At 42.1% G+C, this 56,904-nt stretch carries 60 protein-coding genes (2 of these 60 running past the window's edge); 43 read left to right on the top strand and 17 right to left on the bottom strand.

Features of this window, described 5'->3' with window-relative positions:
- The 5 genes from ppc to ACMUMQ_RS02045 all read left to right on the top strand — a co-directional run.
- Positions 1–922: the end of a phosphoenolpyruvate carboxylase gene (gene ppc / locus ACMUMQ_RS02065; RefSeq protein ID WP_414680382.1), read on the top strand. 1,706 nt of this gene lie to the left of the window's left edge; the window shows 922 of its 2,628 coding nt (coding positions 1,707–2,628); its start codon lies beyond the left edge, outside the window; the stop codon is at positions 920–922.
- Positions 923–1,142: 220 nt separating this feature from the next.
- On the top strand, positions 1,143–1,799 hold the full coding sequence (gene adk, locus ACMUMQ_RS02060) for an adenylate kinase (protein ID WP_414680381.1): 657 nt from the start codon (positions 1,143–1,145) through the stop codon (positions 1,797–1,799).
- A 7-nt stretch (positions 1,800–1,806) separates the two neighbouring features.
- Positions 1,807–2,514, top strand: a complete 708-nt coding sequence (gene tsaB / locus ACMUMQ_RS02055) for a tRNA (adenosine(37)-N6)-threonylcarbamoyltransferase complex dimerization subunit type 1 TsaB (RefSeq protein ID WP_414680380.1) — start codon at positions 1,807–1,809, stop codon at positions 2,512–2,514.
- 4 nt (positions 2,515–2,518) lie between these two features.
- Complete coding sequence (locus tag ACMUMQ_RS02050; RefSeq protein WP_414680379.1) at positions 2,519–3,319, top strand: undecaprenyl-diphosphate phosphatase; 801 nt, start codon at positions 2,519–2,521, stop codon at positions 3,317–3,319.
- Between the two features lie 169 nt (positions 3,320–3,488).
- Positions 3,489–4,277, top strand: coding sequence for a class I SAM-dependent methyltransferase (locus ACMUMQ_RS02045; protein WP_414680780.1), 789 nt, complete (start codon positions 3,489–3,491; stop codon positions 4,275–4,277).
- 56 nt (positions 4,278–4,333) lie between these two features.
- Here the strand turns inward: ACMUMQ_RS02045 and ACMUMQ_RS02040 are convergent, their stop codons facing one another.
- A complete protein-coding gene (locus ACMUMQ_RS02040; RefSeq protein WP_317003289.1) occupies positions 4,334–4,546 on the bottom strand; it encodes a SlyX family protein in 213 nt (70 codons plus the stop codon).
- A 279-nt stretch (positions 4,547–4,825) separates the two neighbouring features.
- Here ACMUMQ_RS02040 and ACMUMQ_RS02035 point away from each other — a divergent pair, with 279 nt between their 5' ends.
- Entirely contained in the window at positions 4,826–5,296 is a 471-nt protein-coding gene (locus ACMUMQ_RS02035) for a cold-shock protein (RefSeq protein ID WP_317003290.1), read from the top strand.
- Positions 5,297–5,338: 42 nt separating this feature from the next.
- Positions 5,339–5,836, top strand: coding sequence for a thiol peroxidase (gene tpx, locus ACMUMQ_RS02030; protein ID WP_414680378.1), 498 nt, complete (start codon positions 5,339–5,341; stop codon positions 5,834–5,836).
- An 83-nt stretch (positions 5,837–5,919) separates the two neighbouring features.
- On the opposite strand, the gene panD is transcribed toward tpx, so the two are convergent.
- The 4 genes from panD to dapE form a co-directional block, all read right to left on the bottom strand.
- Positions 5,920–6,300 (bottom strand): aspartate 1-decarboxylase, encoded by a 381-nt coding sequence (panD, locus tag ACMUMQ_RS02025; RefSeq protein ID WP_414680377.1) that lies wholly within the window; start codon positions 6,298–6,300, stop codon positions 5,920–5,922.
- A gap of 107 nt (positions 6,301–6,407) precedes the next feature.
- Complete coding sequence (locus tag ACMUMQ_RS02020) at positions 6,408–6,782, bottom strand: hypothetical protein (protein WP_414680376.1); 375 nt, start codon at positions 6,780–6,782, stop codon at positions 6,408–6,410.
- 4 nt (positions 6,783–6,786) lie between these two features.
- Entirely contained in the window at positions 6,787–7,053 is a 267-nt protein-coding gene (locus ACMUMQ_RS02015; RefSeq protein ID WP_414680375.1) for a hypothetical protein, read from the bottom strand.
- Between the two features lie 12 nt (positions 7,054–7,065).
- Entirely contained in the window at positions 7,066–8,211 is a 1,146-nt protein-coding gene (gene dapE / locus ACMUMQ_RS02010) for a succinyl-diaminopimelate desuccinylase (protein WP_414680374.1), read from the bottom strand.
- A gap of 79 nt (positions 8,212–8,290) precedes the next feature.
- Here dapE and ACMUMQ_RS02005 point away from each other — a divergent pair, with 79 nt between their 5' ends.
- Positions 8,291–8,488, top strand: coding sequence for a hypothetical protein (locus ACMUMQ_RS02005; RefSeq protein WP_414680373.1), 198 nt, complete (start codon positions 8,291–8,293; stop codon positions 8,486–8,488).
- On the opposite strand, the gene ACMUMQ_RS02000 is transcribed toward ACMUMQ_RS02005, so the two are convergent.
- The 5 genes from ACMUMQ_RS02000 to map all read right to left on the bottom strand — a co-directional run bounded on the left by ACMUMQ_RS02000 (position 8,485) and on the right by map (position 14,840).
- Entirely contained in the window at positions 8,485–8,829 is a 345-nt protein-coding gene (locus tag ACMUMQ_RS02000) for an ArsC family reductase (protein ID WP_414680372.1), read from the bottom strand. The two genes, ACMUMQ_RS02005 and ACMUMQ_RS02000, sit on opposite strands and share 4 nt — an antisense overlap.
- A gap of 103 nt (positions 8,830–8,932) precedes the next feature.
- Complete coding sequence (gene dapD, locus ACMUMQ_RS01995) at positions 8,933–9,970, bottom strand: 2,3,4,5-tetrahydropyridine-2,6-dicarboxylate N-succinyltransferase (protein ID WP_414680371.1); 1,038 nt, start codon at positions 9,968–9,970, stop codon at positions 8,933–8,935.
- Positions 9,971–10,002: 32 nt separating this feature from the next.
- Complete coding sequence (gene dapC / locus ACMUMQ_RS01990; RefSeq protein ID WP_414680370.1) at positions 10,003–11,199, bottom strand: succinyldiaminopimelate transaminase; 1,197 nt, start codon at positions 11,197–11,199, stop codon at positions 10,003–10,005.
- A 6-nt stretch (positions 11,200–11,205) separates the two neighbouring features.
- The gene (gene glnD, locus ACMUMQ_RS01985) at positions 11,206–13,899 is read right to left on the bottom strand and encodes a [protein-PII] uridylyltransferase (protein ID WP_414680369.1); all 2,694 of its coding nucleotides are present in this window, start codon (positions 13,897–13,899) and stop codon (positions 11,206–11,208) included.
- An 83-nt stretch (positions 13,900–13,982) separates the two neighbouring features.
- Positions 13,983–14,840, bottom strand: a complete 858-nt coding sequence (gene map, locus ACMUMQ_RS01980; RefSeq protein ID WP_414680368.1) for a type I methionyl aminopeptidase — start codon at positions 14,838–14,840, stop codon at positions 13,983–13,985.
- A 319-nt stretch (positions 14,841–15,159) separates the two neighbouring features.
- On the opposite strand from map, the gene rpsB reads away from it, so the two are divergent.
- The 21 genes from rpsB (at position 15,160) to ACMUMQ_RS01875 (ending at position 37,957) form a co-directional block, all read left to right on the top strand.
- On the top strand, positions 15,160–15,894 hold the full coding sequence (rpsB, locus tag ACMUMQ_RS01975) for a 30S ribosomal protein S2 (protein ID WP_347982954.1): 735 nt from the start codon (positions 15,160–15,162) through the stop codon (positions 15,892–15,894).
- A gap of 84 nt (positions 15,895–15,978) precedes the next feature.
- Positions 15,979–16,839, top strand: coding sequence for a translation elongation factor Ts (gene tsf / locus ACMUMQ_RS01970; RefSeq protein ID WP_414680367.1), 861 nt, complete (start codon positions 15,979–15,981; stop codon positions 16,837–16,839).
- A 129-nt stretch (positions 16,840–16,968) separates the two neighbouring features.
- On the top strand, positions 16,969–17,691 hold the full coding sequence (gene pyrH, locus ACMUMQ_RS01965; RefSeq protein ID WP_317003301.1) for a UMP kinase: 723 nt from the start codon (positions 16,969–16,971) through the stop codon (positions 17,689–17,691).
- A gap of 7 nt (positions 17,692–17,698) precedes the next feature.
- Positions 17,699–18,256, top strand: coding sequence for a ribosome recycling factor (frr, locus tag ACMUMQ_RS01960; RefSeq protein ID WP_414680366.1), 558 nt, complete (start codon positions 17,699–17,701; stop codon positions 18,254–18,256).
- Positions 18,257–18,305: 49 nt separating this feature from the next.
- The gene (uppS, locus tag ACMUMQ_RS01955; protein ID WP_414680365.1) at positions 18,306–19,037 is read left to right on the top strand and encodes an undecaprenyl pyrophosphate synthase; all 732 of its coding nucleotides are present in this window, start codon (positions 18,306–18,308) and stop codon (positions 19,035–19,037) included.
- Positions 19,038–19,039: 2 nt separating this feature from the next.
- Positions 19,040–19,843, top strand: coding sequence for a phosphatidate cytidylyltransferase (locus tag ACMUMQ_RS01950; protein ID WP_414680364.1), 804 nt, complete (start codon positions 19,040–19,042; stop codon positions 19,841–19,843).
- A complete protein-coding gene (gene ispC / locus ACMUMQ_RS01945; RefSeq protein WP_414680779.1) occupies positions 19,843–21,018 on the top strand; it encodes a 1-deoxy-D-xylulose-5-phosphate reductoisomerase in 1,176 nt (391 codons plus the stop codon). The genes ACMUMQ_RS01950 and ispC overlap by 1 nt, the downstream gene beginning before the upstream one ends.
- On the top strand, positions 21,015–22,361 hold the full coding sequence (rseP, locus tag ACMUMQ_RS01940) for an RIP metalloprotease RseP (protein WP_414680363.1): 1,347 nt from the start codon (positions 21,015–21,017) through the stop codon (positions 22,359–22,361). Before ispC ends, rseP begins: the two co-directional genes overlap by 4 nt.
- A 10-nt stretch (positions 22,362–22,371) precedes the next feature.
- Positions 22,372–24,687, top strand: a complete 2,316-nt coding sequence (gene bamA, locus ACMUMQ_RS01935) for an outer membrane protein assembly factor BamA (RefSeq protein ID WP_414680362.1) — start codon at positions 22,372–22,374, stop codon at positions 24,685–24,687.
- 22 nt (positions 24,688–24,709) lie between these two features.
- Positions 24,710–25,204, top strand: a complete 495-nt coding sequence (locus ACMUMQ_RS01930; RefSeq protein WP_414680361.1) for an OmpH/Skp family outer membrane protein — start codon at positions 24,710–24,712, stop codon at positions 25,202–25,204.
- A 3-nt stretch (positions 25,205–25,207) separates the two neighbouring features.
- On the top strand, positions 25,208–26,245 hold the full coding sequence (lpxD, locus tag ACMUMQ_RS01925) for a UDP-3-O-(3-hydroxymyristoyl)glucosamine N-acyltransferase (RefSeq protein WP_414680360.1): 1,038 nt from the start codon (positions 25,208–25,210) through the stop codon (positions 26,243–26,245).
- Positions 26,246–26,677 (top strand): 3-hydroxyacyl-ACP dehydratase FabZ, encoded by a 432-nt coding sequence (gene fabZ, locus ACMUMQ_RS01920; protein ID WP_347982945.1) that lies wholly within the window; start codon positions 26,246–26,248, stop codon positions 26,675–26,677.
- 6 nt (positions 26,678–26,683) lie between these two features.
- Positions 26,684–27,460 (top strand): acyl-ACP--UDP-N-acetylglucosamine O-acyltransferase, encoded by a 777-nt coding sequence (lpxA, locus tag ACMUMQ_RS01915; RefSeq protein ID WP_414680359.1) that lies wholly within the window; start codon positions 26,684–26,686, stop codon positions 27,458–27,460.
- A 65-nt stretch (positions 27,461–27,525) separates the two neighbouring features.
- On the top strand, positions 27,526–28,680 hold the full coding sequence (gene lpxB / locus ACMUMQ_RS01910; RefSeq protein WP_414680358.1) for a lipid-A-disaccharide synthase: 1,155 nt from the start codon (positions 27,526–27,528) through the stop codon (positions 28,678–28,680).
- Positions 28,681–28,700: 20 nt separating this feature from the next.
- A complete protein-coding gene (gene rnhB, locus ACMUMQ_RS01905; protein WP_414680778.1) occupies positions 28,701–29,279 on the top strand; it encodes a ribonuclease HII in 579 nt (192 codons plus the stop codon).
- Positions 29,280–29,283: 4 nt separating this feature from the next.
- Positions 29,284–32,760, top strand: coding sequence for a DNA polymerase III subunit alpha (gene dnaE / locus ACMUMQ_RS01900; RefSeq protein WP_414680357.1), 3,477 nt, complete (start codon positions 29,284–29,286; stop codon positions 32,758–32,760).
- An 87-nt stretch (positions 32,761–32,847) separates the two neighbouring features.
- Positions 32,848–33,795, top strand: coding sequence for an acetyl-CoA carboxylase carboxyl transferase subunit alpha (accA, locus tag ACMUMQ_RS01895; protein WP_317003313.1), 948 nt, complete (start codon positions 32,848–32,850; stop codon positions 33,793–33,795).
- A gap of 80 nt (positions 33,796–33,875) precedes the next feature.
- Complete coding sequence (gene tilS / locus ACMUMQ_RS01890) at positions 33,876–35,186, top strand: tRNA lysidine(34) synthetase TilS (protein ID WP_414680356.1); 1,311 nt, start codon at positions 33,876–33,878, stop codon at positions 35,184–35,186.
- 947 nt (positions 35,187–36,133) lie between these two features.
- Positions 36,134–36,268 (top strand): hypothetical protein, encoded by a 135-nt coding sequence (locus ACMUMQ_RS01885; protein WP_414680355.1) that lies wholly within the window; start codon positions 36,134–36,136, stop codon positions 36,266–36,268.
- The gene (locus ACMUMQ_RS01880; protein WP_414680354.1) at positions 36,269–37,084 is read left to right on the top strand and encodes a DUF2971 domain-containing protein; all 816 of its coding nucleotides are present in this window, start codon (positions 36,269–36,271) and stop codon (positions 37,082–37,084) included.
- Positions 37,085–37,642: 558 nt separating this feature from the next.
- The gene (locus ACMUMQ_RS01875) at positions 37,643–37,957 is read left to right on the top strand and encodes a helix-turn-helix domain-containing protein (RefSeq protein ID WP_414680353.1); all 315 of its coding nucleotides are present in this window, start codon (positions 37,643–37,645) and stop codon (positions 37,955–37,957) included.
- Here the strand turns inward: ACMUMQ_RS01875 and ACMUMQ_RS01870 are convergent.
- Entirely contained in the window at positions 37,954–38,283 is a 330-nt protein-coding gene (locus tag ACMUMQ_RS01870) for a type II toxin-antitoxin system RelE/ParE family toxin (protein WP_414680352.1), read from the bottom strand. The two genes, ACMUMQ_RS01875 and ACMUMQ_RS01870, sit on opposite strands and share 4 nt — an antisense overlap.
- Before the next feature lie 370 nt (positions 38,284–38,653).
- Here ACMUMQ_RS01870 and ACMUMQ_RS01865 point away from each other — a divergent pair, with 370 nt between their 5' ends.
- Positions 38,654–38,944, top strand: a complete 291-nt coding sequence (locus ACMUMQ_RS01865; RefSeq protein ID WP_414680351.1) for a DUF6482 family protein — start codon at positions 38,654–38,656, stop codon at positions 38,942–38,944.
- A gap of 40 nt (positions 38,945–38,984) precedes the next feature.
- On the opposite strand, the gene ACMUMQ_RS01860 is transcribed toward ACMUMQ_RS01865, so the two are convergent.
- Positions 38,985–39,662: a P-loop NTPase fold protein gene (locus ACMUMQ_RS01860; protein WP_414680350.1), complete on the bottom strand. Its 678-nt coding sequence runs from the start codon at positions 39,660–39,662 to the stop codon at positions 38,985–38,987.
- Between the two features lie 353 nt (positions 39,663–40,015).
- Between ACMUMQ_RS01860 and pyrG the strand changes: the two genes are divergently transcribed.
- From pyrG to rpoS, 11 genes are all read left to right on the top strand, one after another.
- Entirely contained in the window at positions 40,016–41,650 is a 1,635-nt protein-coding gene (gene pyrG / locus ACMUMQ_RS01855) for a CTP synthase (protein WP_347982931.1), read from the top strand.
- A gap of 51 nt (positions 41,651–41,701) precedes the next feature.
- Positions 41,702–42,997, top strand: a complete 1,296-nt coding sequence (eno, locus tag ACMUMQ_RS01850; protein WP_414680349.1) for a phosphopyruvate hydratase — start codon at positions 41,702–41,704, stop codon at positions 42,995–42,997.
- A 107-nt stretch (positions 42,998–43,104) separates the two neighbouring features.
- Entirely contained in the window at positions 43,105–43,383 is a 279-nt protein-coding gene (locus tag ACMUMQ_RS01845) for an FtsB family cell division protein (protein WP_414680348.1), read from the top strand.
- Positions 43,380–44,093 carry a 2-C-methyl-D-erythritol 4-phosphate cytidylyltransferase gene (gene ispD / locus ACMUMQ_RS01840; protein WP_414680347.1) on the top strand — a complete coding sequence of 238 codons (714 nt, stop codon included), beginning with the start codon at positions 43,380–43,382 and terminating at the stop codon, positions 44,091–44,093. The genes ACMUMQ_RS01845 and ispD overlap by 4 nt, the downstream gene beginning before the upstream one ends.
- 18 nt (positions 44,094–44,111) lie before the next feature.
- Positions 44,112–44,633 carry a 2-C-methyl-D-erythritol 2,4-cyclodiphosphate synthase gene (gene ispF, locus ACMUMQ_RS01835; protein WP_414680346.1) on the top strand — a complete coding sequence of 174 codons (522 nt, stop codon included), beginning with the start codon at positions 44,112–44,114 and terminating at the stop codon, positions 44,631–44,633.
- Entirely contained in the window at positions 44,630–45,724 is a 1,095-nt protein-coding gene (truD, locus tag ACMUMQ_RS01830; protein ID WP_414680345.1) for a tRNA pseudouridine(13) synthase TruD, read from the top strand. The genes ispF and truD overlap by 4 nt, the downstream gene beginning before the upstream one ends.
- Positions 45,702–46,448, top strand: a complete 747-nt coding sequence (surE, locus tag ACMUMQ_RS01825; RefSeq protein WP_414680344.1) for a 5'/3'-nucleotidase SurE — start codon at positions 45,702–45,704, stop codon at positions 46,446–46,448. Before truD ends, surE begins: the two co-directional genes overlap by 23 nt.
- Entirely contained in the window at positions 46,424–47,110 is a 687-nt protein-coding gene (locus tag ACMUMQ_RS01820; protein WP_414680343.1) for a protein-L-isoaspartate(D-aspartate) O-methyltransferase, read from the top strand. The genes surE and ACMUMQ_RS01820 overlap by 25 nt, the downstream gene beginning before the upstream one ends.
- On the top strand, positions 47,103–48,023 hold the full coding sequence (locus ACMUMQ_RS01815) for a DUF368 domain-containing protein (RefSeq protein WP_414680342.1): 921 nt from the start codon (positions 47,103–47,105) through the stop codon (positions 48,021–48,023). Before ACMUMQ_RS01820 ends, ACMUMQ_RS01815 begins: the two co-directional genes overlap by 8 nt.
- A gap of 17 nt (positions 48,024–48,040) precedes the next feature.
- Positions 48,041–48,907, top strand: a complete 867-nt coding sequence (locus ACMUMQ_RS01810; protein ID WP_414680341.1) for a peptidoglycan DD-metalloendopeptidase family protein — start codon at positions 48,041–48,043, stop codon at positions 48,905–48,907.
- A 31-nt stretch (positions 48,908–48,938) separates the two neighbouring features.
- The gene (gene rpoS, locus ACMUMQ_RS01805) at positions 48,939–49,937 is read left to right on the top strand and encodes an RNA polymerase sigma factor RpoS (RefSeq protein WP_414680340.1); all 999 of its coding nucleotides are present in this window, start codon (positions 48,939–48,941) and stop codon (positions 49,935–49,937) included.
- Positions 49,938–50,017: 80 nt separating this feature from the next.
- Here rpoS and ACMUMQ_RS01800 read toward each other — a convergent pair whose 3' ends face one another.
- Positions 50,018–51,469 (bottom strand): AhpA/YtjB family protein, encoded by a 1,452-nt coding sequence (locus tag ACMUMQ_RS01800; protein WP_414680339.1) that lies wholly within the window; start codon positions 51,467–51,469, stop codon positions 50,018–50,020.
- Positions 51,470–51,614: 145 nt separating this feature from the next.
- Between ACMUMQ_RS01800 and serB the strand changes: the two genes are divergently transcribed.
- Complete coding sequence (gene serB, locus ACMUMQ_RS01795) at positions 51,615–52,526, top strand: phosphoserine phosphatase SerB (RefSeq protein WP_414680338.1); 912 nt, start codon at positions 51,615–51,617, stop codon at positions 52,524–52,526.
- 83 nt (positions 52,527–52,609) lie between these two features.
- On the top strand, positions 52,610–53,542 hold the full coding sequence (locus tag ACMUMQ_RS01790; protein WP_414680337.1) for a LysR family transcriptional regulator: 933 nt from the start codon (positions 52,610–52,612) through the stop codon (positions 53,540–53,542).
- A 43-nt stretch (positions 53,543–53,585) separates the two neighbouring features.
- Here ACMUMQ_RS01790 and ACMUMQ_RS01785 read toward each other — a convergent pair whose 3' ends face one another.
- The 4 genes from ACMUMQ_RS01785 to queG all read right to left on the bottom strand — a co-directional run.
- The gene (locus ACMUMQ_RS01785; RefSeq protein WP_414680336.1) at positions 53,586–54,779 is read right to left on the bottom strand and encodes a molybdopterin molybdotransferase MoeA; all 1,194 of its coding nucleotides are present in this window, start codon (positions 54,777–54,779) and stop codon (positions 53,586–53,588) included.
- A gap of 1 nt (position 54,780) precedes the next feature.
- Positions 54,781–55,320 (bottom strand): molybdenum cofactor biosynthesis protein B, encoded by a 540-nt coding sequence (gene moaB, locus ACMUMQ_RS01780; protein ID WP_414680335.1) that lies wholly within the window; start codon positions 55,318–55,320, stop codon positions 54,781–54,783.
- 12 nt (positions 55,321–55,332) lie between these two features.
- Positions 55,333–56,343, bottom strand: a complete 1,011-nt coding sequence (gene moaA, locus ACMUMQ_RS01775; RefSeq protein WP_414680334.1) for a GTP 3',8-cyclase MoaA — start codon at positions 56,341–56,343, stop codon at positions 55,333–55,335.
- Between the two features lie 102 nt (positions 56,344–56,445).
- A protein-coding gene (gene queG / locus ACMUMQ_RS01770; protein ID WP_414680333.1) for a tRNA epoxyqueuosine(34) reductase QueG crosses the window boundary here: on the bottom strand, positions 56,446–56,904 show its 3' end. The gene runs 621 nt beyond the window's last position; only the last 459 of its 1,080 coding nucleotides appear in the window; its start codon lies off the right edge, out of view; the stop codon is at positions 56,446–56,448.

Here is a 56,904-nt window from a genome sequence, read left to right as displayed (position 1 = left end):
TGTTCATTTGACTTTGTTCCATGGTCGCGGTGGTACCGTTGGTCGCGGCGGCGGTCCAGCACATGTGGCGATTTTGTCTCAGCCTCCGGGTTCTGTGAACGGTGCGATTCGAGTGACTGAGCAAGGTGAAATGATTCGCTTTAAGTTTGGTATTCCTGATATCGCTGTGCGTTCTTTAGAGCTGTATTGCTCCGCAGTAATGGAAGCGTCTTTGATTCCAGCTGAGCCACCAAAAGATGAGTGGCGTGCAATTATGGATGAAATGGCGGAAGTGGGGATGAATCAATATCGTTCCATCATTCGCGGCCATGAAGACTTTGTCCCATATTTCAGAGCAACAACACCAGAGCAAGAATTGGCTAAGTTGCCTTTAGGTTCACGTCCTGCTCGTCGTCGTTCCGATGGTGGTGTAGAGAGTCTGCGTGCGATTCCTTGGATCTTTGCATGGATGCAGATTCGATTGATGCTACCTGCTTGGTTGGGAGCAGAAAGTGCTATTCAACAAGCGGTTGAATCTGGCAACTTAGAGAAACTGCGTGAAATGCATCAGAAGTGGCCTTTCTTTGGTGCGTATTTAGACATGCTTGATATGGTTCTAGCGAAAGCAGAGCCAGAAATAGCAGAGTACTATGAGAAGCGTTTGGTGAATGAAGAGTTGCAAGGTTTAGGTCGTTTATTGCGCGGCAAACTAAAGCAGGTTAGTGAACTTGTGAAAATGCTGAAGAAGCAAGAAAGACTGATCGAAGACAACAAAACCATTCGTCAATCTATTGATGTACGAAACCCTTACATTGATCCGTTGCATTATTTGCAAGCAGAGCTTTTATATCGCAGCCGTAAAGATGATAACAACGCTGAGGTAAACAAGGCTCTAATGATTACCATGGCAGGTATTGCCAGTGGAATGCAAAACACGGGTTAAAGGTTATATTTGTTCGATAAACACTCAATATGAGTAATAAAACAATAAAAAACGACGCGTAAATTTGCATATTGAAGGGCTGCTTGGGTATGCTTGTCGGCCATTCAATTTTTAGTATGCAATTATTTGCTTGAACACATCACTTTGACGCTTTTTTAGCGTTAAAGTGATGTATCAATCATCTTTGCAAATCAGTTTACGCTGTCTTTGGAGACTTTTTATGCGAGTAATATTATTAGGTGCGCCAGGCGCTGGTAAAGGTACTCAAGCTCAATTCATTACAGAAGAGTTTGGTATTCCGCAAATCTCTACAGGAGATATGTTGCGTGCAGCGGTAAAAGCAGGAAGCGAAATGGGCTTGAAAGCCAAAGCAGTTATGGATGCTGGTCAACTTGTTTCCGATGACATCATTATCGGTTTAGTAAAAGAGCGCTTAACTCAAGATGACTGTGTAAAAGGCGCCTTATTTGATGGTTTTCCTCGCACGATTCCTCAAGCCGACGCTTTGAAAGAAGCTGGCGTTAATATCGATTACGTTGTTGAAATTGATGTTGCCGATGAAGAAATTGTAAAACGTATGAGTGGCCGTCGAGTTCACGAAGCATCTGGCCGTACTTATCATGTCATCTATAACCCACCTAAAGTGGAAGGCAAAGATGATGTAACAGGCGACGAGCTTGTGCAACGTGTTGATGACACTGAAGAAACGGTTCGTAAGCGTCTAGGTGTTTATCATGACCAAACAGCACCATTGATTGGTTACTATCAAGATTGGCTGAAAGCAGACAGTGCAACAGCGCCTAAGTTTGTAAAAGTAAACGGTGTTGGTGATTTAAATGAGATCAAACAAAGCTTGCTAACCTCTTTAAAGGCTTAACCATTCAATGACGGCGATTTTAGCATTAGATACGTCAACGCCAGCTTGTTCTGTGGCGTTGAATATTGATGGTGTTGTGTTAGAAGACTTTCGCATGGCACCTCGCCTTCATAATGATTTGATTCTACCTATGGTGGATCAGATTCTTTCCCAAGCTGGAATGTCTTTATCTGATCTGGATGCCATTGCTTTTGGTCGTGGCCCAGGCTCATTTACTGGACTTCGAATAAGTGCCGGAGTGGTGCAAGGGCTCGCTTTTGGTGCGGATTTACCTGTCGTACCAGTCTCTACTCTTGCTGCTTTATCTCTAGAAGCTTTCCAAAAAACAGGTCAAAACCATTGGCTTGCTGCGCTTGATGCTCGAATGGGCGAAATTTATTTAGGCGGTTATTTCGTTAATAAAACGGATGGTCAATATCAATTAGAAACTCGGATTAACGAACAGGTGGTAAAGCCTGAGTTGTTGTCAGAGTTTGAAATGGAATTTAATGGTGTGGGTTCTGGTTGGTGTTATGAAGAGGCTTTAAGTAAGCGATTGCCAAAAACTCCAGAGCATATACTGACAGACTTTGCACCTCGTGCAGCTTGTATTGCTGAACTTGGGATGATGGCCTTCCAAAAAGGTGAAACAGTGTCTTCTTATAACGCTATTCCAACCTATTTAAGGGATGAAATCACTTGGGAAAAGCAGGCGCCTCGTATCGGGAAACGATAGCCTTATGTTGTGGTATCAAATTGTTTTTTTGTCATTAATTCAGGGTCTTACTGAATTTTTACCTATCTCAAGTTCTGCTCATTTGATTCTTCCTGCTCAGCTACTGAATTGGCAAGACCAAGGTCTTGCCTTTGATGTGGCTGTGCATGTTGGGACGCTTATTGCGATTGTTGCGTACTTTCGAAAAGACCTAGTACAAATTACGATTGCATGGTGTTTATCTATTAAGAGCGGGCAATCTACATCGGATAGTCGTTTGGCTTGGTGGGTTGTTCTTGCAACAATTCCAGCTTGTTTGGCGGGATTGATATTTGGTGACTTTATTAGTCAGCATTTACGCTCAGTCGAAGTCATTGGTTATACTACGACTGGATTTGGTGTCCTTTTATGGCTTTCTGATCGTTATGGCTCAAGTGATAAAGTAGAGCATGACTTTTGCCTCAAGAGCGTAATATACATAGGTTTGGCTCAAGCGTTGGCTTTGATTCCAGGTACGTCTCGCTCTGGTATCACTATGACAGCGGCTCGCTTTCTTGGTTTTAGTCGAGAATGCGCGGCACGGTTCTCTTTTCTATTATCGATACCTTTGATTCTCGCGGCCGGAAGTATGAAGCTGCTTGAGTTATTGTCGTTGGAGACGGAAGTTGAATGGGTGAGTATTAGCTCTGGTGTGGTTTTATCTGCGATCAGTGCTTACTTGTGTATTTATCTTTTCTTAAAGTGGCTTAACAAAGTTGGCTTCTTCCCATTCTTTATATATCGACTAATATTAGGTTCGATACTTCTAGCCTTGGTGTATTTTTGAAATAACGTAAAAGTAGATCTCAGATACTTGAGCAGATTAGATGTTCAGATTTAAAAGAAAAGCTTCTAGGTACTAGAGGCTTTTCTTTTATCAATATATTTTATATTGCATCGTGTAAATTAGTTTCTTATTCATTTTGTATTTTTGATTGCCTTGGAGATAAGTGCTTTTGTTGGATTCCATTGCGGTAGCGACAACCGATGCTTTTTTAGAAGCAGACGTTAAATTATTGGCTACAAGCTTAGAGCTGCCTTTTTACTCTCTTAAAGGGCAGATCAAGTTTGTTTCTGACTATGAATATTTATTGTTGAAAACCGAAGCAGGTATCTCTATTGCGAAAACGGGCAAAGGGGCGCCTAAGCCAGTATTTGTCGACTTTACATCCGGTGCTGTCGATCATAGAAGACGATTTGGTGGCGGAAAAGGGCAAGATATAGCGAAGGCTGTAGGTTTGAATAAAGCATCCAATCTGTCTGTATTAGACGCTACAGCAGGCTTGGGGAGAGATGCTTTTGTGTTGGCTTGTCTGGGCTGTACTGTTTCATTATGTGAGCGAGTGAGCTTTGTCAGAGCTATGTTGCAAGATGGCTTATACCGCGGCTCTTTTCACCATGAAGTGGCTGAGATAGTAGACAGAATGTCACTACTGGATACGGATATTCGAGGCATTGAAAATCAGTCGTTTGATGTAGTTTACCTTGACCCTATGTATCCGCACATGGAAAAGTCTTCGGCGGCGGCCAAAAAAGAAATGGCTTTCTTTCGTGATTTGGTTGGTCAAGATGCGGATGCGGATGAGCTTTTGCCCTTCGCAATGCAGTTAGCAGAATACAGAGTAGTGGTTAAACGTCCTAAAGGCGCTCCATTTTTAAATAGCACTGAGCCAACATATCAGCTTGAAGGGAAGTCTGGGCGCTTTGACGTATATGTATTGAAGTCTTTGGATTTATTGCCTTAGGCTATAAAAATTCATATAGCCTAAAAGCACTCTAGGGTCAGTAAAAAAATATACTGTTAATAATGAGGTGGTCTTTCGCCTTCATGGATACTTTGTTGTTGGCGATAAGATTCTAATTGTTTTCCCATCATAATGAGTTTTTCTTTCATTAAAATTATATCTTTTTGTTGCGTAATTAATGCCTGATTTAAACTGTCAATTGTGTCTTCTTGGAATTGAATTTTAAATTCTAATTCGTCTATTCTTTGGTTGATTTGTGAGGTGTTCATGGATACCTTCTGTGTGTTAACCTTAGTTTGCTAAATTCGTATTTTATCAGCTGTTCTGTGCTCGTTGTTTAGTCTTATTAAGACCATTTGAGTAGAGAGATGGCGTGAAAATTGCTCGTATTAAAGTGAATAAAGATTTTACTACTATCTTCTTTAGCTTCACATGCAATTTCAGAAAGAGTTTAGTAAATATGTTTATTTTTACATTTTTGTACTAATACGGAACTCCTAAAGGGTTCCTTTCACAATAATATTTAATTTGATAAGAGATATACTGTTATGAATGATCATTATGATAATGTTTCGCATGGTAAAGGTTCTTCTGCTAATTCCGGTTTTTTTTCGTTGCGCGCATTTGTCGTTAGTCTCGTTATTGCTTTGATTGTCCCATTGCTTATTGCTGGGGTTTTGAAAGAAGAAATGGGAACCAACTTTCTAGTCTACTTTGGTTTTATTTTAGTGTCTGTTTATGTCGGTGCTATGGTAAGCCAAGTTCGTATTGCTGGTGGTGATTCTGAGTCTGAAGAAGACGAAGATGATGATCGTGAACAAGGAACGGTTAAGTGGTTTAACTCTTCTAAAGGTTTTGGCTTTTTAACAATGGAGAATGGTGATGATGTTTTTGTTCATTACCGTGCTATTCGTGGCCGTGGTCGCCGCTTTCTTGTTGAAGGTCAGCTGGTTCGCTTTTATGTCACAGAAGGTGAAAAAGGCAAGCAAGCGGAAAACGTTTCTATTATCCGCGGTTAATGAATTACCGCTTTATTGCTCAATATATTTAAGAGGCTATTTATGGCTACTGTTACACTTCAAGGTAATCCATTCGAAACAGCAGGTTCACTTCCTGCTGTAGGTTCAGCAGCACCAGAATTCGAATTAGTAAAACCTGATTTATCTGTTGCAACACTAGCAGATTACAAAGGTGCGAAATTAGTATTGAATATTTTTCCTTCTATCGATACTCCTACATGCGCAACATCTGTTCGTAAATTTAATGAATCAGCGGCAGCACTAAAAGGCGTTAATGTTCTTTGTGTTTCAGCGGATTTACCTTTTGCAGCAGCGCGTTTTTGTGGTGCGGAAGGCATAGATAATGTTGATACAGGTTCTAGCTTCCGTTCAACATTCGGTGAAGATTACGGGTTGAGCTTTTCTACTGGGCCGCTACTTGGTCTTTTGTCTCGTGCGGTTGTTGTTCTTGATGAAACAGGTACTGTTATTCATACTGAACAGGTTGCAGAAACAGCAGATGAGCCAAATTACGATGCTGCTTTAGCTGTATTGGCATAAGATTACAGTATAAATAAAAAATAAAGGCCGGCTTCTACATTCTAGAAGCTGGCCTTTTTGTTTCTACGTATTGGTGATTGAGTTTAGTCTTTCTGTACTGGAATAGTGTTAGTGGTTCTTTCAACACTGTTGTCTTTGTTTAAATACACCAACTTAGGTTTAAAATTATCTGCTTCGGCTTCTTCCATTTGTCCATATGCTGCAATAATGACTCGATCGCCTACTTGGACCTTTCTTGCTGCTGCGCCATTCATTGAAATAGTGCCAGAGCCAGCTTCCGCCAAAATAACATAAGTGTGAAAACGCTCACCGTTATCAACATTGTAGATGTCGATTTTTTCAAACTCTCTAAAGCCAGCGAGTTCTACAAGATCTTTGTCAATGGCGCATGAGCCGTCGTACCAAAGCTCTGCTTGGGAAACGCTGGCCATGTGAAGCTTGCCTTTAAGGAGTGTAATTTGCATGTGTTAAGTCTCTATTAATGTTTCTATATTACGTTTGCTTGCTAAGTCATGAAAATATCAATCAGTGTCTGATGCTCTGACTACGAACTTTCTATGACGTCGTATTCTTATTCCCAGATAAAAGGGCCTTCTCCATGAGAGTTGATTCGCCACCACTGATCTGGGTCTTGATCTCCATCTTCTTCCCATCCTTGAAAATTACAGCGGATTTCACAACCGAGCGCTTGAAATGCGTCTCTAGCGCAGCAGATATCATTTTCCCACGGCGTTTTATCTGAATCAAACCAGATAGAAGTAAAACGCTTACCTGCTGCTTGCTCCAAAATGGTAATGTCGATGATGTGATCATTCGATGAAACAGACACCTTTGTGCATAATGCTGATGTCGTACTTGTTTTTATAAGTGTGAAAGTGCCTTCAAGCCAGGTTATGATTTTTTCTGTTGGGCAGGATAAAGTATAGATTTCAATATCTGTTTGCATCCTGTTAATCCTTCTTTTTAATCATGTAATAAATCCTAAGCACACTCATAGATAAATAGCCTATGAGTGTCCATATTAAGCCAACGCCCGCAATAATTAGCCCTAATAACGCGATGATTTCTTGGCTAATAGACGGCTGTAAAACACGATCTGCAACCATCAAAATGAGTACGCCGAATACAAACATAAGTCCGCCTTGAATCATTTTGATTAAGGCGAGCTTAGGGTTTTCTCCGAGTTTCATTATCCGTTTATGCAGCGTATTTTTCATTCGAATATTGGCTTAAGTATTTTGCACAAACAGGTTTTTCAGAATGCGAGTATAAATGAGCGATAAGTTATTCAGACTTTCAGCGTCTACGCACTCGTTTATTTGGTGGATCGTTGCATTGATAGGACCAAGCTCGACTACTTGAGTACCCATTTTTGCAATGAATCTGCCATCAGATGTACCACCAGATGTAGAAAGTTCAGGAGTAATATCAACTGTGGATTGAACGGCTTCTACGATAGCATCAACTAGATTTCCTGGGCGAGTTAAGAATGGTAGGCCGTTGTAGGTCCATTCAATATCGTAACGCAAATTATGCTTATCCAGAATTTCTAGCACGCGTACTTTTAATGCATCAAAGTCGAGCTCAGAAGAAAATCGGAAGTTAAACTGAGCGTTTAATGTCCCTGGAACCACGTTTGTTGCACCAGTTCCTGCTTGTATGTTGGAGACTTGGAAGCTGGTTGGCGGGAAAAATTCGTTACCGTCATCCCAATGTGTACTCGACATTTCAGCTAATGCTGGAGCAGCTAAGTGAATTGGGTTTTCAGCTAGGTGAGGGTAAGCAACATGACCTTGTTTACCGTAAACGGTTAAATCGCCGCTAAACGAACCACGGCGACCATTTTTAATGATGTCACCTAGCGTCTTTGTGCTAGAAGGTTCACCAACAATACACCAATCTATTTTCTCATCGCGTTCCATTAAGGTATCGACTACACGAGTGGTACCATCAACAAAAGGGCCTTCTTCATCGCTGGTAATAAGGAATGAGATTTGACCTTGGTGATCTGGATGTTCATGGATGAAGGCTTCTACGGCAGTCACCATGGCGGCCAAACTGCCTTTCATGTCGGCTGCGCCACGTCCAAATAACATGCCATCCACAATCTCTGGTGAGAAAGGAGGTACTTTCCATTCGCTTTCAGGGCCTGTTGGAACAACATCTGTATGTCCAGCAAAACATAAATTTGGACCAGAGGTACCGCGTTTTGCGTAGAAGTTTTTCACATCACCAAATGGCATGTATTCAACCTCAAACCCAATGTTTTTTAATCGGCTAATCATTAGGTCTTGGCAACCAGCATCTTCTGGCGTTACAGAAGGGCGAGAAATAAGATCTATGGCGAGTTTTAGTGTGGGTGACAAGTTAGACATTCTTTACCTTTGCGTTGGTTTTCGCTACCTTATGGAAGAACCTGCTACTATAACAGGAGATTCATATAAAGGTGGAATTATGAAGTTAGGTGTTGTTGTTTTTTTGGGTTTGCTTAATGTTGGATGCGCTCTTACCGCTCAGCCTGTTGTCGTTCAAGAATCCTTTTTTGTACCAGTGATTCGTTCAGATGTATCTTCTGCAGGTTATACACCGACAGTGACACCGACTGTACCAACTAAAACAACTCCTCGAATTTATACGCCAGTATTACGTTAAAGCAATTTCTGAGAATACTCGTCTGAATTAAAGCCTAAATGGATTTCACCATTCGCCATAATAAGAGGGCGTTTTATCATTGAAGGCTGGTTGATTACTGTTTCTACAGCCAGCTCGTTATTCATTGAGCTTTTCGTTTCTTCATCTAATTTGCGCCAAGTGGTTCCACGCTTATTAATAACACTTTCCCAACCTAACTTATCTATCCAAGCTTTTGCTGTTTCGGCTTCTAAGGCTTCTTTTTTATAGTCATGAAAGCGGTATTCAACCTTATGTTCTTCTAACCAGCGAAACGCTTTTTTCATGGTGTCGCAGTTTTTAATACCGTAAATATCAATCATATTTCTCTCCCTCACATAGGTTTAGTTATAACTGATGAATGAATAAGTTAGAAAAATGCCCGACTTGAAAAGCCAGGCACTTTTTATTCACAGTTTGTATTGCTTAGTTATTCGCGTGAAGCGCTTCATTTAAGGCAATGGCTGTTTTATTTGTTTTGCACTCGATCGCGCCTGTTTCTGAGTTGCGACGGAAAAGAAGGTCAGATTGACCAGAAAGGTCGCGTGCTTTGACAGTAGAAACAACTTGGTTGTTTTCATCTAATACTGCGACTTTGGAGCCGGCTGTGATGTACAAGCCAGATTCAACAGTACAGCGATCACCAAGACCAATACCGATACCTGCGTTAGCGCCAATTAGGCATTTTTCACCCACCCCAATGACAATGTTGCCGCCACCAGACAGTGTTCCCATTGTTGAGCAGCCGCCACCTAGATCTGAACCGTCTCCGACAACAACGCCAGCAGAAATACGGCCTTCAACCATGCTTGTGCCTAATGTTCCTGCGTTGAAGTTTACGAAACCTTCGTGCATAACCGTTGTGCCTTCGCCCAAATGAGCACCTAAACGGATGCGTGCTGCATCACCAACACGAATGCCAGTTGGTACAACAAAGTTCAGCATTTTAGGGAACTTATCTACGCTGTAGACTTCAATAGTACGACCTTCCATGCGAGCGCTTAGTTGACGGTCTGCCAATTCGCGAACATCAATTGGGCCTTCACTTGTCCATGCCGTGTTAATTAGTAGGCCGAACATGCCATCTAAAACTGTATTGTGAGGTTGTACCTGACGATGTGAAATCAATTGCAGCTTCAAATATACTTCGGCTGGATTTTGTGGTGCTTCGTCAGTGGCTAGGACACACAAAACAACAGGCTGAGTAGAAGCTTTTAAACGAGAAGCCAGTTCAGCTTGTTCAATGTTGCCAGCTTTAAGAAGGTTCATGTGCAGGCGATTTAGGTCGCTCTCATCTAGAACAAGTGTACTGTTGCCACCTTCATAGTTTGTGCTTTCTAGAATAGCATCTAGTGTGCTTTTTTCCGCGCCAAGTGTTGGTGCTGAATAGAAAACCTCTAACCAGTTGCCTTCTTTGTTTTGTGCGCCGATGCCTAGACCGAATGCGAAAATTGAATTACTCATGTAGTTCTCCAGCTGAGTGTTGTAACTAAAAATTATTTAAGGTTGTTGCGAGTAAGGAAAGCTTTGATTCTCTCAGCTGCCTCAACGCACTCAGATTCTTCTGCAACAAGTGCCATTCGAATATGTTGGTTACCAGGGTTTTCGCCGTTTACCTCTCGGCCTAAATAGCTTCCAGGTAACACTAATACCGCTTCTTCTTTGTATAAAGCAGTGCAAAATTCTTCATCTGTTATGTCTACTTTTGGCCATAAGTAAAAGCCAGCTTCCGGCTTATTGACGGCCATAAAAGGAGATAGTATTTCAAGCACAGAATCAAACTTGCGAGTGTAGATCTCGCGGTTCTTAGCGACATGGGCTTCATCATTCCAAGCGGCAACAGAGGCTTCTTGGTGGTGAACCGGCATAGCGCAGCCTTGATATGTGCGGTATAGCAGAAACGGCTTCAGTAAGCTGGCATCGCCTGCGACAAAGCCAGAGCGTAAACCAGGTAGATTAGAGCGTTTAGAAAGAGATTGAAAAATCAGGCAGTGTTTATAATCTGTATTGCCAAGCATTGTGCATGCTTCGAGCAAGCCTAATGGAGCCTGATCGCCAAAATAAATTTCGGAATAGCATTCATCTGCGACAATCGTAAAGTTAAAGGTTTTTGCCTTTTCGATTAGGAAGGCGTATTCCTCAAGTGTTGTAACTGTGCCGCTTGGGTTGTTTGGTGAACAAACAAAAAGTACTTCACAACGCTTCCAGATGTCATCGCTGACTTGCTGGTAATCGACTTTGTAGTTGGTTTCTGAGCCACAAGGAAGAAAGTGAAGTTTTGCGCCTGAAAGAATGCCGGCCCCTTCGTAGATTTGATAGAAAGGGTTTGGGCTAATAACCAAAGGTTGGTCTTTTTCACCAACAAGAGTTTGCGTGATTGCAAAAAGTGCTTCGCGAGTACCGGATACGGGAAGTATTTCTGTTTCAGGGTCTAGGTTCTCAAGAGAGAAACGACGTTTGGCCCATTCGCTAATTGCACTGCGTAATGACAATTCACCTTTTGTTCCAGGATATTTGCTGACGCCATTTAGGCTTTTAGCTAGCGTATCTAAGACAACTTGAGGGGCTTCATGTTGTGGTTCGCCAATGGTTAATTTAATCAACTTTTTGTCTGGATTTGGCGTAATTCCTTCCAATAGCTCGGCAAGCTTTTGGAATGGGTATGGGTGCAAAGAATGTATAAGAGGGTTCATATGTCTTTAATCCATCGCTTTTGAGAAACGGTCTATTTTCTCTTTTAATAGTGTGCAAATGTCGTTCATACGATCGTTATCTGTGATGAGGTCGCCATTTTCTTCTGTGATATAAAAGGTGTCTTCTACTCGCTCGCCTAATGTTGCGATTTTGGCCTTGTGTAACATGATGTTGTTGTTCATAAAAAACTGACCAATTAACGCAAGTAAGCCTGGACGGTCTGGCGCAGTGATTTCCAGTGCGGACCAAACTTCTTCTGGTTGGCTCACAAAATGTGCCGTTGCAGGAGAGTTGAATATTTTTAGGATTCTTGGTGTATGTCGTTGTACCACGCTTTCGTACAAAGACGGTGTTTCCAGTTGTTCCATTAAAGTGCTGCGAATGAGGTCGATCTTGTCTCTATCGAGATGTAGGTCTGTACCGTTTTCGGTGCTGTCCATAACAACAAAGCTATCTAGCGTGTAGTTATTGCTGGTTTGGCTGATTTTTGCGTCAAGGATGGTTAATCCAAGTTGTTCAAAAGTCGCGGCCGTCACAGCAAATAAATGTTTGCTAATGAGTGTGTAGATGAAAATTTTGCTTGCGCCAGAGAAGTTGCGTCCGCCCAGAGGTGTAATGGCAATGAGTGGTTTATCGCTTGGTTGGTGTTTCAAAATAGCTTCTGTATTCCAAGCAATTTCATCCCCATTGGAGCGAATAAAGTATTCGTCTTCTATTGTGTTCCAGATATTCTCAGCTTCGATGATGTCTAGATTGCGCTCAATCATGATTTCTAATGCGCGTTGTTTGTGTTCATCACTGATCATTTCTGCATCAATAGGAGAGTCAAGTCCGCGGCGTAAAGCGCGTTTTGTTTCCAAATAAAGCTGACGCATAAGTGAGGCACGCCAACTGTTCCACATGGTTGGGTTGGTGGCATTGATGTCGGCTACGGTTAAAATAAACAAATAATCTAGATGTTCTTGGTCTTTAACGTAGTTGGCAAACTCCCAAATAACTTCAGGATCAGATATGTCTTTACGTTGTGCGGTAACAGACATAAACAAGTGATTTCGAACCAACCAAACCACCAGTTCCGTATCTCGCTTAGATAGACCGTGTTGCTCACAAAAAGCTTGGGCATCGACGCAGCCTAGCTCTGAGTGATCTCCGCCTCGACCTTTGGCGATGTCATGATACAGGCCTGCGATATAGAGCAATTCGACTTTGGAAATATGGCGAATGGCTTGCGACGAAATAGGGAATTTCTGTTTGTACTCAGGTAGCCATAAACGACGTAGGTTTTCGACCAGCTGTAATGTGTGAGCATCGACTGTGTAAATGTGGAATAGATCGTGCTGCATCTGGCCGATAATGGCGCCGAATTCTGGAAGGTAGCGCCCTAAAAGCCCTAGGTGTTTCATGGATCTTAAAATGCTGCTTAAGCGGTAACGGCTTGCGATAATGTCCAAGAATAAACTGTTATTCTTTTTGTTGCTTCGGAAGCTTTCATCAACAAGTTCTAGATTATCCCGAAGTTGTCGCATGGTGTTTGAACGAATGCCTTTGATATTTTCGTGGGCACCAAATAAAACGTAGATTTCCAGCATGCAAGATGGATTGTCTTGAAATAATGTCTCTGAGCGAGCTTCAAGCTGTCCGTTTGCTATTTGAAAATGGTCGTTGAGTATTTCTACTGTGTTGACTTCATCGTTGGCCAGAAAAGACTCTTCGAAGTGTTGCAGTAATAAGTCGTTTAACTGTTGAATGGCGGCAACGCTTTGATAATAGCCTTGCATGAAACGTTCTACGTTGCGTTTTAAGTCGTCGTCATCAAAGCCAAACAGCTGAGCCAGCGTGCGCTGATGGTCAAAAAGAAGGCGGTCTTCTTTGCGTCCTGCTACCATGTGTAAAGCCCAACGCACACGCCATAGGTGACTAACAGCACCTTTTAATTGTATGTATTCATCTTCAGATAAGAACTCTTTTTCGATAAGGGCGCTAAGTCTGTGAGTGTGTAAATGGCGTTTGGCCACCCAGTCAATGACTTGCATATCGCGAAGTCCACCTGGGCATTCTTTTAGGTTGGGTTCTAAATTGTAGGCTGTGTTTTGATACTTCGCATGACGCTGTTTTTGTTCAGCAAGCTTGGCTTGGTAAAAGGAATGTCCATCCCACATTCTGTCTGTTTCAATATTTTGTTGTAACAGAGTGAGTAGGTTAGATGGTCCAGCCAAAGTACGAGATTCTATCAAGTTGGTAATGATAGTAATGTCTTGCTCTGCGAGGGTAGTACATTCATCAATGGTTCGAACACTGTGTCCGATGTCTAAATTGATGTCCCATAAGAAAGTAATAAAGTTTTCGAGTTTATCTTTAGGGGCAGATGTTTCATTCTCGATTAGGATGAGAAGGTCAATGTCTGACTTTGGGTGTAGTTCGCTTCGACCGTAGCCACCAACGGCAACTAGGCTAACGTGGTTTTCGTTGTTTAATCCCTTTGCTGTCCAAGCGGCTTGTAATATTTCATCGAAAAAAGATGACAAGCCTTTGACTAGTTTTTCGATCGGATAAAGAGAGTGAAAAAGGTCATTATAAACACTGGTTTTTTCTTCAATAATGGCTTTGTAACGAACGATGGAGCAATTAGGTTGAGCCAGTTCTTTTTTTTCTTCCTGGGTGAGGAGTGGTGGAGCGTCTGGAAAAGCAGGAAAATCCATACAGGAGCCTCGAAGAATCAATTAAATGTATTTAAATAATATAACCAGTCAATTTTTTGCTTGGGTGTTGAAACACGCTTTCCTTATGAAAAGCGTGTTTCTTCTGGGCGACGAGTGAGTACTTCAACGCCGTCAGCGGTTACCAATAAAGTGTGTTCGTATTGAGCGGATAAACGGCCATCTTTGGTTTTTGCAATCCAGTTATCAGGACCTGTGTGCTTCACTTGTTTTTTACCGGCATTGATCATGGGCTCAATGGTTAATGTCATGCCTTCTTCTAGAATGACGCCAGTGCCCGCTTTGCCGTAATGGGCAACTTGAGGTTCGCCATGGAACGTGGTTCCGACGCCGTGTCCGCAATACTCTTCAACTACTGAATAATGGTGCTTATGGGCATGTGCAGAGATGGCTGCACCTATGTCGCCTAAACGAGTTCCAGGTTTCACAAGATCGATTGCAAGGTAAAGGCATTCTTGCGTTACTTTAGCAAGTCGTTCTGCATGAGGAAGCGCAGCGCCAGCAAAGAACATTTTGCTTGTGTCGCCGTAGTAACCATCTTTGATGATGGTGATGTCAATGTTTACCGCGTCGCCTTTTTTCAATGCTTTGTCATTTGGGATGCCATGACAAATAACGTCGTTTACGGACGTACAGCAGGATTTCGGGAAGCCGTGATAGTTGAGCGGAGCAGGAATAGCGCCTTGCTCTTGCACAATGTAGTTGTGTGCAATGATGTCAATTTGCTCTGTGGTAGCGCCAGGTACAACAAATTCTTCTAGCATGACCAATACGTCAGCGGCTAGTTTGCCTGCTGTGCGCATGCCTTCAATGTCGCTAATGTCAGTAAAGCGTGTAGACGCTGGGCGAGGAGTCCAAGAAGGAACTTCTACACGACCGTTTGCGGTGAGTTCTTTGATCTTTAGTAGTGTTTCGTTGCTCATAATGTACGTATCTTGAAATAGGTTCTAATAAGTTGTCGCATATTCTACATGAGTTGTACGGCAGAATCGCCTCCCTCGTTGAAAAAACTCATCGTAATTATGAGTAAAAAAAAGCGACCAAGTCTTTTGGTTTTGGCTCGGATATGGTATAAAACGCCCGCTTGCTCAGGGTCTTTCCTGAGATAAGTGAATTTATTAAATCAACGATCTTGCCGCAATTAAATAAGAGTGTCTGGGGTGTCATAGGTTGCCTTAAACCTTGTTTGACTGACGCTTTTAGCTGGTAAGCATAAATAACCCAAATATAAAGGATAGTAAAATGCCTACAGTTTCTATGCGCGACCTTCTACAGGTTGGTTCACACTTTGGTCACCAAACTCGTTACTGGAACCCAAAAATGAAGCCTTTCATTTTCGGTGCTCGTAACAAGATTCATATCATTAACCTTGAGCACACTGTTCCTGCACTTAACGAAGCTCTTGAGCTTGTTAAGAAAATGGCTGAGAACAAAAACAAGGTTTTGTTTGTTGGTACTAAGCGTGCTGCATCTAAAACTATTAAAGAGCAAGCTGCTCGCTCTGGTATGCCATACGTAAACCACCGTTGGTTGGGTGGTATGTTGACTAACTACAAAACTATTCGTGCATCTATCAAGCGTCTTCGTGAGCTTGAAACTCAAATGTCCGATGGTACATTCGAAAAGCTAACTAAAAAAGAAGCTTTGATGCGTACTCGTGAGCTTGAAAAACTTGAGCTTTCTATGGGTGGTATCAAGGATATGGGTGGCCTTCCAGATGTATTGTTCGTAGTTGACGTTGACCACGAGCGTATTGCTATTAAAGAAGCAAACAAATTAGGTATTCCTGTTATCGGTATCGTTGATACTAACAGTAATCCAGATGGTGTTGATTACATCATTCCAGCTAACGATGATGCGATTCGTGCTGTTCAGTTATACGTTGGCGCTTTCGCTGACGCAGTTCTAGAAGGTCGTGCTACGACTGCTGGAAATGCTGACGAATTCGTTGAAGTAAGCGAAGCTACTGAAGCGTAAGCAAACTTTCTAGTTTGTTCTGGTTTCTAAAGGGAGGTTTCTTACCTCCTTTTTTAAATTTGAATTAGTAAAAGAGGATTTAACATGGCCGCAGTATCTGCAGCATTGGTAAAAGAGCTACGTGATCGTACTGGCCTAGGCATGATGGAGTGTAAAAAAGCACTTGTCGCTGCTAACGCTGACATCGAAGTGGCAATTGAAGAACTACGTAAGTCAAGTGGCATGAAGGCAGCTAAAAAAGCGGGCCGTACTGCAGCTGAAGGTACTATCATCATGCGTGTTGCTGATGATGCTTCTTACGGTGTTCTTGTAGAAGTAAACTCTGAAACTGACTTCGCTTCTCGTGACGAAGGTTTTATTTCTTTTGCGAATAAAGTAGCTGACGCTGTTTTTGCAACGAAAGAAACGGACATGGCTAAAGTGATCTCAGGCGAAATGCTTGACGCTCGTGAAGCTCTAGTTCAAAAAATTGGTGAAAACATCACACCTCGCCGTGCAGTTATCATTGAAGGTGGTTTAGTTGGTGGTTACCTACACGGTAACGGTCAAATCGCTGTATTGACTCAGTTGGAAGGTGGTTCTGTTGAACTAGCTAAAGATGTGTCTATGCATGTTGCTGCTGTTGCACCTCGTGTTGTACGTGGCGAAGACATGCCTGCTGATGTTTTGGCGAAAGAAGAAGAAATCGTACGCGCTCAGCCAGACATGGCTGGTAAGCCTGCAGAAATCGTTGATAAAATGATTGTAGGTCGTATGAAGAAGTTCTTGGCTGAAAACAGCTTGGTTGAGCAGCCTTTCGTTAAGAACCCAGAAGTTAAAGTGGGTCAGCTTGTAAAAGACGCTGGCGCAACAGTTTCTTCTTTCATTCGCCTTGAAGTAGGTGAAGGTATTGAAGTTGCTGAAGTAGATTTCGCTGCAGAAGTGGCGGCTCAACTTAAAGGTTAATCTTTAGTTGTGATGTCTTGCAAAGAAAAGGGGCAGCTTGACTGCCCCTTTTTATGAAAGGTAAGAATGATTTGGGTTGATTGTGTCGGTCTAAGTTATTAAGGAAATGAACCATTGCCGGAGGTTGGTATGTCAAAAGAAAAGAGTCCAAAATATAAGCGAATTTTGCTTAAACTGAGTGGCGAAGCCTTAATGGGTGACGAGTCCTTTGGTATCGACCCGAAAGTGTTGAATCGTATCGCTTTAGAGATCGGTCAATTACGTGGTATTGGTGTTGAAGTCGGTATTGTTATTGGTGGTGGTAATCTATTTCGTGGCCAAGCGTTGAGCGAAGCAGGAATGGACCGTGTAACTGGTGACCATATGGGAATGCTAGCAACGGTAATGAATGCCTTGGCAATGCGTGATGCATTGGAGCGAGCAAATATTGCTACTCGTGTTATGTCTGCTATTACCATGACAGGTATTGTTGAGCCTTATGATCGACGTCGTGCTATGCGATTAATGAAAGAAGGTGATGTGCTTATCTTCTCTGCTGGTACGGGTAATCCGTTCTTTACAACTGACTCTGCTGCTTGTTTGCGCGGCATTGAGATTGATGCAGATGTTGTATTGAAAGCAACGAAAGTGGATGGCGTTTATTCAGCTGACCCAATGAAAGATCCTGATGCTGTTAAGTATGATACATTGGGCTATGACGAAGTGATTGAGAAGCAGCTAGGAGTCATGGATCTAACAGCATTCTGTTTAACTCGTGACCACGGTATGCCGATACGCGTATTTAATATGAACAAGCCAGGTGCCTTGGTGAATATCATGGTTGGTGGTAGTGAAGGTACACTGATTAAGTGAGGAAGTTATGATTAACGAAATTCTTAAAGATGCAGAAGAGCGTATGGGTAAAGCGGTTTCTTCTGTTGAGTCTGCATTTAAAAAAATTCGTACGGGTCGTGCGCACCCAAGTATTCTTGATTCCGTTAAAGTGAATTATTACGGCTCTGAAACACCACTTAGCCAAGTGGCAAACATTACTGTTGAAGATGCTCGTACTTTGGGTGTTTCTCCTTGGGAAAATAACCTGGTTCCTGAGATTGAAAAAGCCATTATGAAGTCGGACCTTGGTTTGAATCCTGCAACTAACGGCAACCTTATTCGTATTCCTATGCCTGCTTTGACGGAAGAAACTCGTAAGAACTACTTCAAGCAAGCAAAGAATGAAGCTGAAAATGGCCGAATTTCTATTCGTAATGTTCGTCGTGATGCTAACGGTAGCCTGAAAGATCTTGTGAAAGAAAAAGAGATTTCTGAAGACGATGAGCGTCGTGGACAAGATCAAGTGCAAAAAATTACAGACAAGTACGTAGCTCTAGTTGAAGAGCGTCTGGCCGCAAAAGAAAAAGATTTGATGGAAATTTAATAAAGAAATGCGGGCTTCGGCTCGCTTTTTTTATAGGCTAGGAATAAATATGTCTGAATTGGTTGGCGATGATTTTGAATCTGTAGTCGTGCCTGCGCATATTGCCATAATCATGGATGGTAATAATCGTTGGGCGAAGAAAAAACATCTCCCAAGCATAGCGGGTCATACTGCGGGTGCTGCCGCTGTTCGCCGTACTGTAGAAATGGTGGCTCGATCTGGAGTGAAGGTGCTTACGTTGTTTGCCTTCTCTAGCGAAAACTGGAAACGCCCCAAAATAGAAGTCGATGGCTTGATGACTTTGTTTATGCGCTCTCTTAAGAAGGAGCTAAAGCGCCTGAATGAGCATAAAATTCGACTTAAAATAATGGGTGACACTTCTGCTTTTAGTGACAGTTTGCAACAGCAAATTGCGGAAACAGTTGAAGCAACAAAAGATAATGATCAAATGACGCTTGTTATTGCTGCAAATTATGGTGGGCGCTGGGATATTGCTCAAGCCGCCAAAAAAATAGCAGAGCAAGTTTTGTCAGGTGAATTATCTTTAGATGAAGTGAATGAATCATCATTAGGTGAATGTATACAACTGGCTGATTTACCTGAGCCAGATTTGCTAATAAGAACCTCTGGTGAAGAACGAATCAGCAACTTTTTATTATGGCAAACTGCGTATTCTGAGTTTGTCTTTTTACCGGTGTTATGGCCGGATTTTGATCAACAACATTTTGATGAAGCATTGCATATTTATCAAAATCGTCAACGTCGTTATGGTGGTCGTTAAGCATGTTACTCCCACGGGTTTTAAGTGCCATTGTTATGGCTGTTTTGTTTGTTTGTGCTGTTTTTATATTGCAAGAATCTAGCTTTATTGTCTCCATGGTTGGTGTGGTTTTATTGGCCGGTTGGGAATGGGCTCGTTTGTCTGGTGTGACAAATCAAGTTGGGCGCGTACTTTTTGCTGTATTAATTGGGGTTTTGTGCTTCGTTGTTTTTACATTTGATGTGCAGGCGTTGCTGTTAAATGTAGCGCCTATTTTGTGGTTGCTTGCCTTGTATTGGGTTGTACGTTATCCCGATTTACTGCAATGGCGTCATACCAATAGCCGCCTTTTGTTTGGTGTATTGGTTTTACTGACTACTTGGTGTGCTTTGGTTGTCTTAAGGCAAGCTGATGATTTTGTAATGTGGGTTTTGCTTCTCATGGGGCTAATTTGGGGAGCAGATTCTGGCGCTTACTTTGCTGGTCGTGCATTTGGAAAACGCAAGTTGGCTAAGTTTGTTAGTCCTGGTAAATCATGGGAAGGCGTTATTGGCGGATTAGTTTTAACTCAGCTGGGTGTGATGGTTTTTGCTATTTATAGTGACTTTATCGCTTCCCAGTGGCTTGTGTTGGCTTTGATTGCTTTGTTGACTTCGTCGGTTTCAGTTTTAGGTGATTTGACAGAAAGTTTGTTTAAGCGCCACGAGTCTTTGAAAGATTCAAGTCGTTTGATTCCTGGGCATGGCGGTGTCATGGATCGAGTTGATAGTTTGACAGCCGCAGCGCCTATTTATGTGTTGTTATTAAGTTTGGCTGGATGGCTTTGATGCAGGGTATTTGTTTACTAGGTGCAACTGGCTCAATAGGTCAGAGTACACTAGATATTATTGCTCAGCATCCTGATAAGTTTTCCTTGATCAGTGCATCAGCAAATGAAAGTGTGGCCAAAATGGCGGAAATTTGTCATCGCTTTAAGCCACAAAGAGTCGTTATGGGGACAGAAAAAGCCCGTGATGAGTTAGCTCTTTTGTGTGTGGATTTGCCAACTTCATTTGAATGGGGAAGTGATGCTTTGGATAGTATTGCTTCTGATTCAGCCGTCGATCAAGTTATGGCTGCGATCATGGGATTTGCTGGCCTCAAGCCGACTTTGGCAGGGATTCGTGCAGGTAAGCGAACTTTACTGGCAAATAAAGAGTCTTTGGTGACAGCTGGTAAGTTGTTCATGGATGAGGTGACGCGCCATAACGTCGTGCTTCTGCCTATTGATAGTGAGCATAATGCGATCTACCAAAGTTTGCCTCAAACTCCCCAAGGTGCCCACAAAAAAGACATATCTAAAATTCTTCTTACGGCGTCTGGTGGACCTTTTAGAACTTGGTCTTTGGATGAGATGTCTTCTGTCACTCCTGAGCAGGCATGTAAACATCCAAATTGGTCTATGGGACAGAAGATCTCAATCGACTCGGCAACTCTTATGAACAAAGGGCTTGAGCTTATCGAAGCCTGTTGGTTATTTGACGTCAATCCGAATGATGTTGAGGTAGTGGTTCACCCAGAAAGTATTATCCATTCTATGGTGTCTTACCGAGATGGTTCCGTTATTGCGCAAATGGGTAATCCTGATATGAAGATCCCAATTGCTTATGGTATGACTTGGCCTGACCGAATTGAGACGCAAGTTGATCCCTTGAATTTGGTTGATGTGGCCCGATTAAACTTTGAAGCTCCTGATTTAACTCGCTTCCCTAATTTGCAATTAGCTGCAGATGCTTGGTTTGCTGGTGGCTCTGCAATGGCGGCTTTAAATGCAGCGAACGAAGTCGCAGTCGATGCTTTTCTGAAACGAAAAATTTCTTTTCTTGATATTGCTCGTTTTAATGAAAAAGTGCTTTCTTCTACGAATGTTGTTGCTATTGATGCAATTGAAGATGTTTTTGAAGCGGATGCTCAAGCACGTTCTTTAGCTCAAAAGTATATTTCTGACGGTAGTGTTTCATGATTCAAAATATCCTTTCTATTGTTATTTCATTAGGTGTTCTGATTACCTTTCATGAATTTGGCCACTATTTTATTGCTCGTCGATGTGGTGTGAAGGTGCTGCGTTTCTCGGTCGGGTTTGGTAAGCCTATTTATCGCCATGTCGGTAAAACGGGAACAGAATATACCCTTGCTATGATACCGCTTGGGGGATTTGTCCGAATGCTTGATGAGCGTGAAGGAAATGTCCCTGAAAGTTTAAGAGACCAAGCTTTTAATAACAAAACTGTGTGGCAGCGCATTGCTATCGTTGCTGCTGGGCCGATTGCTAACTTTATTTTAGCAGCGTTTATTTACGCGATTGTCGCCATGTTAGGGATTCAATCTGTTGCACCCAAGATAGGCAGTGTTGAGCCAAATACACCTTTAGCTCAGACGAGTATTCAAGCGGAAGACGAATTAATTTCCATTGCTGGTGAGGCGGTGGATTCTTGGGAAGATGTAAATTTAGCGTTAGCGGGCTTGATTGGGCAAACAAGAACCATTATCGTTCGTTACCAAGCAGAGGGTTTGCTTTCTCAGCAAGAAGAGGAGGTTCGTCTAAACCAGTGGTTAGTCGGAGATGAACCTAATAATCTGATACGAGCTTTTGGGATTGTGCCATGGCAACCAAAAGTCCTTCCTGTAATTGATCAAGTTGTTGAAAATGGCGCGGCTTATTCCGCTGGCTTCGAAGCAGGCGATACGATTGTTGGAATAGGTGGCGATTCGATTTCAAGTTGGGATCAAGTTGTTGCTTTGGTTCAAGCAAATCCAAATAAGGAACTGCTAGTAACGGTACAACGAGAAGGTAATTCTAAAGAGTTGCTGCTCTTGCCTAAGTCAACAGAACGAAATGGTGAGCTTGTTGGGTATGCAGGATTGGCTGTTGTACCACCTGAATGGGATGAAAGTCTTATCAGGGAGCGTCATTATGGAATTGTGGATTCGGTTTTTTATGGTGTTGCACAAACCTCTAAGATGGTATCTTTGACGGTTTCCTCTGTTGGGAAAATGTTACAAGGACTGATATCGGTTGATAACTTGTCCGGACCGATAACGATTGCAAAAGTAGCGAGTGCGTCTGCAGATTCTGGTTTGCAATCTTTTTTAAAATTTATGGCTTACCTCAGTGTTAGTTTAGGGGTGCTTAATTTATTGCCCATTCCAATGTTAGATGGTGGGCATTTGTTGTTTTTTGGTATTGAAGCGATCCGTCGTAAACCTGTTTCTGAAAAGATCCAGAATGTGGCATATCGTGTCGGCGCTTCTCTTTTATTTTCTATGATGGCAATTGCCATTTTTAATGATATTGCCCGCTTGTAGAGAGGTATATGTGAAAGTCGTTTCAGCAGTATTTTTGGCTTTAATAAGCGTGCAGAGTGTTGCAAAAACCGTCGAGGATGTTCGTATCGATGGTTTAGTACAAATGCCATCCGCTAGAGCATTTGATGTAATTGGGTTTGACGAAGAGAAGTCTTACGACTCTGATAAAGTGTATCAGGCGATCAGTTCTCTTTTTAATACAGGCTATTTTAGTGACATTAATGTTTATGAAGAAAATGACATATTAGTTTTTGATGTCGTTGAACGTCCTTCTATTGGTAATCTAACCATAGAGGGAAATGATCTGATTAATACTGAAGACCTAGAGCGAGGGCTTAAGTTATCAGGTCTTGAAATTGGTGAAATCTATAAGCCCGAAACACTAAATCAAATCGCGCAAGAATTGCAGCGTCAATATTATGCCCTTGGCCGTTACAGTGCCAAAGTGGATATATCCGTTGAAGAAATGCCTCGTAATCGTACCGGAATCTTGATCAATATTGATGAAGGTGAGACCGCTAAGATTGTTCACATCAATATTGTTGGCAACAAAGCCTTTGATGATGAAGAGTTGACGAAAGATTTTGAAGCAAGAGAAACCGGTTATTGGAACCCCTTCAGCTCTGCCGATGAATACGCGAAAGCTAAAATCGAAGGCGACATAAATACCTTAAAAAGTTTTTACTTAGATAAAGGTTATTTAGATTTTGATGTGGTTTCTAGTCAGGTAAGTTTGTCCGCGGATAAACGCGACGTATACATTGTGATTAACGTCGATGAAGGCGAACCTTATTTCGTCAACGAGCTGTCTTTAAGCGGTAGTCTACCTATTTCAGAAGACAATGTATGGAAGCACATTTCCCATAAAAAAGGGGATGCGTTTTCCCGTAGTGAAGTGACCAAGATCATTGAAGATATTTCTACAGAACTTGGCAATAATGGTTACCTCTTTACGAATGTAAACGTTATTCCTGATAAACGTGATGATCATACCGTTAACCTCAGTTATCAAATTACGCCTGGCCCGAAAGTCTACGTGCGTCGCATTACCTTTAGCGGTAACAGCGAAACACAAGATGAAGTATTGCGTAGGGAAATGACGCAGTTTGAGGGGGCGTTGGCTGTTCACTCAAAAATACAGTCTTCCAAGCGCCGTATTGAGCGTTTAGGTTTCTTTGGTAGTGTTAATTTAAGAACGCGTCCAGTTCCAGGTACCACTGATTTAGTTGATATTGAAGTGGTTGTGCAAGAGCAACCATCGGGAAGTATTAATGCCAGTATTGGTTTCTCGGATGATGATGGTTTCATCTTTGGTTTTGGTATTTCTAAATCAAATTTCTTGGGAACCGGTAACCGCTTAGCATTTAATGCTTCACGTTCAAGTGATTACTCCTTGTATTCGATTACTTACAATAATCCTTACTTTACTGTCGATGGCGTGAGCCGAGGCGCAAAGCTTTATTATCAATCCAGTGATTATGATTCTGATGATATTGAAGACTATCAATTAGATAAGGCTGGGTTAGAGCTTAGCTATGGTTACCCTATATCTGATACTGAAAGTGTGACATTTAGTGCAGCAGTCCAAAATACCAGTATTGATCTAAGTGATGATCCGTCACTGGAATCTGAATATTTTGTTGATACTTATGGCAACGAGTTTAATGACTTTATTGCATCTGCTGTGTACTCAGACAGTGACCTTATCGGTGGTATTTTGCCAACAAACGGTTACGCAACCAGTGTTAGCTTGCGAGTGGCGACACCAGGAAGTGATCAGCAATACTATAAAGTTGGTGTGACTTCTGAGAAATATTGGAATATCGATAATTCCAACCTTTGGTTGTTCCATGTTAAAGGACGCTTTGGCTATGGTAATGGTTATGGGGACAGCGAATATTTGCCATTTTATGAGAATTATTATGCGGGTGGTATTGGCTCTGTTCGTGGCTATAGTTCTTCTTCATTAGGTCCTCAGAATACTTATGATGACGACTCTGATAATGATAGCGACGCTATGGGTGGGAATATTTTGATGGTAGGTACCGCGGAAATTATTTTCCCACTGCCTATGGTTGAAGACCATAAATCTGTTCGTACAGCTCTTTTCTTAGATGGCGGTAATGTCTTTACGGATTCTTGTTATTCCGTGAGTGAGAACTGTACTGCTGGTATTTCAGCTGATGAATTCCGCTACAGCATCGGTTTAAGTTGGACATGGATAACGCCTATTGCGCCGTTGTCATTCAATATTGCTAGGGCATTAAATGCTGATAGTGATGATGACACAGACTTCTTTCAGTTCCGTTTAGGTACAACTTTTTAATCTATAATTTAGGAAGATAAACATGAAACATGTAATAAGTATTTTAGTTAGTGTGCTTTTTGCCGCTAACCTATATGCCACTGAAGTGGCTGTGGTCGACTTTAGAGCCGCTGTATTACAAAGTAATATGGGGCAAAAAGCGGCTGAAGAGCCAAAGCAGAAAGTTGCAGAGATGGACGCGCGTTTGAAGCAAGAGCAATCAGCACTTGAAACATCTGCTCAAGAGCTAAAACGTGATGAACTAACGCTTTCGAAAGAAGAGTTTGATAAACGTAGACAAGCTCTTGCAGAGCAACAAAATAAACTGCGCGCTATGGCCGCAAACATGCAGCGTCAGGCAAAAGAATTAGAACAGCAATTGGTTCAATCTTTAACGCCAAAAGCTGAAGCGGCACTAAAATCTTTGATAGAAGAGCGTGGTCTCAACTTAGTATTGAATAGACAATTAAGTTTGTATGCAGACCAAGACGCTGACATTACAAACGAATTAGTAGAACGTATAAATAGGGACAATTAATCTATGGGGTATACGCTAGAGCAGCTGGCTAATAAGGTTCAAGGTGTTGTTAAAGGAGACGCTAACCTTGTTATTGATAAATTGGGAACATTAGAAAATGCGACTCATAAAGAGTTAAGTTTTTTAGCGAACCCTAAGTATCAAAGCCAATTAGCTTCAACTTCTGCTGGTGCTGTTCTTGTGAAAAGTGAAGAGCTTGCCCAGTTAGTAGAAAACGCAATAGTTGTTTCTAACCCTTATTTAGCGTTTGCTCAGCTTTCTCACTTATTCGCACCAATTATCCAAGGTTGGTCTGGTGTTCATAATAGTGCGGTTGTCTCAGCCAATGCGAAAATCGGTAAAAATGTTGTCATTGGTCCAAATGCATCAATCGATGATGATGTAGTGATTGCTGATGACTGTATTATTGGTGCTGGCTGTGTTGTCAGTAGAGGAGCCAAAATAGGCAAAGGTACTCGTTTGTACCCTAATGTTACTCTTTACCATGATGTCGTTATTGGGGAATCTTGCATTTTTCATAGTGGATCAATTATTGGTGCGGATGGCTTTGGTTTTGCTCCTACTCAAACCGGTTGGGAAAAGATTGATCAGTTGGGCGCAGTGAATATTGGTAACAATGTAGAAGTGGGCGCAAGTACAACCATTGACCGTGGTGCAATTGAAAATACTCAAATTGGCCACGGCGTCAAAATAGATAATCAAGTTCAAATTGCTCATAACGTCGTAATTGGTGATAATACGGCGATTGCGGCAAGCACAGCGATTGCTGGCAGCACAAAAATTGGTTCCTCTTGTACTATCTCTGGTGGTGTTTGTATCGCAGGTCATTTAACGATTGTGGATCGCGTACACATTACTGGTATGAGTATGATAAGTAATTCTATTGATGATGAAGGATCATATTCATCCGGTATGGGGATGGAGCCAACAGCTAAATGGCGTAGAACAGTAGCCAGAGTCAGACGAATTGATGAAATGGCAAAGCAGTTTTTACAATTGAAACAACAAGTTAATAAGCTTTTAGAAAAGGTTGATAAATAAATGATGGACGTGAAAGAAATCCGCCAATACTTACCTCACAGGTATCCGTTTTTATTGGTAGATCGTGTCGTTGAATTAAATTTAAATGAGTCCATTGTTGCTTATAAGAATGTAACGGTAAATGAGCCATTTTTTAATGGACATTTTCCAGACGACCCAGTCATGCCAGGCGTATTGATCATTGAAGCAATGGCGCAAGCGGCTGGAATCCTTGGTTTTAAAACTATGGATAAAAAGCCAGAAGATGGTTCTATGTATTACTTTGTAGGATCGGATAAAACACGTTTTAAGCGTCCAGTTGTGCCAGGTGACCGTGTTCAGCTTGAAGCAAAAATTCTGACTGAAAAACGTGGTATTTGGAAGTTTGAGTGTAAAGCGACGGTTGAAGGTGAGCTTGTATGTTCATCGACGATTATGTGTGCAGACAGGTAGGGTATAGTGGCAATACATCCAACGAGTTTAATTGATTCGAAAGCAGAGATTGATTCTAGTGTAGAGATCGGTCCATTCTGCGTGATCGGTCCAGACGTTAAAATCGGTGCTGGCACAGTCGTTAAATCGCATGTTGTTATAAATGGCCATACTACAATTGGATGTAATAATGAGATTTATCAATTCGCTTCTGTTGGTGAAGCGAATCAGGATAAAAAGTACAAAGGTGAGCCAACGCAATTAATTATTGGCGATGGAAATGTCATTCGTGAGAATGCCACTCTTCACCGAGGTACGATTCAAGACAACAGCCTGACTCAAATTGGTGATAATAACTTGTTTATGGCGAGCACTCATGTTGGTCATGATTGTATTGTTGGTAACAACAATATTATGGCCAACTTTGCCGCTTTAGCTGGTCATGTTCATGTAGGCGATAACACTATTTTAGGTGGTTACACTGGCGTTCATCAGTTTTGTCAGGTGAACTCCTACAGTATGTGTGGTATGGGTTCCATGGTAGTGAAGGATATTCCTTGTTACGTTATGGTTTCCGGTGATCCTGCAAAAGCACATGGAATGAACTTTGAAGGTATGCGCCGCCGAGGTGTTCCAAAAGAAGTTATTCGAGCTTTAAAGATGGCTTACAAAACGGTTTATCTAAAAGGTCTAACACTAGAAATAGCATTAGAAAGCCTTGAGCAGGGTGAGTTCTCTCAAATACCTGAAGTGATGAGTTTCATTTCCTCTATTCGCCAATCTAAGCGTGGAATAGTTAGGTAACAGGTGATTTTCTCAAAGAAAACCCCGGACTGTTTCGGGGTTTTTTATTATTAGAGGTTATACAAATGACATCTTCGACAACTCGCTATGTTTTAGTTGCTGGTGAAGCGTCAGGCGATATATTAGGTGCTAACCTCATTGCCCATCTAAAAGCATTGCAACCTGACGCGACTTTTGAAGGCATTGGCGGTCCTTTAATGCAAGCTCAGGGATTAAATAGCATAGTGCCTATGGATCGTTTATCTGTTATGGGATTGGTTGAGGTTCTTGGTCGTTTACGAGAGCTTTTAGGTATCCGTAAAGATTTATATAACCGTTGTATTAAAAATCCTCCGACAGCCTTCATTGGAATAGACTCTCCAGATTTTAATTTGCCACTGGCGAAAAAGCTTAAATTACAAGGTATTCCAACAGTGCATTATGTCAGTCCATCTGTTTGGGCTTGGCGTCAGAAGCGTATTTTTGGTATTAAAAAGTCAGTTGATTTAATGTTGGCTTTATTCCCGTTTGAGCTGCCAATTTATCATCAACATGATATTCCTGTGACTTGTGTCGGACATACTTTAGCCGATGAGATACCTTTAGTCAGTGATGCGGATATCGCTAGAAAAACGCTTGGTATTGATGTGGGAGAGGCTCCTGTTTTTGCCGTCTTGCCAGGTTCTAGAGAAGGTGAAGTGTCTCGTTTGGCGCCTTTGTTTATTGATACGATCAAACAAATAAAAGAAAAACAGCCGGATGCGGTATTTCTTATTCCTGCCGCCAATGCAGAACGGCGTCAGCAGATTACCGCGATTCTTCAACAAGCAAATACGGATGCGATTCTGATTGACGGTCAATCTCGCACTGTCATGGCCGCATCGGATGCCATTTTATTGGCGTCAGGAACCGCAGCCTTGGAAGCTATGTTAGTGAAGCGCCCAATGGTGGTGTCTTATAGAGTAAATAAACTGACCTATTTTATTTTGTCTAGAATGATTAAGGTGCCTTATGTTTCTCTGCCAAATTTATTGGCTAATGAAGCTTTGGTTCCAGAGTTGCTTCAAGAAAATGCTTCGCCAGAGAATCTAGCTGCATCCTTGTTGGAAACATGGAAAACGTTTAAAACAGATGAAGCGATACAGGCTAAATATTTAGCTTTGCATCAAATGCTCCGCAAAAATGCAGGCGAGACTGGCGCGAAAGCCATTATTGCTATGTTGGATGAAAAGAACAGATGATAGAGCCTTTTGTGAGTCAAATGTACTTTGGTGACTTGGTCGCTGGCACAGATGAAGCTGGGCGAGGACCACTCGCGGGTGAAGTTGTTGCTGCCGCTGTGATTTTAGACCCAAATAACCCTATTGCTGGTTTGGCGGATTCCAAAAAGTTAAGTGAAAAAAAGCGCGAAGCTTTATTTGATGAGATTCAAGAAAAAGCCCTAGCCTATGCCATCGCCAGTGCCAGTATTGAAGAGATAGACGAGTTAAATATTCTTCACGCAAGTATGTTAGCTATGTCTCGTTCTGTCGCTTTGTTGTCTGTGCCTCCTGAACATGTGCTGGTGGATGGAAACCGTCTTCCTCCTAATCTACCTTGTACTGCTGAAGCGGTTGTGAAAGGAGACGCTCGACAAGCGGCTATTTCTGCTGCGTCGATCTTAGCCAAAGTGACCCGTGACAGGTCAATTGTCGAACTAGCGAAGACCTACCCAGAATACGGTTTTGAAAAACACAAAGGTTATCCAACGGCTTTGCATTTAGAAGCAATCCGTTTGCATGGTATTACACCGATTCATAGACGCAGTTTTGGCCCAGTAAAAAAGATTCTTGAAGGATAATATTTTGTCTGCATCGTTTGTACATTTACGAGTTCATACTGAGTTTTCCTTGGTTGATGGCTTGGTCAAAATCAAAGGCTTGTTAGGCACGACAGAAGCGATGTCCATGCCTGCGGTTGCAATTACCGATGAAAATAACCTTTGTGGTTTTGTCCGCTTTTATAAAGGGGCAATGGATAAAGGGATTAAGCCTATTTGCGGTGCAGATGTCGTCGTGGAAGAAGACGAGGAAACAGACAGCCGCTATCGTCTTACCTTGTTGGCGATGTCAAATAAAGGCTACAAAAACATCATAGATGTCATTTCTAAAGGCTATCAATTAGGTCAATCAGAAGGGCGTCCAATTGTTCGCCGTGAATGGATTGAAGGTTGCAGTGAGGATGTGATCGCGCTGTCCGGTGCTGGTTTCGGTGATATAGGAATCTTGCTAAAAAAAGGTGGCCAAGAGCAAGCCAAGCAACGTTTGGCGCATTGGATGTCTGTCTTTCCAGATCGCTTTTATATTGAGTTACAGCGAACGAGCCGTGCCGGCGAAGAAAACTATATTCATGATGTAATACCCTTGGCAGCCGAATTAGATTGCCCTGTTGTTGCAACCAATGATGTGAGATTTCTAAAGCGCGAAAACTTTGAAGCCCATGAAGCACGAGTGTGTATTCACGATGGTGTGACATTGGATGATCCACGCCGTAAACGCCGTTATTCAGAAGAACAACATTTTAAAACGCCGGAAGAAATGGCTGCGCTGTTTGAAGATATTCCAGAAGCCATTGAAAATACAGTAGAGATCGCCAAACGCTGTAGTGTCGATGTTTTGCTTGGAGAGTATTTCTTGCCTGATTACCCCGTTCCTGAGGGTATGACAATGGAAGAGTTCTTTAGCAAACTTTCTTACGATGGACTCCAAGAACGCTTTGATTTTCTGACCAAAAAATACGGTGAGAGAATAGAAAAGCGCCGCCAAGAGTATTGGGATCGTTTGGATTTTGAATTAACCATTATTAACCAAATGGGATTCCCAGGTTATTTCTTGATCGTAATGGACTTCATTAAATGGTCGAAAGACAACGGCATTCCCGTTGGGCCGGGTCGAGGTTCGGGTGCAGGTTCATTGGTGGCTTATGCGCTTAAGATCACGGATTTGGATCCTTTGGAATACGATCTTCTATTTGAACGATTCCTGAACCCTGAACGTGTTTCGATGCCGGATTTCGATATCGACTTCTGCATGGATAACCGAGACCGAGTGATCGATTATGTGTCTCGAACGTATGGTCGAGATGCGGTTTCACAGATTATTACCTTTGGTGCCATGGCGGCGAAAGCCGTGGTGCGAGACGTTGCCCGTGTGCAAGGTAAGCCTTATAGCCTTGGCGATAAATTGTCTAAGCTGATTCCTTTTGAAATAGGCATGACGCTGAAAAAAGCATTGGAAGAAGAGCCAGCATTGCCAGAATTTATTTCTGGCGATGAAGACGCGGCAGAAGTTATGGAAATGGCCATGTCTTTAGAAGGTGTGGTGCGTAACTTTGGTAAGCACGCTGGTGGTGTGGTTATTGCTCCAACCAAGCTCATTGATTTCGCGCCTTTGTATTGTGAAGAAGACGGCTCAGGGCTGGTGACGCAATACGATAAAAATGACGTGGAAGAAGCGGGATTGGTTAAGTTTGACTTCTTGGGTTTGAAAACGCTCACAGTCGTTGATTGGGCTGTTAAGAACATTGACACCATCAACGCATTAGAAGGTAAACCTCCGCTAGACATCGCTTTGATTGATCTAGAAGATAAATCCACCTACGACCTTTTGAAGCGAGCAGAGACAACCGCGGTATTCCAGCTGGAATCCCGTGGTATGAAAGAACTGATCAAGAAGCTTTTGCCATCTCGATTTGAAGATATTATCGCCTTGGTGGCCTTGTATCGTCCGGGGCCTTTGGGTTCCGGCATGGTGGACGACTTTATCAACCGTAAGCACGGTAGAGCAGAGTTGGCTTTCCCGCATCCAGATTATCAACACGATGACCTGATTCCAGTTTTGGAACCGACCTACGGGATTATCCTGTATCAAGAACAGGTAATGCAGATTGCTCAGGTCTTGGCGAAGTTTTCCCTAGGTGGCGCCGATTTACTACGTCGAGCCATGGGTAAGAAAAAGCCTGAAGTTATGGCGGAACAGCGTCAAATCTTTATGGAAGGGGCGCTTAAAAACAACATAGACAAAGATCTGTCCGGCAACATATTTGACCTGATGGAGAAGTTCGCGGGCTATGGTTTTAACAAATCTCACTCAGCCGCTTACGCCTTGGTTTCTTATCAAACAGCTTGGCTAAAGAATCATTATCCTGCTCCTTTCATGGCCGCGGTATTATCGGCGGATATGCAGAATACAGATAAAATCGTTATCTTCATTGAAGAATGTCGTTCAATGAAATTGGTATTAGAGCTGCCAAATGTTAATGAATCCGTGTACAAGTTTACCGTTAATCCGCAAGGTGCGATTGTTTACGGTTTAGGCGCAATAAAAGGCGTTGGTGAAGGGCCGATTGAAGCTATTGTTGAAGCTCGTAAAGAAGGACCTTTTGAACATATTTTCGATTTCTGCCAACGTGTTGGGCGAAAAATTAATAAACGTGTCATGGAAGCGCTTGTTCGTTCGGGGGCTTTTGACACCATTGGTCCAAACCGAGCAACCTTATTTGCGAGCATTGATGAAGCATTAAAACGTGCTGTTCAAGATGCCAAAAACCAAGACGCCGGCATGATGGATTTATTCGGCGTGGCGGTTGAAGAAAGCACTGAAGATGCTTACCGAGACATTGGTATTCAGCATGAATGGCCTCCACGACAACGCTTAGACGGTGAAAAAGACACGTTAGGCTTGTATGTAACAGGCCACCCAATTGACGAATACGAAAAAGAAATTCGTCGTTTTGTGCGCTCTAAAATTGTCGACTTACAGCCGAAGCGTGGCGATACGCAAATCATGGCTGGGTTGATTGTTGACTTACGTATTACCAAAAGTAAAAAAGGTGGTAACATCGCCTTCGTTACATTAGATGATCGCTCTGCTCGAATTGAAGTGACCGTTTTTCCTGATAATTACGACACCTTTAAAGACGTTATTGTTAAAGATGAAGTGGTTGTGGTGGAAGGCGAAATTTCCGTTGATGAGTTTCGAGGTGGACAAAAGGTTATCGCCCGAAATGTTCTTGATATTGCTCAAGCCAGAATCCGTTATGTTGAGGCATTGCGAATTACTTGGACTTCTGAGACGGTAACACCAACAGAGATACAAACACTCGCAAACTACATGTCATCATTCCGTGGGGATGGTTGTGACGTAGTGATAGGGTTTGATACGCCGCAGGCTTGTGGCGATATTCGTTTAGGAAATGAGTGGAAAGTTCGTCCAGATGACGAATTAATTCACCAACTTCAGAAACAATACGGTAAACAAAACGTTCAGTTAGTGTATACTTAGTCGCATTTAATTATTAACACAATGAACGAGTGGCAATAAGCCTTTTGTTTTGAATTTGATGGCAACCAAACAACAGTGTAATTAAACATGAATTTAAATTATCTCCCTTTTGAACAACCTATTGCTGAACTTGAACAAAAAATTGAAGAGTTGCGTCTAGTCGGTAACGACAACGAACTTAATATCAGCGATGAAATCAGTCGTCTTGAAGATAAAAAGATAGCATTAACAAAAAGCTTGTTTAGCAATCTAGGGGCGTGGGAAGTTTCTCAGTTAGCACGTCATCCAAAACGTCCTTACACTTTGGACTACATCAAGCACGCATTCACAGATTTTGAAGAAATGCATGGCGATCGCCATTATGCCGATGACCGCGCAATTGTTGGTGGTATCGCTCGTTTAGATGGTCGTTCTGTGATGGTTATTGGTCACCAGAAAGGTCGTGAAGTAAAAGAAAAAGTTTTGCGTAACTTTGGTATGCCTCGTCCAGAAGGTTACCGTAAGGCATTACGCTTAATGGAAACTGCAGAGCGTTTTGGTTTGCCGATTGTGACTTTAATCGACACACCTGGGGCGTATCCAGGTATTGGTGCAGAAGAGCGTGGTCAAAGTGAAGCCATTGCTTACAACCTAGCGGTTATGTCTCGCTTGAAAACGCCAATTATCTCCACTGTTATTGGTGAAGGTGGTTCTGGTGGTGCATTGGCAATTGGTGTTTGTGATGAGCTGATGATGCTTCAATACGGCACTTACTCTGTTATTTCTCCTGAAGGTTGTGCTTCTATCCTTTGGAAGAGTGCTGATCGAGCGTCTGACGCGGCTAAAGCGATGGGCATCACAGCACAGCGCCTTCAAGAATTAGGTCTTGTGGACACGATTGTTCCTGAGCCATTAGGTGGTGCACACATTGCTCATGAGCAGATTGCACACAGCTTGAAAGAAAATATTTTAGCAGCATTAGATCGAATGGAAGCATTAACGACAGAAGAGTTGATGGCTCGTCGTTATAACCGTTTGATGTCTTACGGCTTGTAATTTCTTATGAGTTAGAAAAGCCTCCTATTTCAGGGGGCTTTTTTGTTTTTGAGAACACATGATCGCTTTTTTGAAGAGTTATGATGAAACAGATGCTACCTAACCCGATTCATTCTTCGTCTCCGCTTTGTTTCAATCAAGCGTGGTTGGACTGCGTCTTTTCTGCAGCAGAAACGGTTTGGGTTGGCTTTAGTGGTGGTGTGGATTCTCATGTCTTATTGCATGCTGTTGTAGCGCAGCTTTCTTGTTCACAAAGAAAGAAATTGGTGGCTGTCCATGTTCATCACGGATTGAGTGATAATGCGGACGACTGGTTGGCTCATTGTGAAACGGTTTGCCAGCAGTTAGAGGTACGTTTTGTTGCCCAGCGAGTCCAGCTGGAAACGCAAGCCTCACTAGAAGACGCCGCCCGTAATGCTCGTTATCAAGTCTTTGAAAGTGTCATGTCAGCCAATGATGTGTTGCTTCTAGCCCATCATGCGGGCGATCAAGTGGAAACCGTCTTGTTTCGTTTATTGCGTGGTACAGGTGGAAAAGGATTATCTGGCATTCCTGAGCAACGCTCTATTGGTCAGCAAGAAGCGCGTTTACTTCGTCCATTTTTATCACTTTCAAAAGTTGATATAGAACATTATGCCAAACATCATGAATTACAGTGGATTGTTGATGAATCCAATGTGGATGAGAGCTTCTCCCGTAATTTTATCAGACACAGCTTGGTGCCAAAGGCTCAGCAACGTTTTCCCAATATGGAATCCAATATTGTCTCTACGGCCAAGCGAGTAGAAACGGATTATGCCATCTTGAGCCGATTTGCTCAGCGTCAATTAGCTTTATGGTGCAATGAGTTTGGCGGCCTTGCCTTACATGACATTGCAGACTTACCGACCGAAGAAAGGCAATTTTGGTTGCGAGAGTTTCTAGCGCGATCCGATATCTCTGTGCCTCACGCTCAATTGAAAAACCTAGATGCGACCTTCTTCAGTGCAGAAGATAAACAGCCTGAAATGCAGCTAGCAAAACATAGATTACTGCGCCATCAGAACCGCTTGTATCTTTTGCCTTTGGATCAAACCGTCGTATTGGGAAAATTACAAGAAGGGCAAAAACTCGTTCGAGCGTTTGATCTTGCCACCGTTCATGGCACCACAGACTGTGAACTCAGAACTCGCCCTCATGGCGTGAACCTCATTCTTCCAAATGGCAAAACACGTTCCCTAAAAAAATGGCTAAATGACCAAGGAATTCCCAGCTGGTGGCGAGAACACCTACCTTATATTTATCAACACAACGAACTCGTCGCAATCGGCGACCTTTGGGCGCATCCAGACTGGCAAGGCAAAGTCGAATGGGAGCCATCGGAACGCCTTCCATTGCTTAAAAAGAAATAGCAAACATATCCTCAAGTAGGTCGAACTTTAGTTCGACAAACACGAACCTCTCACATTACTGGCGCCATTTGAAAATGACATTCCTCCTCGAAACTGCCGCCTACCTCGACGGAATGTCATTTTTCAAACGTCTCATATCGTAGGTCACGATAAGAGAGGTATGACCGCAATCTGACATTGAAAACGAAGCTTTTATCTTCAATATTTATATATATGGCTAAAATTGATACTAGAAACCCAAATCAACTCACGCTACATTAGCTCTCTAATGGAATGAAAATTAAGTGACTAGCGGACAGTTAACCCTCGTAAAATCCCTTCTTTTATTCCCCCATAAATGGCAATACACCAAGCTTTGCTTAGTAAAAAAGAGTGATGACGAGATAGGTAAGACCGTGACTTGGAAATTCTGGGACTAACATCGTTTCGTTGAAAACGCTAAAATGATTAGAAGCAAGTCAGCGCTTTTATTTGCAGGTAAGTATCAGGGATAAAGGCAATTAATGCCTCGTAAAAAATCCGAATAGATGGCTGCAAAACTACTCTTGTTAATACTTGATTTTGCTTGCAAAAATCGGAGTGTCCATAGATGTTAAATTCTTAGGCTTGATCTTGATTGATAGCTATGAAAAAATGAATAATTTAAAGCCCGCACGGTGGTGGGTACGGTTTGCATGGATGCTTAAATCTGTCAGCGATGAGGCAGCCATATCCATGTTTAGTTTATTCAATCTACCTATATCTCAGCTACTAGCGTTTATACTTTGCTTTTTCAGTTTTGCATGTTTAGCAAATGGCATTCTACTCAGTTGGTTTCAGAAAAAAGGGGCCTGGCAATTTCTTTTGGTTTGCGTAGTTCTTTGCGTATGGGCAACTGCCGTTGGTAGTCCAACTACTATCAAACCGCCGGATGTAATAGACTTAATTAAGGCGCTTTCTACAAGTAAATGAATTTAACAAGGCCAAGCAATATCAGTCGCTGTACTTCTTGGACAGCCAAAAGTGTCACGTCTTTTGTTCCAAAAGCCGCGCCAATTTTATCTGCCGTTGTTGGTGACGTTAACTTTACATTGGATAGTTGAGTGATCTTATATAAATACGTAAGTTTTAAAACGGCATTAGATATTATTGAAAATGCCTCAATTGCCTTTTCTTGTATCGAAGACTTGAACGATCCTTTTGAATGTACTGCGCTAGGTTTCTCTGATGGGGAAATGTCAGCAAGCATGGTCACAAATGCATACCGAAGTCGCTTCTCTCGAAACTACGCTTTACTCTCATTAACTAGAGAGCCATTAAACCCATTAATGTGGGCGCACTATGGTGATTCACACCAAGGTGTTGCTATCGGTATTGATGTCGAAAAAGCTGGACTTACTTGCCCTCAAAGCTCGATCATTCCTGCTCAATACGGAGAAGTTATTTATACTGCCAGTAAGCCTAAGTTTTCGAATTTTGAGCATTATACAGAAGAACTAATGAATATAGGTAAAGATGCAACTGGCTTTAATTCCGACTTTTACAACATAACTAAACGTGCATTTTTATATAAATCTTCTGAATGGAGCTACGAGGAAGAAGTCAGGGTTGTAAAACGTTTAGTGGATTCACCATATGGTTATCATTCTGAGGGTGGAACGTTTTCAAATGTTTCAGGTGACTGGATTCAAAAAAAACCTAAGAGTTTAGGTCGTCCTATTTACTGCCTACAGATACCAAAAGATTCAATTGTAAATGTATACTTGGGGAGGTATGTTTATAAAAATATCTCTCGTACTAAAACAACGACTGAGATTGAGTTCGCTAACTTTAAAGAGCTTTGCCGCGGTCGTGGTATAGCGCTCAATCGTTGTGAGCCGGACGTTCATTCATGGAAGTTAAATGAAGTTAAAGTGTAAGGTAAAGCTAACAAGTCATTTCAGCAGGACAAGAAATAGCTGTTTTTGCTCCAACGTCGCTTATTTTAGTCAAATATATTTAGCCTGTTAACAGGGCGTTGAGGCCGTAGAATTTCTCCAAAAAGAATATTTTCATGTTCCTTTTTAATGCTCTGTTATCTAATCACTATTATTAATTACGGCTGAACGGGGTGGCTCTTTTCCTATACAAGGAGCCAAACCTGACTTGTCCTGCCAAAGTACATTCATTCCGATTGATTTCGCACAACAAGTTACCCTCGGTACCTTTGAATACGCGCTTTTTCATATTGTTGCTTATTCCTTTAAGTAAGGTGTAGGTTTAACGTCTTTTGATGGGGGCTACAACAAGGATAATCGTGGTGCAGTGGCTTAAAAAGGCTCTCCAATTAGGTTGCTGAGGAGCCATGTTTTCCTTATAAGCTCATAAAGTATTATGACTCGACGTCCAATGTGTCGCTGTTTCTGATGTAGAAATATTATTTGCAAATTATCTAAAATTTTATATAATCTGGTTTAATCAAGTATTGGAGATGCGTCATGGCGCTACAGTTCTACGACACTCCGTTTCATGTAACTCATGACAACGAAACAGCAAGCAAAATGGCTATGAAAATGGATCTCTCCATTATGCTGTCTAATCTAATTAAAGAGCAGGGTTGGACTCAGGTGGAGGCTGCCGAGAAGTTAGGTATTAAACAGTCTAGAATATCGGATTTAAAAAATGCAAAAATCGAAAAATTCACCATTGATGCAATGTTTGACATGCTAGATACTTTGGGTTTTAGGGCTCATACGTCTATGCCTTCACTGCATGAAGCATCTATTGCTATTTCGAAGGCTCAGACAGTTTAAGGCAGCTCTGCTTTTAAATCCTTCAAGCGTTGTTCTGCGATATTCATTGCTTTCTTATCAACGCCATTTGTTGTTTTTGTGAATGAGTGCAGCACTATAACGGCGTCCAAATATTTAGTGACATAAACACATCTAAATGCTGGACTACCGTTGATCTTTAGCTCAACAACGCCTGTTCCTATACTATTTAGATGTTTAATTGCCAGTTCTGGATCCTGCCCATATTGAATTCGTCTTAAGTCCTTCCCAAATTCATCTTGAATCTTTACTGGTAAATCCTTGTATTCGCGTTCAGCGGCATCGCTGACAAAAGCAAATCTTTTCACTATTAGTAATCCTTTACGTGATTAGTGATACTTCTTTAGGTGTTTAGCCAAGATTGTATAGGTTCCAGCTTTTCTGCTTTCACTATAATAGCTTACTTAACAAATTTATAAGGTAAGTTTGGATCATCTTCTATTATCTTGCCAATTCTAGCCTAATATTCAATTTGCTTTGAAGCCCTATAATAGCGTGTTTTCGACACGATACTGGCCTTTTCCTCTTAATTTAATACTGGCCGTTGTCATAACTTATTTCCTGTAAATCGGTAGTACATCGTAGTCATGCACTGCAGGTTTTCCATCCGTGAACCATTTGGGCATTTTTGACGTAAAAGTTTACATCGAGATTAAATCTATAAGGGAGAGAGTCAAGATGCAGGTCAAAGAGCTTCAAAGTGTGCTTTCATTTGAAAAGGTGGTGATTCATTCACTGGCGCCAAATTTGTATCAGGTGTCTGTGATGATGGATGGTGAGGAAGTGTTTCTCTTAGACGGTAAAGGTAAGTTCCTCACGAGTCATAATAAACAAGATTTGCAGGATTTGTTTAAGGATAAACAAGTGGGCGCTATGGTGCTTCGACATCAGAGTGCTTATGACGAAATGGTTGGTCAGCCAACAAGAGAATCGACTAATTGTTTAGAAGTGCCGATTGGCACTTTGTAGTATCCACGGATTTACTTTTGTTTGATGATTGGGCCTAAGGTTAATTTTGTATAAGCCAATTTGCCTTGTCTTTGGTTGATGCAACCAATTCTGCATTGAGTCCATCGCTTTGTTGGATTCTGTCCATTGCCTGTTCATGGCTAAATCCCCACGCTGCCATGTGGCGTTTTGCTAATCGTTCTGTGGCAATTTCGATCGGTATATCCAAGAACCAGTGTTCATCAAATAATGGCTTGGCGTTTTGCCAGCCATCTTGTGGATGAAGCAAATACAAGCCTTCAACCAAGATGACTTTAGCGTTTTTACTGATGAGGAGGTCATCTTCAACTGGGTCTCCTATGCTGTGGTCAAAGCTAGGCCATAAAACGTCTTTTGTTTGATAGCTTTGATGAATGCTTTTGATGCGTTCTGCAAACGCATGGCTATCAAATGTCCAAGGTGCCCCTCGTCTTGCAAAGGCTTCTTCTGGGTTAGGCAGTTCACTGAGCTGGGTTTTGGAAAGATGAAAACCATCCATTGATAGGCTAGTCACTTGTTGTTGATGCTCAGAAAAATAAGACGTTATGTATTCCGCTAATGTGCTTTTGCCTGAACCTGGCCCGCCAGTTAATCCAATCAGGGTTCTATGGGGCTTATTCACTGCACTTTGTATTTTTTCCAAAGCTTGTTTGATGTCTGCTGAGTTGGAGTAGAAGTGTTCCAGTGGTGACGTTGCCATAGCTGTTCCTGATTTTAGCTGAGCCTTGAGTAGAGTGAAGCTACTCTAAATTAGCATTGCTCATAAGTCGAACAGAAATCAAAAATAGCTTTTTCCCTCATGGTTAAATCATCCCTTGGTACGCGAAAAAGGCCATAGACTGATACTTTGTTGTTATAAGGTAATCTTAGCTTGGAGTTGATGGGGGAGCTTTGATAGTATTTGTATTACTAATGGTTTTTGCTGTATAAAACAGTGTTGTTTTACATTGAGTGAAAGGGCGCGCGATGTTATTATTTTCCCCCGTCCTGAAGGTGCATTTTTCTGTGCCATCAAATCTATTTTTTTTCTATTTTAAGGCGGGTTAAACACTCATGGCAACACGATATATTTTCGTTACAGGTGGTGTCGTTTCATCTCTTGGTAAAGGTTTGGCGTCAGCATCCTTAGCAGCCATTCTTGAATCTCGTGGGCTAAAAGTTACCATGTTAAAGTTGGATCCGTACATTAACGTCGATCCAGGTACCATGAGTCCTTTCCAGCACGGCGAAGTTTACGTAACAGAAGACGGCGCTGAAACCGATCTAGACCTTGGTCACTACGAACGTTTCATTTCGACCAAAATGGGTAAACGCAATAACTTTACCAGTGGTCGTGTTTACCAGCACGTTTTGAAGAAAGAACGTCGCGGTGAATACTTAGGTGGAACGGTTCAGGTTATCCCTCATATTACAGACGAAATTAAACGACGTGTTATTTCTGGTGCTGAAGGCTCAGATGTGGCGTTAGTTGAAATCGGTGGCACAGTGGGTGATATCGAATCCCAACCTTTCTTGGAAGCAGTTCGTCAGCTAAAAGTAGAGTTAGGTTCCCGTCGTGCGATGTTTATGCATTTGACCTTGGTTCCTTACATTCGTACAGCAGGCGAAACTAAAACCAAACCGACTCAGCATTCTGTTAAAGAATTACGTTCGATCGGTATCCAGCCAGATATCCTTATCTGTCGTTCTGAAGTGACTATTGAAGCGCCAGAACGTAAGAAAATTGCACTTTTCACAAGCGTTGAAGAGCGTGCGGTTATTTCCCTTCCAGATGCCGATACGATTTACCGTATTCCTCAAATGCTAAATGACCAAGGCTTAGATAGCTTGATCGTTGAATACTTCAATCTAGATTGCAACATGCCAAATCTGGATATTTGGAATAAGGTTACACAAGCCAAATTGAATCCTGAGAAGCAAATCAATATCGCCATGGTTGGTAAATACATGGAGTTGTTGGATGCTTATAAGTCTCTGATTGAGGCGATGGATCACGCTGGTATTCATGCTAGAACGAAAGTGAAGTTGCATTACATCGATTCTGAAAGCATTGAAGAAAATGGTACTGAATGCCTAAAAGGAATGGATGCGATTCTTGTTCCTGGCGGTTTTGGTGAGCGTGGTGTAGAAGGTAAAATTCTTACGGCTCAATATGCTCGTGAAAACAAAGTACCTTATTTAGGTATTTGTTTGGGTATGCAGGTTGCGGTTATCGAGTTTGCTCGTAACGTTGCAAAATTGGCTGGCGCTCACAGTACAGAATTTAACTTAAAAGCAGAGAATCCTGTTGTTGGTCTGATTACAGAATGGACAAACTCAGAAGGTTCTAAAGAAATCCGGTCAGAGCAATCTGATCTAGGTGGTACGATGCGTCTTGGCGCACAGAACTGTAATCTAGCAGAAGGCACTAAAGCGTTTGAAGCTTATGGTGAAGCTGTGATTAAAGAGCGTCACCGTCATCGTTATGAAGTAAATAACTTCTATATTTCTGCATTAGAGAAAGCAGGTTTAACGATTTCTGGTCGTTCAGAAGATAACTCATTGGTTGAGATGGTAGAAATTGCTGATCATCCTTGGTTTGTTGCTTGCCAATTTCACCCAGAGTTTACTTCAACACCACGATATGGACACGGCTTATTTAGCGCCTTCGTTCATGCAGCGTTGAAGTATGCAGGAAAAGAAAAATAAACAGATCAAACAAGCAGTTTGTGATTTTTCATATATTTAAAGAGGTTTGTTATGAGTCAGATCGTTGATATTAAAGGCAGAGAAGTTCTAGATTCTCGTGGTAATCCAACAGTAGAAGCAGACGTAATTCTTGCGGATGGTTCTGTGGGTTCTGCGTGTGCTCCATCTGGTGCATCTACAGGTTCTCGTGAAGCTTTGGAATTACGTGACGGTGATAAAAGTCGTTACCTAGGTAAAGGCGTATTGAAAGCGGTTGCGGCTGTAAATGGTCCAATTCGTGACGCTTTGATTGGTAAAGATGCACTTGCTCAAGCAGAGCTTGATAAGATCATGATCGATCTAGATGGCACAGAAAACAAATCTACATTTGGTGCAAATGCTATTTTGGCTGTTTCTTTGGCAGCAGCAAAAGCAGCAGCAATCTCCAAAAAAGTACCTTTATATGTTCATATTGCTGACATCAACGGCACACCAGGTGTTTATTCCATGCCTGTTCCTATGATGAACATCATCAATGGTGGTGAGCACGCAGACAACAACGTTGATATTCAAGAGTTTATGATTCAGCCAGTTGGCGCGCCTAACTTCCGTGAAGCATTGCGTTACGGTGCAGAAATCTTCCACGCATTGAAAAAAGTACTAAGTGCTCGTGGTTTGAATACTGCTGTAGGTGATGAAGGTGGTTTTGCTCCAAACCTTGCTTCTAACGCAGAAGCATTGGCTGTAATCAAAGAAGCAGTATCTGCAGCTGGTTACGAGCTTGGTAAAGACATCACATTAGCGATGGACTGTGCCGCTTCTGAATTCTACGAAGATGGTCAGTACAACCTAAAAGGTGAAGGTAAAGTATTCACTTCAGAAGGTTTCTCTGATTACTTGGCTGAGCTTTGTGAAGCTTACCCAATCGTTTCTATCGAAGATGGCTTGAATGAATCTGACTGGGAAGGTTTTGCTTACCAAACTAAGATTCTTGGCGACAAAATTCAGCTAGTAGGTGACGATTTGTTCGTAACGAACACTAAGATCCTTAAGCGTGGTATTGATGAAGGTATCGCAAACTCTATCTTGATCAAATTTAACCAAATTGGTTCTTTGACTGAAACACTAGAAGCGATCAAAATGGCGAAAGCAGCGGGTTACACTGCAGTTATTTCTCACCGTTCTGGTGAAACTGAAGACGCGACTATCGCTGATTTGGCTGTTGGTACAGCAGCAGGTCAAATTAAAACGGGTTCTCTATGCCGTTCAGACCGTGTTTCTAAGTACAACCAATTGTTGCGTATCGAAGAACAATTAGGTGGCAAAGCTCCTTATAAAGGTCTTTCTGAGATCAAAGGTCAGGCGTAACATTACCTTGATCTGAAAAAGGGAGAACTTTGTTCTCCCTTTTTTTATACTTTTTTAACTCAATTCCCTTAATATAAGGGAATCTTTTTTTAGTCATTGAGGATGTTATGACGCGTTTGTTACTGGCCTTTTTTGTTTGTGCTGTTGGTTACCAAGCCTATCATTTGTACTTTGGTGATCAAGGGATAAAGAGACAAGAGGAATTGGCAAAACAAATTGCTTATCAAGAACGTATAAATCAGCGTTTGAAACATCGAAATGATGCGCTTAGAGCTCAAGTCGAAGACCTTCGCCTTGGTGAAGAAGCGGTGGAAGAGCATGTCCGCACAGAGCTGCAATACATTAAAGATGGTGAGATTTTTTATCGGATGGTGAATAAAAAATGACGCAATCTTTATGGGTAGTGATTCCCGCTGCAGGTGTTGGTCAGCGCATGCAAGCCGACTGTCCTAAACAATATTTACCGCTTGCAGGGCAAAGTATTTTAGATCGAACCATTGCTATTTTTTTATCGCATCTTGCTATTTCTGGCGTTGCCGTTGGCATAGGTCAGGATGATGCTTATTGGTCGGAATCTAAGTGGTTTCATCATGCGGATGTGCATTCGTTTGTGGGCGGTAAAGAACGCAGTGATACTGTATTAAAAGGTTTAGATTTTTTATCGAATCTTACTGATGCCACGCAAGACGTTCTAGTGCACGATGCTGCACGACCTTTATTAACTCATGCTGCGTTAGACAGAGTGATCGCTCATAAATCTGAGCAGGGCGCACTTTTGGCTATGCCAGCAAGAGACACAATAAAACTGCAATTGTCTGAGTCTTTGTCTGTTGATAAAACATTAGATAGAAACTCAATATGGTTGGCTCAGACGCCTCAAAAATTCCCCATAGATACACTTCGACAGGCTTTACTAGAAGCTCAGAGAAAAGGCCTTGCTGTGACAGACGAATGTTCTGCAATGGAGTTTATGGGGTATCATCCAGATTTCTTAATGGGAGAAAGTAGTAACATTAAGGTGACTTTGCCAGAAGACTTATTAATTGCTGAGGCACTATTTTCTTATCTTCATTCTTCCAATACAAAAGACAGTTAATTTTCAGGAGTTGTTATTATGATGCCATTTCGAATTGGTCATGGTTTTGATGTTCACAAATTTGGTGAAGGTGACCATATCGTTTTAGGTGGTGTTTCGATTCCTTATTCGCACGGTTTGATTGCCCATTCAGATGGCGATGTGGCTTTACATGCGTTAACCGATGCCTTGCTTGGTGCTGCTGCATTGGGTGATATAGGTAAACTCTTTCCAGATACGGATGCTGAGTTTGCTGGAGCAGACAGTCGTGTATTATTAAAACGTGCTTATCAGGAAGTGATGGCATTAGGCTTTTTAGTTGGCAATGTGGACGTTACTATCATTGCTGAAGCTCCTAAAATGCGCCTTCATATCGATGCAATGCGAGCAAATATTGCGGAAGATCTAGCGATAGATATTGGTGCCGTTAATGTCAAAGCAACCACAACAGAAAAGCTTGGCTTTACAGGTCGCAAAGAAGGCATTGCAGTTGAAGCGGTCGCGCTCATTTTTCAACAAGCTCAATGTAATTTAGAGCTTTCTAGTCAAGGTAAAGTATGAACACTGAATGGCGATACGCTTGGTCTAAACCTATTGCGACAGGTGACCTGAAGACACATGTTCAGGATTTTTATGTTGAAGAGCAGTTAGGTTTCGAGCCAGATGGAAAAGGCGAATTCTGCTTTGTCTTCATCGAAAAAGAAGGCGTTAATACCGATTTCCTTGCTAAGCGGTTGGCTCAGGTTGCTGGCATTGCACCTAATAAAGTGACTTACAGTGGTGTGAAAGATCGTCATGCTTGTACACGCCAATGGTTCTGCTTGCATGTATTGAATGAAGAACCTGATCTTTCCACTATTCAAGAAGCTTTTAGAGAGCCGGAAAATGTGCGTGTGATTGCACAGCTTAGGCATTCCAAAAAACTTCGTACAGGAGCGCATGCGTCAAACCGTTTTGTTATTCGCTTACGTGGCATCGCTGGCGACTTGAACGATCTTGAAAGCCGTTTACATCTTATAAAAGAAGGCGGTGTTCCTAATTATTACGGCCCTCAGCGTTTTGGTATTAATGGTAATAATTTAGTTAACGGTAAGAGCTTTGTACTAAAAGGGCGACAAAGCCGTCGGAAACTTTCTAAGACAGAATCGTTTTGGTTATCTGCTATACGTTCTTGGTGCTTTAACCAAGCGTTAAGTGATCAAGTTGAAAATGGTATGTGGTCTCGTTTATGTGATGGCGATATCGCGCAATTTCAGCGTAAAGATGAGCAGTTCCGTGCGAAAGATTTAAGTGCGCTAATTTACCTAAGTGTGATGCGAGGGGAAATTAGTCCTGTTTTGCCGTTAATCACTGAAGGCTGGGAAGCAGGAACAGGCCCTCAACGAGAGAAAGCCATTAAAGATTCTTTAGCCGATAATTGGGATTTAGCTGAAGCTCTGTTAGGGTTTGATCTTTCAAGAGACAGCCGCTTGGCTCGCCTTGTGCCAATGAATATGGCTTGGGAATTGCTTAAAGAAACAGAAGGAAATACACAATTGATCGTGGAGTTTTCGTTACCTAAAGGTTGTTTTGCGACCAGTATATTGCGCGAAATGATAGATTTTACGGACAAGTCGATAGAGAAACACCATGAGAATATTGATCGCGAATGATGATGGGATTGATGCTCTTGGCATACAAACCTTAGTAAAACATTTAGAGCAGCAATACGAAGTTTTAACCGTAGCACCAGATCGTAACCGCAGTGGCGCGAGTAATTCATTAACGCTGACGCGGCCTTTGCAGCCAGTAGAAGTGGCAGAGCACAGCTATCGTGTTGATGGAACGCCAACGGACTGCGTGAACTTAGCTTTGTCTGGAATGATTGATGGTCATGTTGATCTTGTTGTATCAGGTATCAATCATGGGCCTAATTTAGGTGATGATGTTATTTATTCAGGGACGGTTGCGGCGGCAATGGAAGCACGTCATCTGGGTCGTCCAGCGTTGGCGGTTTCTTTGGTGGGGAATCAACACTTCGATACGGCAGCGAAGGTGATTCTTCAGTTACTAGAGGATTCACATACTCTTGTATTGCCAGCGGGTATTTTGCTGAACATCAATGTTCCGGATCTTCCTTACGACGAACTGAAAGGCTTGCAGGTAACTCGTCTTGGTTATCGTCATCAAGCTCAAGCACCGATTTCGGCACAACACCCTAGAGGTTTACCTAGTTTTTGGATTGGTGCGTTATCTGAGCCTCATGATAGCTCTGATGGCACAGACTTTTGGGCTGTCGAAAATGGTTATGTTTCGATTACTCCAATTCATACGGATATGACTTGCTATGATGCGCAGTCACCTCTTAAAAAATGGACAGACACGTTAGCGTTATGAGCCAACATGATCTTAATGGGTTAATTACACACACCGAACCAAGAGCTTCTAAAATGGTTCAGCAACTCAAGGATGAAGGGATTTCTCATGAAGCCTTGTTGTCTTTGATGGAAGCCATTCCTCGACATGAATTTGTCGAACCTGCTTTTTCTCATCTTGCTTATTCTGCAACCCCTTTGCCAATTGGGCGCAACCAAACCATTAGTCAACCACTGACAGTGGCGAGAATGACCGAATGGTTATTGTCTTATGCGCGTCTTGGTCGCGTCTTAGAAGTGGGGACGGGCTCTGGCTATCAGACTCGTATTTTGGCTCATTTCTTCAATAAAGTGCACACGGTTGAGCGTCAGAAACGTCTTCACGAACAAGCTAAAGAGCGACTCTCTTCAATGGGCGTGAACAATGTCGAATATTTATTTGGCGATGGACAAGCAGGTTGGCCTAATAAAGTTGAAATGGATGCCGTTATTATTACTGCAATGGCAAGTAAAATACCGCTCCCGCTAACTAATTGCTTAAAACAACAGGGTATTTTGATTATGCCAATTGATCATCCAACGCCACAAATAGGTTGTTGGAGAAAAGAAGGCGATCGCTGGAAATGCCTAGGTACAGAGTCAGCGCACTTTGTGCCTTTACTAGAAGGAACGGAACATGCCTAAAGGGCTAAAAATCTATCTGAGTGGCTTGTTGATGGGAGCTGCTGATGTTGTGCCTGGTGTATCCGGCGGTACGATTGCTTTTATTTTAGGTGTTTATGATCGTTTAATTTCAGCGTTAAGTAGAGTGAATAAAGACAGTGTAAAAATGCTTTTAAAGGCAGATTTTAAAGCGCTTTGGTTGTATTTTGATGGCACTTTTCTTTTGTTGCTTGGAAGCGGAATTTTAACCAGTATTTTTATATTAGCTGGATTCGTCACCTATTTATTAGAAGTTTATCCAAGTTATTTATGGAGTTTTTTCTTTGGCCTTATTCTGGCTTCTGCAAAGTTACTTATTAATCAAATACAGGGATTTAATTGGCGACACTTTTTAATAATGCTGCTGGGCGCAGGCGTTGGTATGAGCCTTTCCTTATTAGTTCCGACACAATTTAATACATCGCTTTCAATGGTGTTTTTCTCGGGAATGGTGGCGATTTGCGCAATGATTTTGCCTGGTATTTCAGGAAGCTTTTTACTGCTAATGATGGGCATGTATGGCTTTATTTTGTCTGCTATTAAGAGTTTTGACTTACTTGTTATCAGTATCTTCTCTGCGGGAGCATTAATTGGCTTGCTAAGCTTCTCTAAAATATTGAATTATTTGCTGAATAGAGCGCGTTTCATGACTTTGGCGGCTCTTACTGGTGTTATGCTTGGAGCACTGGTAAAGGTGTGGCCATGGAAAGTAGTGACGGAATGGATGCTCTTGTCTGACAAAAAAATACCACTTGAAGAGTCTTTAGTATTACCTTGGGGTGTTCCAAATTTTCATTTTTTGACAAGTTTTGCCTATCCAGTGTTGTTCATTTCGGTAGGGTTTTTGAGCGTAATTCTCATTTCTTACATATTTTTACGAAACTCGGACAAATAGAAATATTTAACCGAAAAATGATAATCGAGGTAAAAAATATCTTAAGTGCTTCTTTTAAAAAGTGTGGCGAAATAAAGCGGATAAATATTTTTTGTCAGCTGGCTTTGTTGTGCTTTTTATTAACAGGATGCTCTTATGAAGTACTGCATTATTCAGATAAAAATAACGCATCTTATTCCTCAAATAATGCAAGAGTTGCTTCCGTTCCTTCTTCTGGATATCACCGAGTTCAAGGCGGGGATACCCTGTTTTCTATAGCTTTCCGCTACGGTTTGGATTATAGAGAACTGGCAAGATTTAATCGAATCGATGCTCCATATGTGATTTATCCTAACCAGAAAATTAAACTTTCAGGCGCTAAGACTGTTGTTGCAAAAACATCAAATAGCACAGCCAAAACAACGACATCAACTCCTACAGAAGTGAAGAAAACACCGCCGAAAACGGCAACGACAAGTACACCTAAAACTGTGGTCAAAGAGCCAATTACAGATACAAAAGATGACAAACCTGTGGGTGATTGGTCATGGCCAGTGGATGGAGCGGTTGTCAGAGGGTTTTCAAATGCTGGCGTTAGTAGTAAAGGTATAGACATCAAAGCTGAAGAGGGTGCTTTGGTAAAAGCTGCAGCTAGCGGCACGGTTGTTTATGCTGGCAGCGGTTTAATAGGATATGGGAACTTGGTCATTGTTAAACACAATGATATTTATTTGAGTGCATACGCCTATAACGAAAGAATTTTGGTTAAGGAAAAGCAGAACGTTAAAGCTGGAGACTCTTTGGCCGTGATTGGTGGTAAAGGTGAGGATCGACCTTTGCTTCATTTTGAAGTGCGCCGAGATGGGCAGCCAATAGATCCAGTAAGTGTTTTACCCAGAAAATAATTAAGCGATGTAAGCGGATTAAGGAGGGGACATGAAATTGGCCAATGTGGAAAAGGAAACTCAAAAAGTAATCGGTTCAACAGACTTTGATCTTGATGCGCCTGTTGATGATTATGATGAAAATGCCATTGATGAAGAATTTGAGTCGGCTGTTAGCTCTCGATATGCAGAGACAGACAGTGGACGAAATTTAGACGTGACGCAGATGTATCTGAGCGAGATTGGCTTTTCGCCTTTGTTAACTGCTGAAGAAGAAGTTTACTATGCTCGCCTTGCGTTAAAAGGGGATGAGAAAGCCCGTAAGCGTATGATCGAAAGTAATCTACGTCTTGTTGTAAAGATTTCTCGTCGTTACCTTAATCGTGGCTTGTCGTTGTTAGATCTTATTGAAGAAGGCAACTTAGGACTGATTCGAGGTGTTGAAAAGTTTGACCCTGAGCGAGGCTTTCGCTTCTCAACTTATGCTACTTGGTGGATTCGTCAAACCATTGAACGCGCCATCATGAATCAAACCAGAACCATTCGATTGCCTATTCATGTGGTAAAAGAACTCAATGTTTACCTAAGAGCAGCTCGTGAGCTAACCCAGAAGCTTGATCATGAACCAAGCCCAGAAGAGATTGCGGCTATGCTGGATTGTCCTGTAGAGGACGTTCAGAAGATGTTACGCCTTAATGAACGTGTTAGCTCTATCGATTCTTCATTTGGTGGAGAAAACAACGACAAGAGCCTTGTGGATGTGTTAGCTGATGAGCATCAGCAAAACCCTGAAGCGGAAAGACAAACTGGTGATGTGCTACAAGGTATCGAGCATTGGTTAGATGAGTTGAGTGAGAAACAAAGAGACGTGATCACTCGTCGCTTTGGTTTACGCGGCCATGAAGCAAGCACACTTGAAAATGTAGGCATTGAAATTGGTTTAACTCGTGAGCGAGTTCGTCAAATTCAAGTGGAAGCCCTACGAAAGCTACGCTCAATAATGGATAAAGAAGGCCTTTCTTTAGATGATGTGATTAGCTTAGATAATTAGTTTTCTAAGCTAAAACCGAAAAACCACATGATGAAATATTCTTTTAGAGTCTTTCATCATGTGGTTTTTTATTTTAAGACTTACTCAACATGAGTTATTTTTTCAACGTGAGCTTGAATCTGTTTTTTGTACTTATCTGACATGCCTTTCACTTCATAAGCCAACACTTCGCTTTCATCCACTTCTATGATTTCAGGAAGCCCTGTAAACACTCTGTTTTGAATGTAGGATAAGGTGAAAATATCATCGCTGATAACAAGCTTGTTCATGCTTTCTGATTGGCTGAGCTGACCAACGCTTTTCAATAGTGTTTCGATCTTCTCAGGCTCAAAAACACTTTCTTTGACCATGGTTGTGATATGTGGGTTGCCTTGATGAAGACCTAGATGGAAATTCAGCTTTGGTGTGTCTGAATACAACTCGTTTTCCAGTAATTTTTCGATGAGCTCTAAGAAAAGCTGTGCTGAGCTTACCGCGTCTGTGTAGAGGTTATCTTCACTGTTGATGGCACTGAACAGTATGATGGCTGAGTCATTTTCGTATTGATGAACCTGACCTTGATAAGCCTCACTTGCTTGAAAAATTGCACGGTAGATTGGTGTTAATAGGTTAGCGACCTGTAATGGCGTCATATTTTCGTGCCATTCTTCAAGGTTGGTAATGTTGAAATAAAGCAGGCAACTGCGTTGTTTTGATTCTTCAAATATAGCGTCGAAGTTAATTTCAAATTGTGCCTTTTTCTCGGCTTCCACTACAGGCTCAGTTTTTGTGCTGTTGTCTTGTTCTGTTGTATTGGCTTTAGCGGCTTTCTCAAGTGACTTTTTAGAGCGCTTCATTTTCTGAACTTGATGAATGGTCTCGCACAATTCTCTTGCCTCTTTATACCGCGGCGATGGAAGAGGATAGGCGTTTTCTCCTCGCTGATAGGAGTCTAGAGCGTCTTTTGCATGATTAATGGGAGCAAACAACCATCGAGTTAATAAGGTGATAAGTAATAGGGCAATGGCGCTGGTGAAAATGGCCACACCAATTAATAGGTTGTTGAGGTGTTGTAGTGTCGCTTGTGCTGGGGTTTTGTCCAAAGTGATTAATACGTGTCCAACAATTTCATCTCTGAATTTGATGCTGGAGCTGTAAACCCTGCGTTGTTCATTTGGTCGGAGATCTTGTTCAGATAGGCTGGATGCCGAACCACTGTTGGCTTCCGCTAGGAGTTCATCTTTTTTGTTATAAACGCGAGCGCTAAGAATATTGTCGTCGACGACTAATCGATTCAGCAGCACATTTAAGCTTAATAGATCATTTGTCAGGATGGATTGTGTTGCGTTGAAAGCCGCTTGAGTGGCTAAACTGCTACCTAAGACCTCAGTTTGCTGAGATAAATAATTACCTAGAGCATGAGTCATGGTGTACCAAAAAATACACACTGTCAGAATCATAAGAGAAACAAAAGCGGCAACATTAACGACGGCGGCGCTCAGTTTTTTATGAATTAATGCAGCAATTACTTTGGTTTTAGGTTGGGTGTCCATTCACTTCCTTTAGGTAACTCATAGAACAATGTTTAAAGTATACACATCATAACGGCTATTTTCTGAATTCTTTAAAGTAGAACAGGTGCTTAGCGAAAAGAAAACGATTTGTTATAGTAGGCGTCTTATTGAATTAGGAGCGCTTATGTCTGCCAGTATTACACTTATTGGTTCTTTGAACCCTGAATATCTAGAACAATTTAGCACATGGTTAGGTAAGCGTGGATTGGCGGGAACGCCAAAAGTATTAACTGATGATCAAGACCTTGTCTCAGTGATTCAAATCGCGTTACAAGGCTCTGTTGCAGACAAGGCGACTCTGCAAGCTGAATTACTAGAACTGTCTGATGAAACAGGTGTAGATCATATTTTCCAATCCACACTTTTAGATATACGCAAAGCGGGCGTTGCGGTATTTGATATGGATTCTACCTTGATTAAAGCCGAAGTGATGGATGAATTGGCTGTGGATGCTGGCATTGGCGAGCAAATAGCCGCAGTAACAGCAAGTGCGATGCGTGGTGAAATTGATTTCGTAGAAAGCTTTGTTCAGCGTCTTGCGCTGTTAAAGGGTTTAAGCAGCGATGTGATGGACGGTGTTTACAAAAGAATTCAACACATGGATGGCATTTCGACTCTGATGAAGGTATTGCATCATTATGGCTGGCATACCGCTATTTTATCGGGTGGTTTTACCTATTTTGCCGATCGCGTTCAGGCGGAATATGGCATGTCAGAAGTACACGCAAACGTATTGGAAATTCAAGATAATGCTCTAACGGGTAAGCATCTGGGGCCAATTGTTGATGGCGAGCGTAAAAAGTTGCTCTTGACGAATATTGTTGAGCAGCAAAAAGTGAACTGGGAGCAAACTATTGCCTGTGGTGATGGTGCGAACGATCTTTTAATGTTGAATCACGCCGCGTTAGGTGTTGCTTTGCACGCGAAACCTTTGGTTCGTAAACAAGCACCGTGCCCAATGAATAACCTTGGTTTGGATGGCATTTTGTATTTATTAGGCATGACATCTAAAGAGATTCGAGCTGTATTAGCCTAAACCTTTACTTCTGTTAGTGTCACTTTGAAAAGCTTGTTATGATTCCTAGTTATAATGATAACAATATGAGCTGAGGTGATACTGTGTCGGAGATAAAGCTATCTGATATTGATTTGAATTTGTTGTATGTTTTTCAAGTATTAACTGAAGAGCTCAATGTGACGAAAGCAGCGACTCGGCTTAAGGTGTCTCAACCTGCAGTGAGTCGTTCTTTGTCTCGTTTAAGAGAAGTATTCGACGACCCTTTATTCACCAGAACATCCCACGGCTTATCTGCCACGGTCAAAACACAAACCCTAGCGCCGCTTTTAAAAGAAATGCTAAAAGGCTTAGAAAGTCTAATTCAGCCTAGCGAGTTTGTGCCGCATACCAGCCAGCGACGATTCGTTTTATCAACCACAGATTTTGGTACCTTAACGGTGCTGCCTAAAATTCTTGATCAATTCCGCCAACAAGCGCCAGACGCGATCCTAGATGTGAAGTCTTGGAATGAAGACATGGTGATGGACTTGGATCAAACAAACATTGACCTTGCTGTTTCTGTGCTATCAAAAGAGCCACCAGCTGGCATTCGCGCCATGCGTTTGCAAAGTGACAAAATGGTCTGTTTGGCTCGTAAAGGGCATCCTGCTATTCAAGGTGAATTGACCTTGGACAATTACTTAAAAGCGAATCATGTACAAGTTGTATTAGGGCGTCGAGAGTATTTTGCGGTAGACAGAGAATTAGACAAAATGGGTTACAAGCGAAATGTAGCCGTTCATTTACCTAATTTTGTTCCTGCTGCAAGAATGGTAATGAGTAGCGACTTATTGCTCACCGTGCCGCGACTATTTGCGGAAGATATGGTGGAAGGCACTTCTGAAATGGCTCTCTATGAATTGCCATTTGCAACACGAGAGTTTGATTATTCGATGATTTGGCATGAGCGCTTTCAACATGACGCCGCTCATATCTGGTTTAGAGGATTATTAAGGCAAGCTTTTATAGATGTTTCGAGTGAACCAAACGCCTAGTAAGTTTCATTTGATAGGCGCTTGATTCGACTTGCATGATGAACTAAAAACCATTGAAGGGATAAAACGAGTAGGAACATCCGTATTCAATCGGCGTGTTGGCTTTAATATGCAGATAGCCTTGGCTTTCACAAGCCGCTAGCAAAGCGCCAGAGCTTTGTTGTGGATGAGCATAAGCTAGGCCATCATCACCTATAGCGACACGTATGAACTCATCTCGCTGGATGGTTTTGGTACGGTTGAAGCCTGCATCAACCAAATAAGGTTGAGGGCGGTTAGCAACTTGTCCAGAACAGACAGAAAGCAACAGCCTTGCAAACCAATGGAAAGTCACGAGTGTTGAACTTGGGTTGCCAGGTAAACCAATAAAGGGAATGCCATCAAGCGAAGCATGAACCAAAGGTTTTCCCGGCTTAATCGCTATTTTCCAAAGATGCACTGTGCCCAGCTTTTCAAGCACCGTTTTCACATGATCTTCTTCACCAACAGAAACGCCTCCCGAAGATAAAATCACATCAGAAGAAGCCATTAAAGTTTTAAGGGTTGTTTCTGTGTCTTCTGGCGTGTCTGCAGCATGAAGGCATTGAGAAACCAGATGGCCAGCTTGAGTGACCAATGCGCTTAACATTGGACCATTTGAGTTGAAAATTTGCCCTGGCGCTAAGTTTTCTCCAGCAGGAACAAGCTCATCTCCGGTCGTGAGTATGCCCACACGCAGCGGTTTATATACGCTGACCTCCGTAATGCCTAAACTGGAAAGTAAGCCAATGTGCATCGGTGTTAATTTCTGACCTGCTTTAGCAACCGTTTGTCCTGCCTTGATGTCTTGACCTTTGGGACGAATATTATCTTGGCTTGGCGGTTGCTGGTTAAAAATAACTTTACCATTAACTATCTGAGCCTCTTCTTGCATGACAACCGTATCCGCACCTTCAGGAATGCTCGCGCCAGTAAAAATACGTGCACATGTACCGGCTTCAAGAGGCGTTGGGTGTTGTCCTGCAGGAATTCGCTGACTGATTACAAAGCTTTTGCCTGCTTGCCAGTCTTTAGCCACCAGTGCATAACCATCCATTGCGCTGTTGTCATAAGGCGGCACAAAGATATTGGCGACAATATCCTTAGCCAGAATTCTGCCTGTTGCATTAGGTAAAGCAATTACTTCATCTGAAACGCGTAGGTTTGCGCTTTCTTCGATGGCTTTCAGTGCTTCTTCGAAGGCGAGTAAAGTCGACATATTAAGCCCCGTGTTGAGCGGACTCATAAGGCCCGATTAGCATGCTGACAAAGTTACAAGGTCTGTGAGAAGCATCAAGTTGCTCTTTTAAAATGCCATTCCAAGCTGTTTTACAGGCGCCTGTAGAGCCAGGTAAACAGAACACAAGTGTTTGATTTGCTAGTCCGGCCACTGCACGAGATTGAATCGTAGAGGTGCCGATTTCGCCATAAGAAATGTGTCTGAATAGCTCTCCGAAACCTTCGATGGTTTTATCAAATAATGGCATCATGGCTTCCGGTGTGCTGTCTCGTGAATAAAAACCAGTGCCGCCAGTGATCAAGACAACATGAACAGCTTCATCCGCAATCCAATTGGAAACAACCGCGCGCATTTGATAAACGTCGTCTTTTACCAGCTTTCTTTCTGTAAGTGTGTGTCCAGCTTCTGTGAGCAATTCAATAAGTGCATTGCCGGACGTGTCTTCAGCAATGGTTCGAGTGTCAGATACGGTTAACACGCTGATGTTTAACGGACGAAATGGAGTGGGTGTCTTAGCCATGAGATTCCTTCTTTAGCCTCCTGTTGCGCTCATAAAGCGCAATATTTGAGGGGCTTCATCTAGATTGAAATGATGTTGTTGGGGTTTTAACGCCAATGCTTCAATAATGGCGTTCTCTAACTCTTTTGAGCTATCTAGTGCGTCATTTTGCATGCTGCTGCGAATGACGCTTTTTAAATCTTTCGAGTGTTCGTTGCCTAAGCAAAGTAATAAACGGCCTTCAACAGTGAGTCGAACGCGATTACAGGTATCGCAGAAGTTGTGACTGTGAGGTGAAATTACGCCGACTTTGTGGCTTGATCCAGCAACGTGATAGTAGCGAGTAGGGCCGCCTGTTTTGATATCGCTTGGCGTTAATGTGTAATACTGGCTTAATGCGTCGATAACATCATCGCTGGATAAATAGGTTTCGGCACGATTGTGATCAGTAATAACACCAAGCGGCATTTCTTCAATGAAGCTTATGTCCATGTTGTGGTCTAGTGCAAATTTGGTGAGATCATATAACTCATCATCGTTATGATTCTTCATCATGACGCTGTTGATTTTTAACCGTTTGAAAGGGAGTTTGCTGGCCGCTTCGATTCCCTTGATAACCTGTTGGAATTTGTCTTTTCTGGTTAAGGCGAAAAAACGGTCTGCTTTTAAGGTATCCAAACTAATATTGATACGGGAAACGCCAATGTCGTAAAGGCTCTGCGCCATTTTATAAAGCTGAGAGCCGTTGGTTGTGATGGTTAACTCTTCCAGACCTTCGGTGTTGGCAATTTGTTCGAGTGCCCAAAGTACATTCTTACGAACTAAAGGTTCACCGCCGGTAATGCGAATATGTTTGGTGCCCATACGAATAAAGGTTTTCGCCACATGCACGATTTCTTCCAAAGACAAAACCTGTTCTCTAGAGAGAAAAGTCACGTCTTCGTCCATGCAGTAGGTACAGCGAAAATCACATTTATCGGTGACCGAAATGCGTAAGTAATCGATTTTTCGACCAAAGGGATCGATAAGGGCGTCCGTTATCAAAAAAATACCTCACAATATAAGCCTCTATCAAAGCAAAAAACGGCTGATTAAGCAAAGCAGTAGAAGGATATAGGCGTTATTTTTTGTCGTTATTTCAAAAGATTAAAGCGAGTTTTGATGTTGCTGAAGTGCCCAGATGACATGCTCTTTTACCAGTTCAGATGAAGTGGAAAGAGCGTTTTGTAATGTACTAATCGTTAGCTCGCTGGTGGGCGCATTGCCTAGAGCAACGGCGATATTGCGTCGCCAGTTTTCATAACCCGTACGTCGAATAGGAGAGCCTTCAGTATTCTTTAGGAAAGTTGCTTCGTCCCACTCAAATAAAGTAACAAGATCCGCTGAATCTAAATCGTGTCTTGGCTGAAAGTCGTCTTCTTCTGTGTATTTAGCGAATTTCGTCCAAGGGCAAACCAGTTGGCAGTCATCACAGCCGAAAATACGATTCCCCATTTTGCTGCGTAAGTCTTCAGGAATCGGGCCTTTGTGCTCAATGGTTAAGTAGGAAATGCATTTGCCCGCATCTAAAACCCAGGGTTCAACAAAAGCATCGGTAGGGCACTG

The organism is Marinomonas algae, assembly GCF_047525555.1.
Lineage (GTDB): Bacteria > Pseudomonadota > Gammaproteobacteria > Pseudomonadales > Marinomonadaceae > Marinomonas.
Note: the sequence above shows the minus strand (reverse complement) of the source record. Positions and strands in the feature narration are given on the sequence as shown.

Bases quoted from the DNA above. Each gene is read 5' to 3' on its own strand.
- ACMUMQ_RS01785 (WP_414680336.1), bottom strand. From the start codon at position 54,779: ATGTCGACTTTACTCGCCTTCGAAGAAGCACTGAAAGCCATCGAAGAA.
- ACMUMQ_RS01875 (WP_414680353.1), top strand. From the start codon at position 37,643: ATGGCGCTACAGTTCTACGACACTCCGTTTCATGTAACTCATGACAAC.
- serB (WP_414680338.1), top strand. From the start codon at position 51,615: ATGTCTGCCAGTATTACACTTATTGGTTCTTTGAACCCTGAATATCTA.
- accA (WP_317003313.1), top strand. From the start codon at position 32,848: ATGAATTTAAATTATCTCCCTTTTGAACAACCTATTGCTGAACTTGAA.
- panD (WP_414680377.1), bottom strand. From the start codon at position 6,300: ATGCAAATTACACTCCTTAAAGGCAAGCTTCACATGGCCAGCGTTTCC.
- ACMUMQ_RS01950 (WP_414680364.1), top strand. From the start codon at position 19,040: ATGTTACTCCCACGGGTTTTAAGTGCCATTGTTATGGCTGTTTTGTTT.
- dapC (WP_414680370.1), bottom strand. From the start codon at position 11,199: ATGAACCCTCTTATACATTCTTTGCACCCATACCCATTCCAAAAGCTT.
- ACMUMQ_RS01810 (WP_414680341.1), top strand. From the start codon at position 48,041: ATGATAATCGAGGTAAAAAATATCTTAAGTGCTTCTTTTAAAAAGTGT.
- ACMUMQ_RS02035 (WP_317003290.1), top strand. From the start codon at position 4,826: ATGAATGATCATTATGATAATGTTTCGCATGGTAAAGGTTCTTCTGCT.
- ACMUMQ_RS01885 (WP_414680355.1), top strand. From the start codon at position 36,134: ATGAATTTAACAAGGCCAAGCAATATCAGTCGCTGTACTTCTTGGACA.
- ACMUMQ_RS02000 (WP_414680372.1), bottom strand. From the start codon at position 8,829: ATGATTGATATTTACGGTATTAAAAACTGCGACACCATGAAAAAAGCG.
- ACMUMQ_RS01820 (WP_414680343.1), top strand. From the start codon at position 46,424: ATGGACAGACACGTTAGCGTTATGAGCCAACATGATCTTAATGGGTTA.
- rseP (WP_414680363.1), top strand. From the start codon at position 21,015: ATGATTCAAAATATCCTTTCTATTGTTATTTCATTAGGTGTTCTGATT.
- tsf (WP_414680367.1), top strand. From the start codon at position 15,979: ATGGCCGCAGTATCTGCAGCATTGGTAAAAGAGCTACGTGATCGTACT.
- adk (WP_414680381.1), top strand. From the start codon at position 1,143: ATGCGAGTAATATTATTAGGTGCGCCAGGCGCTGGTAAAGGTACTCAA.
- ACMUMQ_RS01930 (WP_414680361.1), top strand. From the start codon at position 24,710: ATGAAACATGTAATAAGTATTTTAGTTAGTGTGCTTTTTGCCGCTAAC.
- ACMUMQ_RS01815 (WP_414680342.1), top strand. From the start codon at position 47,103: ATGCCTAAAGGGCTAAAAATCTATCTGAGTGGCTTGTTGATGGGAGCT.
- map (WP_414680368.1), bottom strand. From the start codon at position 14,840: ATGAGCAACGAAACACTACTAAAGATCAAAGAACTCACCGCAAACGGT.
- ACMUMQ_RS02040 (WP_317003289.1), bottom strand. From the start codon at position 4,546: ATGAACACCTCACAAATCAACCAAAGAATAGACGAATTAGAATTTAAA.
- dapD (WP_414680371.1), bottom strand. From the start codon at position 9,970: ATGAGTAATTCAATTTTCGCATTCGGTCTAGGCATCGGCGCACAAAAC.
- frr (WP_414680366.1), top strand. From the start codon at position 17,699: ATGATTAACGAAATTCTTAAAGATGCAGAAGAGCGTATGGGTAAAGCG.
- moaB (WP_414680335.1), bottom strand. From the start codon at position 55,320: ATGGCTAAGACACCCACTCCATTTCGTCCGTTAAACATCAGCGTGTTA.
- fabZ (WP_347982945.1), top strand. From the start codon at position 26,246: ATGATGGACGTGAAAGAAATCCGCCAATACTTACCTCACAGGTATCCG.
- ispF (WP_414680346.1), top strand. From the start codon at position 44,112: ATGATGCCATTTCGAATTGGTCATGGTTTTGATGTTCACAAATTTGGT.
- ACMUMQ_RS02020 (WP_414680376.1), bottom strand. From the start codon at position 6,782: ATGCAAACAGATATTGAAATCTATACTTTATCCTGCCCAACAGAAAAA.
- ACMUMQ_RS01800 (WP_414680339.1), bottom strand. From the start codon at position 51,469: ATGGACACCCAACCTAAAACCAAAGTAATTGCTGCATTAATTCATAAA.
- pyrG (WP_347982931.1), top strand. From the start codon at position 40,016: ATGGCAACACGATATATTTTCGTTACAGGTGGTGTCGTTTCATCTCTT.
- rnhB (WP_414680778.1), top strand. From the start codon at position 28,701: ATGTACTTTGGTGACTTGGTCGCTGGCACAGATGAAGCTGGGCGAGGA.
- eno (WP_414680349.1), top strand. From the start codon at position 41,702: ATGAGTCAGATCGTTGATATTAAAGGCAGAGAAGTTCTAGATTCTCGT.
- glnD (WP_414680369.1), bottom strand. From the start codon at position 13,899: ATGGATTTTCCTGCTTTTCCAGACGCTCCACCACTCCTCACCCAGGAA.
- tilS (WP_414680356.1), top strand. From the start codon at position 33,876: ATGATGAAACAGATGCTACCTAACCCGATTCATTCTTCGTCTCCGCTT.
- ACMUMQ_RS02050 (WP_414680379.1), top strand. From the start codon at position 2,519: ATGTTGTGGTATCAAATTGTTTTTTTGTCATTAATTCAGGGTCTTACT.
- dapE (WP_414680374.1), bottom strand. From the start codon at position 8,211: ATGTCTAACTTGTCACCCACACTAAAACTCGCCATAGATCTTATTTCT.
- rpoS (WP_414680340.1), top strand. From the start codon at position 48,939: ATGAAATTGGCCAATGTGGAAAAGGAAACTCAAAAAGTAATCGGTTCA.
- uppS (WP_414680365.1), top strand. From the start codon at position 18,306: ATGTCTGAATTGGTTGGCGATGATTTTGAATCTGTAGTCGTGCCTGCG.
- truD (WP_414680345.1), top strand. From the start codon at position 44,630: ATGAACACTGAATGGCGATACGCTTGGTCTAAACCTATTGCGACAGGT.
- surE (WP_414680344.1), top strand. From the start codon at position 45,702: ATGAGAATATTGATCGCGAATGATGATGGGATTGATGCTCTTGGCATA.
- tsaB (WP_414680380.1), top strand. From the start codon at position 1,807: ATGACGGCGATTTTAGCATTAGATACGTCAACGCCAGCTTGTTCTGTG.
- ACMUMQ_RS01860 (WP_414680350.1), bottom strand. From the start codon at position 39,662: ATGGCAACGTCACCACTGGAACACTTCTACTCCAACTCAGCAGACATC.
- ispD (WP_414680347.1), top strand. From the start codon at position 43,380: ATGACGCAATCTTTATGGGTAGTGATTCCCGCTGCAGGTGTTGGTCAG.
- rpsB (WP_347982954.1), top strand. From the start codon at position 15,160: ATGCCTACAGTTTCTATGCGCGACCTTCTACAGGTTGGTTCACACTTT.
- ACMUMQ_RS01865 (WP_414680351.1), top strand. From the start codon at position 38,654: ATGCAGGTCAAAGAGCTTCAAAGTGTGCTTTCATTTGAAAAGGTGGTG.
- ispC (WP_414680779.1), top strand. From the start codon at position 19,843: ATGCAGGGTATTTGTTTACTAGGTGCAACTGGCTCAATAGGTCAGAGT.
- ACMUMQ_RS02015 (WP_414680375.1), bottom strand. From the start codon at position 7,053: ATGAAAAATACGCTGCATAAACGGATAATGAAACTCGGAGAAAACCCT.
- ACMUMQ_RS01845 (WP_414680348.1), top strand. From the start codon at position 43,105: ATGACGCGTTTGTTACTGGCCTTTTTTGTTTGTGCTGTTGGTTACCAA.
- lpxB (WP_414680358.1), top strand. From the start codon at position 27,526: ATGACATCTTCGACAACTCGCTATGTTTTAGTTGCTGGTGAAGCGTCA.
- lpxD (WP_414680360.1), top strand. From the start codon at position 25,208: ATGGGGTATACGCTAGAGCAGCTGGCTAATAAGGTTCAAGGTGTTGTT.
- pyrH (WP_317003301.1), top strand. From the start codon at position 16,969: ATGTCAAAAGAAAAGAGTCCAAAATATAAGCGAATTTTGCTTAAACTG.
- tpx (WP_414680378.1), top strand. From the start codon at position 5,339: ATGGCTACTGTTACACTTCAAGGTAATCCATTCGAAACAGCAGGTTCA.
- ACMUMQ_RS02005 (WP_414680373.1), top strand. From the start codon at position 8,291: ATGAAGTTAGGTGTTGTTGTTTTTTTGGGTTTGCTTAATGTTGGATGC.